We start from the raw sequence: 57,671 nt of genomic DNA, 5'->3' as shown, positions 1-57,671 counted from the left end.
TCTTCTATTGCTGAGGTTTCAACAAACACGCTCAGCCGTTGAAGGCCTAAATCAGATCATGGACTTACCGCAAGAAGAGTCCAAGCATCAAGTGATTGATAAGGGTGACTTTGACGGCGGAGTTAGGCTGGATGAAGTTACGTTTACTTATCCAGAGACTCAAAGCCCAGCGCTAAAGGAAATCTCTTTTGAAATAAAACCGGGTGAGCGAGTTGGCCTTGTTGGTGCGGCAGGCGCAGGAAAAACCACACTTTTATCGATTGTTGCACGCCAATATTTACCAACAACAGGACAAGCTTTCTATCAAGAGATTGATGGGCAGTTATGGCCAACCAGTGTCTTGCGCAGTGGTATGGGTTGGGTGGGGCAAACCACCAATCTTATCTTTGGCAGTGTTTACGACAACGTCACACTGGGTGCGACCAACGTTGATGAAGAAAAGCTAAGACTAGCGCTGCAACAGTCTGGCCTTAACGGTTACATGGGGCGCTTAAGCAATGGCTTAGAAACGCCTGTCGGTGAAGGTGGTAGATTGCTTTCAGGAGGACAACGACAAGCTGTTGCTATCGCCAGGGCGCTTTATCGCTGTCCAAAATTACTGATCATGGATGAGCCAACCAGCGCACTTGATAATCAAGCCGAGATACAGTTCTTCAATGCGTTGCAAAGTATGCCAAGAGAAACCTCGATGCTGATCAGCTCGCACAAATCTTCCTTCTTGATGATGTGTGATCGTGTGGTTGTATTAGATAAAGGTCAGATCGTGGCAGATGGTGAGCCAAAAGACATTCTCTCTCTACAGAAGAAAAGTGCACCCAAAGGGGCGAGTCGGTTTAAGACGGTTTCAGTGGTGAAGGGAGGCCGTCATGAGTAATGATATTCAATGGACCAACAACCACTTGGCATTTCGTTCTCGCAAGCTGATCTGGCTAAGTGCGTTATTGATTGTGTCTATCATCGGTTGGGCGTCATGGGCAACATTGGAAGAAGTCGTGATCGGCGAGGGCAAAGTCGTTCCTAGCCTTTCTGTACAAACCATTCAGAGCTTAGAAGGTGGTCTAGTTCAAGAGATCATGGTGCGACAAGGTCAATCAGTGTTGAAAGGACAGCCTTTAGCTAAGTTAGAAGACACTCGTTTTAAAGCGGCTTTTTTAGAGTCGGCTCAACAAGCGGATACCTTACTGGCTCAACAATTAAGATTGAAAGCAGAGCTGTCGACAGTCGTTTTAAATAACGATGCAAAAGAGTGGTTTGAACGAGTGGTCTTGGTGCCACAAAATATTGTCATCGATGTATCGAGCCATCCGGCATTAATGAACGCCAAAGCCAACTATCGAGAACGTTTAGGTCAGTTGAAATCGGAACTGGAAGAGGCGGCACTTCGCATTGAGCAGCAAGATCAAGCACGTGTCGATACGCTCAATAATATTCAGACTTTAGAGAGCAGCCTAGATATCGTGATTCGAGAGCGCAACATGTTGAAAGACGTAGTGGCGAGTGGTGCTGTAGCAGAAGTCGAGTTGCTGAAACTGAACCGTGATGTGGTTAAACTGAAAGGTGATATTGCTAGCTCGAAAGTGGCGGCTCAGAAACAGATAGCGGCTTACTCAGAATCGATAGCCGACCACCGCAGCATCGCGTTAGATTTTCGTGCCAAAGTACAAGGCCAACTGAATGAAGTGGCCAGCAAAATAGCGCAATTGAATGAAAGCCAACAAGCTATTGCCGACCAACTGAAACGAACTCAAATCTTAGCGCCCGTTGACGGCACGGTGAAAGAGATATTCGTTCGTACTATTGGCGGTGTTGTTCGTCCCGGTGAGCCGATTATTGAGATCATTCCATCAAACAGTGATTTGATTGTCGAAGCGAGGATCTCTCCGCAAGATATCGCGTTTGTTCATAATGGGTTAGGCGCAACCGTTAAATTCACGGCCTATGATTTTGTCATTTATGGCGGACTTAAAGGCGAGGTGATTTATGTCAGTGCCGACGCCTTACAAACGGAAGACGGTAATGCCTATTATCGCGCCCACATTCAATTAGATGAAGATCAACAACACAACTCTGCGTTCAGTATTATCCCGGGGATGCAGGTTGCGGTGGATATATTAACGGGTGAAAAAACAGTATTGAGTTATTGGTTGAAGCCAATTTTACGAGCTAAGGAAAACTCACTTCGCGAGAGATGAAGTGTGTTAAAGCATAAATATAAAAGGAAGTGTAATGCATTCAAAATTCTTACTCTCTTCTTGCTTATTAATGAGCGGGCTGTCTCAAGCTGCTTCATTAGAAGAGTCCGTGGCTTTTGCCATCGACTATAGCCCAGAGATATTGGCGCAGTACTCCCGATACCAATCGGTGATCAGAGACGGAGACGCGGCGAGTGGTTTGTATATGCCACAAGTGAACTTGTACGCGGCAGCAGGTTATGAAGAGACACGCTACAACAGTGGCAGCAAACTCGATACCGATGATCGTGGCCTAACGAGAACCGAGATTGGCGTTAAAGTATCCCAGTTGTTATTCGATGGTTTTAAAACGACGTCGAATGTCGACCGATTAACCTTTGAAGCGGAAGCTGAGCGTCTAACTCTGATTTCGCGAGCTGAAAACGTCTCGTTAGATGTGGTGAGAAACTATCTCGATATTCTCAAGGCAGAGACGTTACTTGAACTGTCTAAGCGTAATGTAAAAGAACACCAAGAGATCTACCAAGATATCCAAGATAAAAAAAGCAAAGGGCTGAGTAGCAATTCGGATTTGGCTCAGATTTCTGCCCGTGTTGCGACGGCGCAATCTTCACTAATCGCTGCTCAAAACAACCTGTTTGATTTACAAACTCAGTACCTACGTTTAGTCGGCAAGCCTGCTGTGAACTTGGTTTATCCACGTTTTGATTATGCTCTGTTACCAAGCTCAGCACAGGTTGCGCTTGAACAGGCTGTCGAGAATCACCCTGAAATCCAAGCCTCTTTGCTTGATATTGACGCCGCTCGTAAAGAGATGCGCCGCGAGAAGGGAGATTACTACCCAGAGCTAAAACTCGAGCTTCATGCCAACAAGAATGACAACGTGTCTAATCCTCCGGGTGGTGTTGATGAAGATGCGCGTATCATGTTAACGATGGATTACGACCTGTTTAATGGCTTCTCTACCGACTCCAGAGTTGAATCATCTGCTTGGCGAGTTGAAGAAGCAAGAGCGATACGATTACGAACGGAGCGTGAGGTTAAAGAGGGCACTCAGCTCGCTTGGAACGCCTACAAAATGCTTGAGCAGCAAAAATCGCTACTTCAACAAAACGTAGATGCGGCAAAAATTGCAGAGCTTGGTTATATCCAACAATTCAATGTTGGAAGACGAAGCCTATTAGACGTACTTGATGCGAAAGTAGAAGTCTTCTTGGCTCGAAGAAACTTTATTAGCACTGAATACGATCAAACATTGGCGGCATATCGAGTTTTGAACGCGATGGGCATGTTGACCTACGCGTTGAGAATTGAGCATCCAGAAGAGTGGCAAGGGGAGAACAAGTAATGAGACATTTTAAATTAGCGCTACTTAGTTCTATCTTGCTGATGGGATGTGCAGAAACGCCCGATACGACGATGACTCGTCATCAGATTGATGATTTGGCAGATAATGATCGTGATGGTGTTATCAATCAGCGAGATCTGTGTGCCGATACACCAGAAGGTGTGACCGTTGACATTAAGGGATGTGCAAACTGGAAAATTGTTGAAGACGTTGAAGTATTAAGCGTGGCATTTGATTTCGACAAATACGTTCTTAAACCAGAACACACCGCCGTGTTAAACGAGTTGGTGCGTTTACTTGGGGAGCAACCTGATGCCTCAGTGACCTTAGTCGGTGATACGAGTTCAGAAGGTACCAATGTTTATAACAAAGCACTGGCCAAGAAAAGGACGGGTGTCATTCGAGATGCTCTGATTGACAGAGGTATCGATGGAGAGCGAATCTTCGAACAAGAATTTACTCAAATTACTAGCTTAACTCAGCATCTTCACAAGCGTAAACGTAGAACCATTGCGGTGTTAAAAGCAGAGAGTATGGAAGTAAATCCATCTTGGAATATCTTTACCTCAGAGATGCAACTCGACAGCAATAGTGATGTTGAATCTAAGACATCGATTGATCCAGTAGGAGGCCAGTAATGAAACGTCTATCTAATAAATCGGGCTTACTGCTTGCTGCTGTACCTGCGTTTTTTTCTGTATCAACGTTAGCGAATGACGTGAGTGATATTGGTTTGGTCGCGATTGAGCCTAATATGCAAGGGCTCGTTGAAGATCTGCTTAAGAGCCAAGAGATCGATCTAGAGATTTTACTGAGTGACAGCGTCCCCGAGCAGATGATCATGCAACGCTCACGTGTTGGTATTACTTCCAAAAAGTGGACTGATAAAGAGATGGCTAGGTTCGACATGCGCTACGGCTACAGACCGACCGAGCTGATGTTTACCGCCGATGTAATTGCGATTTTGGCGAATGAGAATAACCCAGCCACATCCATCACCGTTGCTGAACTTATCGATGTGTTTGGGTGCTCTAGCGACCCTAAGCATCCTAAATGGACGCCAAGCAGCGACGTTCGTGATGGAGAAAGCCTAGACACACACATGTTGCCTTTCGCTATCGACCACAACTTGCAAGGCCATACCACCTTTTCAAATTGGGTCGAGTGTGGAACTGACGGGGAATATGCGAATACTCAATTCTTAGCAGATCTGCCGGATCTGATTAATAAGATTGAGGACGAAGATGCCGCTATTGGTTACACCGTTTACTCGGATCAAATCTCTGATGTGAAATGGTTAAGCGTGGTCGACAACCTAGGTGTGAACTACGACTTGAACAAAGAAACGATTCTCTCAGGTCGATACCCATTAGCAACGGTTTACTATATGTACCTGAATATTCCAGCGCATCGCAAAGACTTTACGGAACAGGAGAAGTTCTTTGTTGGGCTTACTCTGTCGGAAGAACATCAAGGTGTGTTGAACCAATACGGTTTCATCAGTTTGCCGCCAGAAGCTATCCAACGGAATAAAGTAAGACTATCGCTTGAAGAGCCTGCGATTGAAGGTGGTTATAAATGATTGGTGTAACATTCTGTCATTGGATTTGCGGAATGGAATTGTTAATTTCGTAATGGTTCTCAATGTGACGGATTACGTTATTCGGCGATAGAATTTATCTAACGGGCATATATGCCCGTTTTTTTCGCCTAAAGTTTGTGGCTTGAGCGGGTGTTTGTTGATTGGTCACGTATAATGAACGCTTCATACCGCGCGAAATAAACACAATTAATGAGAACTCTTCCTGTTTTAATCCTACCTTTGTTATTGGCTCTGAATACCTTTTCATTTTCTGTGCAAGCGAGTGAAAGTTGGTGGCTGCGAACGGTATTCAACAGCAGTTCAGCTCAACCTAGTTCTCAAAATTATGTTAACGATAATGATCTAATGGATTGTGGCGAGATCGAAGGTGCTCTTCTGTGCAGTGATTTGACGCGGTATTACGATCTGGATGTTTATGTTGAATTGGAGTTGGGCGACTCAAGCGTCGAGGTGGTTCGCTTAAACCTGCCATATTCGAACCTAAGTTACACAAAGCTTCAGGCATACCTTCGCCAAGATGGCTTTGCTCTCAGTTCTATTCGTATTGGGGAAGATGAGTTTGATGTGGTCGCTCAACTCGAACAAGCGAAGCGTGAGGGAGTTGGTTACGACATGGTAGATAAACAACTCGTCAAATTCATCAATACTCCACATCATTCCTCTGAGCAAATGAGTTTATGGAATGTGCCTAGTTCTTCCTCATCTTCTTCAGCTCCTTGGATTCAATTACATAGTGATGGTGACAACTTAACGGTTGAACTAAATCGTCTTTAATTGCTCAAATTTATAGATAGTTTCGTAATTCATTAGGGTAAACAAGCCTTTTGGGAGAACGGCTGACGGGCAGACAGCAAGCTATTATTGATTTAAGTGTTCGTTTTTCTGTGGCTCTCACATTTTTAGTAAGCGTTTACCTTTGCCATTTGTTATACGTTGAGCCCTCGGTAAAACGAGCTTACGATACGTTCAGTATTGATAAAGGAGACAACCCATGGTTGCAAGAGTAACGACAGCGCCACAAGGCCCAGAACTTTCTGAGTTGGTGCAAGGATACTGGCGTACAGCAGAGTGGGGCATGACCCCGCAACAACGCCTGACTTTCCTGAAGCAGCACATTGATCTTGGTATCACAACTGTTGATCACGCGGATATTTACGGTAACTACCAATGTGAAAAGTTGTTTGGTGAAGCATTGGCGCTTGAGCCAAGCCTTCGTGATGATATCCAAATCGTCACCAAGTGCGACATCAACTTGTGTGGTGACCACACTCCTGATCGCAAGATCAATCATTATGACACCAGCGCGCATCATATTTACCAATCAGTAAATAATTCTCTAGAGCGCTTGGGTGTAACCGAGCTGGATGTATTACTGATTCACCGCCCAGATGTACTGATGGATGCAGATGAAGTAGCAGAAGCGTTCGCTGAACTGCATAAAGTCGGCAAGGTTAAGCACTTCGGTGTCTCTAACTTTTCACCGCGTCAGTTCGACTTATTGCAATCTCGACTCGGTAAGCCACTGGTGACTAACCAAGTTGAAATCAATCCCTTGAACTTTGAAGTAGCCCATGACGGCACGCTCGATCAACTGCAGATGAACCGTATTCGTCCAATGGCGTGGTCTTGCCTCGGTGGCGGTAGCATCTTCAGTGGTGATTCAGCACAAGCGATTCGTGTTCGTGACGAGTTAGAAGTAATTCGCCAAGAAGTGGGTGCAGATAGCATTGACCAAGTTATTTATGCTTGGGTTCGTCGTTTACCGTCTAATCCGATCGCTATTATTGGCTCTGGTAAGATTGAACGCGTGAAGACGGCGGTTGATGCTCTGAAGATCGAGCTGACTCGTGAGCAATGGTATCGCGTGTGGGTTACATCTAAAGGTCACGGTGTGCCTTAAAGACTTTTTAGGAACTCGTATTTCTATACAGACTTAGATGTCACAACATAAAAACCAGCGACCCAGCTGGTTTTTTTGTATTCGCCTAACATGTTGCTCCAAAACTGTGATTAAGGTGGAATAATTTTCAAAAACACTCATAATGCACTCTGTTTTTCACCAGTTGGATATTTCCATTGAGCACTTCAAAATTCTCTTCAATCGCCCTTAAGCCAGAGCTTCTAAATACGTTAGATTCTCTTGGTTATACTGAAATGACGCCTATTCAAGCGTTAAGTCTTCCTACTATTCTGGATGGCAAGGATGTTATCGGTCAGGGTAAAACGGGTTCAGGTAAAACAGCTGCTTTTGGTTTAGGCGTGCTGCAAAACCTACGCGTTAAGCGTTTTCGTGTTCAATCTTTAGTGTTATGTCCGACTCGTGAGCTTGCAGACCAAGTAGCAAAAGAGATCCGTACTCTTGCTCGTGGTATTCACAATATTAAAGTGCTGACACTATGTGGCGGTATGCCAATGGGCCCACAAATTGGTTCATTAGAGCATGGCGCGCATATTCTTGTGGGTACTCCTGGTCGTATCCTTGATCACCTAGAGAAAGACCGTATTGATCTTTCTGAGCTCAACACGCTTGTGTTAGATGAAGCGGACCGTATGTTGGAAATGGGCTTCCAAGATGCGCTAGATGCGGTGATTGAAGCGGCACCAAAAGATCGCCAAACGCTATTGTTCAGTGCGACTTTCCCTAAACAGATTAAATCTGTTGCAGACCGTATTATGCGTAACCCAGAAATGGTGAAAGTTGAATCAACACATGATCACTCAAGTATTCAGCAACACTTCTACAAAGTGGAAGGAACTGAAGCTCGTGATGACGCATTAGAGTTACTCCTTCTTCATCATCAACCAGAATCTGCGGTTGTGTTCTGTAACACTAAGAAAGAAGTTCAGAACGTAAACGACGAGCTAAGCCACCGTGGTTTTAGCGTTATCGAGCTTCATGGCGACATGGAACAGCGTGAGCGTGACCAAGCTTTGGTTCAATTCTCAAACAAAACCATCTCGATTCTAGTGGCAACAGACGTTGCAGCTCGTGGTCTTGATGTTGATAACCTTGATGCAGTGTTCAACTTTGAACTGTCTCGCGATCCTGAGGTTCATGTACACCGCATTGGTCGTACTGGTCGTGCAGGAAGCAAAGGTGTTGCGATTAGCTTCTTTAGCGAAAAAGAGATGTACCGTGTTGCTCAAATCGATGAGTACATGGATATGCCAATCGAACCGTCTCAGTTGCCAGCTAAACCAATCGCTAAGCCATATTACTCAAACATGGTGACAATCCAGATTGATGGCGGTAAGAAAGCGAAACTTCGTGCTGGTGATATTCTTGGTGCATTGACCGGTCAAGGCGGCATTGATGGTAAATCAGTGGGTAAGATCAATCTGTTCGCAATGCGTGCTTACGTAGCGGTAGAAAGATCTGTGGCTAAGAAAGCACTGAACAAAATCGAATCAGGTAAGATGAAGGGTCGTCAATTCCGCGCCCGAATTCTGAAGTAATTTGAGAATTTACCCCTTTACTGTCTACTCGCGACAGTAAAGGGTGTTCTACCAGGGCTCACTATGGCAGGTTAACCCATCGACATACCTGTTAGTATCCAAGTCTATTTTTTATTCAAACGTTCATTGGTCAGGTCTGATCGAATAAACATCGTTGATATGTTTTCCTTCGCCAAGATACCAAGCCATCGCTTCCTGTCGGTTGCTAGCATATATCGTAATGGTAGTTAGCTTTCCATCGTCAAAATAACAAAGCTCGTACTGTAACTCGCTTGTATAATGAGGAGTAGCGGCCATAGCTTACCTCCCAAATATTAATCATTTTAAAATACGTCACCATTTCTTTTATAGGGTTCGCATTACCTCAAATGAACAATAAAAAATAAGTTTTATCACTGCTATTAATTATTTTTAGTTTAATCATTTGTCGAAATGGTGAGATTATCAAGGCTAAGTCTCAATTTACCTCAAAGTTTTTACTGTCACGGCTTATTCGGGCTAGTTTTATAAGAGGTAGCTTTAGCATTTTAAGGTATTAAGTAATGTTTTAAGATCTTGAGCTAACCTTAGAAGATCGTTTTGTATTTCATTGCTTGGTAAAATGTTGTGAGAGGGTGTGATGAGAAAGTGCCGTTGGCTAGTCGTATTGATCTGTTTTCTATTTGCTGGGTGTGGGACGAAATTCGCCTATAACAACATAAGTTGGTTTGTTGTGAGTTATATCGAAGACTTTGTTTCTCTAACTAACAGTCAAGAATCAGAACTTGAAGAGCGATTGGATTTGTTACAGCAATGGCACAAAGAAACTCAACTACCGCTGTACGTCTCACAATTAGAAGTGATTGAAAATGTAGATCGCTCCGAGCTCACCTCTGCTTTTATCGTTAACCAAAGTGATCAAATAAAAAATCATATTCGCTCAATTGTTAATAAATTCTCACCTGATATTTATGCGTTGAGTATGCAGCTAAGTGCGAAACAAGATAATCAGTTCCTTAAAAATTTTCGAGAGAAACAACAAGATTCCTACCAAGAAAGATTGTCCTTAAATGATGAAGATTCGAGAGAGCGATACCGAGAACGAGTAAAAGAAAGGCTAGAACGATGGTTAGGTTCGGTATCGAAAGAACAAAAACAGATTATTTTTGCTTGGTCGCAAGAGTGGATAAATACCAATGACAGCTGGCGAAAATATCAAAATAATACATATCAGGCTCTATCGACGCTTACTGAAAAGAAGACTGATTTGCATATTGCTCAGCCTATTATTATGAAGCTGTTGCTTAACCATGAAGCTTATTATCCTGATGGCCTTGAATCCACGCTTACTAAGAATACGGAGACATCCGCCAAATTCTTGGTCGATATCGCAGCCACAAGTAGTAATAAGCAATGGGTATATTTTATGAATGAATTAGAAAGCCTCAAGTCAACGTTGGTCGCACTGCAAGAGTAGGGCGGCTCTAAGTAACACTTGTATATAATAAGGCTGATTTCGCGAAACGAATCAGCCTTTATTTCGATCTATGGTTTGTAGCTGATAGCTTTAATTGCGATTGCTCATTAGCAGCTTTGGAATCGAGCCTTTAGCGGTCTTAGATATTTTCTGCATCAGTTGAAAGCTCGGCTGTTGAATACCGTGATCACTTTGCAGTTCATCAATCATCAATAACCACAATCGTGCTGTCATTTCTGAATCGGCTAACGCTCTGTGGAAAGTACCGTCGTTGTCGATATTCTTAAAACGCACAAGGTCGCCTAGCTTATGAGTCGGTGCGTCTTGGATTAGGCGGCGAGCAATCAACATTGAGCAAGCGAACTTGCCTGTGTAGTCTCGGCCAATAAAGTCTAATTCCGCATCGAGAAAGCGCTTATCAAACGACGCATTGTGAGCAACAAGTTGGCTGCCTTGGATAAAGTCTGCAAATTCATCCATCACTTCGCTGCAACTTGCCGCCGTGCTTAACATACGGTTATTGATTCCGGTATAGCTTTCAATGAACCCGCTAACACGAAACCCTGGATTCATGAGTTGCTGGAAGGTGTCGACGACTTCGCCGTTAACTAATTTAACCGCACCGATTTCAATTGCTCGGTCACCCATATTGGGTGATAAGCCTGTGGTTTCGAAATCGAGAACGATAACGGAATCTGCGGAGTTTGGAGCCATCATGTTTCCTAATACTATTTGGTTGTATCGCTTTATATGGGGCGCTAGTGCTGCTACGGGTCAATCTATTGCGTGTTGTTGCTGATAGTGAGCTCAGTGTAACCTGTCGAATCGTCATGCTCTCTGTTGAAGGTCAAGGTATCGTAGCGGTGAACAATCAATTCAGCAGTGGTCGCGATAATCGTCCCTTCAAGCAAGTGCCCACCAATCACATTTCCATTTTCATCAGCAACGGATATATGAACATGCTGGTGGTTTGGGGTTAGCGTTGCCATAAGCGACACAATTTCGAACGGAGCTTTGATTAGCTTGGTGTTGTTCGCATTAGCCAAACGAATATTGAGTTGAGAAACACACCCGACACACGACGCGACAGAGCCCGCTGAGATATTGTGCGCTGTCACAAGCTTTTGGAGTTCAAGCTTTAGGTCTTGCCCACGGGTTAACCTCGTTGCGATAGGAGTGATCATCTTATTGCCTCAGTTTTATTTGTATTTCAAAGAACAAAACGAAGCCACATAGGGCTTCGTTTGATTTTCATTTTGGCTAACGTGACTTTTGTATTTTCTGTAACTGAAATTACTTAGTCTTGTTGCTGTTCTCTTTTCTTCTTAGGAACGAAGTTCAATACTGAAATTGGTACTTCTTTGCGTGGCTCGAAACCTTCAACAACGCGACGTTCAATCAAGTGACCAAGACGTTTTTCAATAATACACAGGTTCTTGAAGTTATCTTTCGATAGGAAAGAGATCGCTTCACCAGATGCATCAGCACGGCCTGTACGACCAATACGGTGAACATAGTCGTCAGCTGGGAATGGGATGTCGTAGTTGACTACGCGGCTTAGATTATCGATATCTATACCGCGAGCAGCAACCCCTGTTGCAACTAGATATTTTAGACGACCTTTCTTGAAGTCAGCCAGAATCTTTTCACGAATCGCTTGGCTACGTCCACTGTGGAACGCTTCTGCTTGGATACCACGCTTTTCAAGTTGAGCAACCAACTTAGCGGCGCCGTGCTTAGTCTCGATAAAGATAAGCGCTTGGTCCCACTCGCCGTCAGTGATCATGTGGCTTAACAGTGCAGATTTACGGTCTTTATCGACTGTAACTAGCCATTGTTCAATGTTCGCTTTAGATGCGTCAGTCTTGGCGATAGAAATCTCTTCCGCTTCACTGATTGCGCTTTTCGCTAGCGCACGCACTGGCGTTGATAGCGTTGCTGAGAACAACAGGTTTTGAATGTTTTGTGGCAAACGTGCGATGATCTTGTTGATGTCTTCGATGAAACCCATGTCTAGCATGCGGTCGGCTTCATCAAGAACCAGTACTTCAACTTCATCAAAATGAACCGCGCGTTGTCCGTACATGTCGATTAAACGACCTGGTGTTGCCACAAGAATATCGACGCCTTCAATCAAGCGGTCTTTCTGGTGCTGGTAAGATACGCCCCCGTACATCGCTAATGATGTTAGGTTTAGGAACTTCGCGTACTTAGTAATGTTCTGTTCAACCTGAATCGCAAGCTCGCGAGTTGGTGTCAAAATAACAGCACGAATACGTTTTTTACGTTGTGTTTCACCTTTACTTAGCATTTCTAAGATAGGGAGAACAAAGCTCGCAGTTTTACCTGTACCTGTTTGTGCAGCAGCAATTAGGTTCTTACCAGAAAGCACAATCGGAATTGCTTTTTCTTGAATAGAGGTTGGCTTTTCATAGCCTTGTTTTGCAACGGCTTTAACAATAGGTGAGCTTAATCCAAGCTTGGAAAATGGCATATGTTTCTCGGTATGATTTGGCTAAATAGCGATGGAAAGGTTCAACAATCTTATATGAGGATAAGATTAATGGCTGCATTCTACCATGTTGCTTGCTCACCGCTAGTCACATGCACATAAAAAAATCCAGTGTCGACAAGACACTGGATTTTCAGTTTTGGGTGTTCGCTATTTAGCTTGGGTTTATCGAAAGCGTTTAAGCGATCTCAATCTTCTCGGCTTGGTTTTGCTCTGCCATTGATAGTGCTAGCGCTTCTGCAGCCTTAATACCATCGATACCAGCAGAAAGGATACCGCCTGCGTAGCCTGCACCTTCGCCAGCAGGGAAGAAGCCCTTAAGGTTGATGCTTTGGAAGTCTTTACCACGTTTGATGCATACAGGAGAAGACGTACGAGTCTCAACACCAGTTAGTAGGCCGTCTGGTGTAGAGAAACCTTTGATCTTCTTCTCGAACGCTGGGATTGCTTCACGAATCGCTTCGATAGCGAAATCAGGCAGTGCTTTTGAAATATCAGTCAGGTGGATACCCGGTGTGAACGACGGTTGTACTTCACCGATTGCACTTGGATCGCGACCTTTCAAGAAGTCACCGATTTTCTGAGCTGGTGCATCGTAGTTTTCACCACCAAGTACATAAGCGCCACTTTCTAGTTCACGTTGTAAACGGATACCAGCCAGTGCGTCACCTGGGTAATCACGCTCTGGGTCGATACCTACAACGATTGCACTGTTTGCGTTACGTTCTGCACGAGAGTATTGGCTCATGCCGTTAGTTACTACGCGGCCTTCTTCAGACGTCGCAGCTACTACAGTACCGCCTGGGCACATACAGAAGCTGTATACAGTGCGGCCATTCTTACAGTGGTGAACCAGTTTGTAGTCCGCAGCACCTAGGATTGGGTTGCCTGCGTTCTTACCGAAACGCGCTTCATCAATCATCGATTGTTTGTGTTCGATACGGAAACCAACAGAGAAAGGCTTCGCTTCCATGTAAACGCCGCGCTCATGTAGCATTTCAAACGTGTCACGAGCACTGTGGCCAACAGCCAGTACTACGTGGCGTGACTTAATTTCTTCACCGTTAGAAAGCGTTAGGCCAGTGATTTGGCCATCTTCCATATGAACGTCGTCTACACGAGTACTGAAACGGATTTCGCCGCCGAGTTCAATGATAGAAGCACGCATCTTTTCGATCATCGTAACCAGTTTAAAGGTACCGATGTGCGGCTTACTCACGTATAGAATTTCTTCTGGTGCGCCTGCAGCAACGAATTCTTCAATTACTTTACGGCCGTAGTGCTTTGGATCTTTTACTTGGCTATAAAGTTTACCGTCAGAGAAAGTACCTGCGCCGCCTTCACCAAACTGTACGTTTGATTCTGTGTTTAGCGTACGCTTACGCCAGAAACCAAAGGTATCTTTAGTACGTTCACGAACTTCTTTACCGCGCTCAACAATAATTGGGTTGAAACCCATTTGAGCAAGCACTAGGCCAGCGAACAGACCGCATGGGCCAAAACCGATAACCACAGGGCGCTCAGTTTGGTTCTCAACGGCCTTAGCGACAAACTTGTACTCCATATCAGGAGTCACTTTTACGTGCGGATCGCTGATGAATTGTTCTAGCAGCTCAGCTTCGTTTTCAACGAGAACATCAAGCGTGTAGATAAGTAAGATCTTTGATTTCTTACGAGCATCGTAGCCACGTTTAAAGATATTAAAAGATAGTACCTGACCAGCGTTAATGCCAAGCTTTGCTTCAATAGCGTCTTGAATGGCTGACTCTTCATGGTCTAGTGGGAGTTTAATTTCGGTTAAACGTATCATTTTGATGTCTCGTTTTTATAGGTGTCTTAGCTAGATCGTTTCTTAATACAGAGTTTGATGAAAACGCTGATGTTGAAAGAAGCGATAAGCTCACAATGGCGCGCATTTTACGAGAAATTGATTTATCTGTCATACTAATTTGGAAGCATGGAGCAAATAGACACGATATTAGAGTCGTATGATGTTGAATTTTGCCTTGGGATGAGTATTATCCCCCATTCTTCAATTTTGACTAACTTATAGAGCAGAGCATCATGGCGTTTGTCGTAGGCGATAATTGTATTCAATGTAAATACACAGACTGTGTGGCAGTGTGTCCCGCAGATGCGTTCCATGAAGGACCAAATTTCATGGTAATCAACCCGATCGAATGTATTGATTGTGGTTTATGTGTACCTGAATGTGATGCTCAAGCGATCTTTCAAGAAGATGAACTGCCAGAAGATCAAAAGATCTTTATTGAAGTGAATGCCGAGCTTGCCGAGACCTGGCCAGTGCAAACGGAAGTAAAAGCACCGATGGATGAAGCTGAAAAATGGAATGGTGTGTCTGATAAGTTGGCAATGCTAGAAAAGTAGTTGTTGAAAAGAACTCAAATAAAAAGGCGTACTGATTTAATCAATACGCCTTTTTAATATCTGAACACTGTCGACTGGCTCGTTAGCTTATGAGATCTAGCTATGTTGACGACGCATGTTGTCGAGAATAATACCTGTCGCCATTGCTACATTCAGAGACTCTGCGCCACCGAATGCTGGAATCGTAATCTTATCAGTTACGTATTTAGCGGCGTGTTCACGAATGCCGTGAGACTCACTACCCATTAGTAAAATACCGTTGGCAGTAAATTCTGTCTTATGCACACTTTCGCCTTCTAAGAACGCACCGTAAACAGGCAGGTTCGCTTGTTCTAAGTATTCAGGTAAATCTGTTTGGCTTACGTGTACTCGGCCAAAGCTGCCCATAGTTGCGCTGATCGTTTTCGGGTTATATGGGTCTGCACAATCGCTGCTCGCAACGATATGCTGAATGCCATACCAGTCTGCTACGCGAATAATAGTACCTAGGTTGCCCGGATCAGACACGCCATCCAGCGCAATCATCAATCCAGTTGCTTTTGGTAATTCAAACGTTGGGATCTCAACTACAGCAATCGCTGCGTTGTTACTTACCAAAGTGCTTGCTTTGGTTAGGTCATCTAGTGAGGCTTCAACACAATCAAACTCAATCAATGACGCGTGATTTTCAGATAGGAAATCAGCGGTAGCAAAGACGTTTTTCACGACTAAGTCACTATTGAACAGCTCAAGAACGTTCTTTTCACCTTGAACTAGAAACAGGCCGTGGGCTTTACGTTGTTTCTTTTGCCCCAAAGCACGAAGGAGTTTTAATTGGTTTTTTGAAATCATGTTTTTATCCTAGATATAAGCCCGCGCATTATAGAGCAAAGGTTGGAGAACCAAAAGCGTGATGACTCATGCGATCCACATTAAAAGCAAAAGCGACCGACTTAAAAAAGAAAAGCGCACTAAATAGCGCGCTCTTATCTGATTTACTTGCCTAAGATTAAGTTGAACTGAGAAGGCTAGGTGAACTTACAGCTTAATATGGAACAGGGTAGCGCTTAAACACTGTGTTGATATCAGTGAGTATCTGTTCTGATAGAGGCTTGCTGAAAGCTGCTACGTTTTCTTTCAGTTGTTCCATGGTCGTTGCACCAATAATTGTGGAGGTGACACCATCAACTTGATTACACCATGCCAATGCAAGCTGGCTTGGTGTAAACCCGTGAGTGTTTGCGACTTCAACATAGCCTTTAACCGCTTCATTGGCAGATTCAGTATCACGGAAGATGCCTTTACGTTGCATGTAAGTCCAACGGCTGCCTTCCGGTCTTGCGCCATCGATGTACTTTCCACTCAACATGCCTGCAGCTAAAGGTGACCATGGCAGATAAGCGACATCTTCATGCACACAGTTCTCAATTAGATATGGCCAATCTTTTGCGTGCAGCAGGCTAAATTCATTTTGAATCGAAACCATACGTGGCAAATCGTGTTTCTCGCTTAGCTTGAGGTATGTGTTAATGCCCCAAGTGGAATCATCTGAAAGCCCGACATGGCGAATTTTACCCGCCTTAATACAGCTAGCTAATGCTTGTAGGATTTCTAACATCTCTGCTTCATGTTGTTTTCTGTCGATATCGCTGAATCGAATATGATTTGGGAAATGTTTACCAAAGTGAGGCGTTGTCCGATTTGGCCAATGAAGTTGGTAAAGGTCGATATAGTCTGTTTGTAGGCGTTTTAATGACGCGTCAACGGCTGCGATCACGGCTTCACCGGTTATTGGACCACCATCTCGAACCCAAGGAAGTCCAGGTCCGGCAATTTTACTCGCGATGATTAATTCTTGGCGACGCTGCGGATTACGCGATAACCAATTACCGATAATCGCTTCTGTTTTACCGTAAGTGTCAGGTGAAGGTGGCACCGCGTACATCTCTGCGGTATCAATAAAGTTAATACCTTGGCTTAGTGCGTATTCGATTTGTTGGTCAGCTTGTTGTTGAGTATTTTGCAGCCCCCAAGTCATGCTACCTAGACAGATTCGGGAAACGGGAATTTGACTACTTCCTAGTTTTGAGTATTCCATTGAATTCGGGATTCCTGTGGTTAAGTTCTCTGGTACTCGCGTTATAGTTTTTGAAAGGGGCGAGTGAGGAATGAAAACGAATATGAATTATTAGCACAAAATGACACGACAAGGTATGGCTTTGGTGGGTTTAGTCAGGCGTTTTTTTGCGTTGCGAGTTTGCTTTACTCGGTCAGTACCAAGGTTTATGGATAATAAATCGGCAAGCATAAAAAAAGCTCTACGACATAGAGAAGTAGAGCTCATTTGTTGGGGGTACTATAAATTGGTACGTCGTATAACTTAAGTTAAGAGGCAGCGTTTGTATCAAGCCCGCCTTGGGCCTGCGCCTGTCTTAGAGCTTCCTGCCTTTGAACTTCTTTCTCAGTTAATACTGGTTGAAGCGTTTCCTCAAAGGCTTGAGGAGAGAAAATGAAATACTTATTAATCGTCATAACTGTGTCTCCGTGTAACGTATGACAGATTCTGCATCAAGGATAAATTGTGATCATCATCCACTTTGTACTTTTTTTAGGCTGAGAGCGAAGGGCGTAGAATGCGTACAAAGTCATCGTTTATCATCCCTGTGCAAGGTGTAACTGACGAAACCCTCTTTTTACAGTATAGGCGGCTTATTTAATTTCGCTCAATAATGATTTAGAGCAATTACACAGATGGTCAGGGGCGTAAGATGAAAAACCTCGCTACTGACTTTGTGTTTGTATTTATCGAAGACTACATCGTTTTTTTAGATAACAATTAGGTCAGTAAATCAATTACTTAATCCATGGTGAGATGAATTATGGAAAAGCTTGTAGAACGTTTCCTGAATTACGTTACTTTTGATACTAAATCCGATCCCTCTAATCAGCAGTGCCCAAGTTCTCCGGGGCAAAATACGTTTGCTGAAGTCTTAAAATCAGAATTGGTCGCATTGGGATTAGCGGACGTCTCTTTAGACAAAAATGGGTATTTGATGGCGAAGCTGCCGTCTAATGTTGATTACGCGGTTCCTGCTATTGGTTTTGTAGCGCATATGGATACCGCTCCTGATGCTTCAGGAGCAAATGTGAAACCACAAGTGATCAAAGATTACCAAGGTGGCACGATTGAATTGGGTACAAGTGGTGAGAGTTTGAACCCAAGCCAATACCCGGACCTTGATGGCCTACACGGTCATGACCTTATCACTACAGACGGTACAACTCTACTTGGCGCTGATAACAAGGCGGGTATCGCTGAAATCATCAGTGCGATTGCCCATCTTAAAGCGAATCCAGACATCAAACATGGCGATATTTGTATTGGTTTCACGCCAGACGAAGAAATTGGCCGTGGTGCAAACCTGTTTGATGTTGAAAAGTTTGGCGCCGAGTGGGCGTACACCATCGATGGTGGGCCAGTAGGGGAATTGGAATTTGAGAACTTCAATGCCACGAGCGCTGACGTTATATGTCATGGCGTGAACGTTCACCCGGGTACCGCAAAAGGTAAAATGGTGAACTCAATGAACATCGCTGCGCAATTCCAATTGATGATGCCAGCGCAAGATACACCAGAGTGCACTGAAGGTTATGAAGGCTTCTACCATTTGAAATCGGCTGAAATGGGTGTGGCTCGCTCTGAGCTGGGTTATATCATCCGTGATTTTGAACGTGAGGGTGTAGAAGCGCGTAAGACATTCATGCAACAGAAAGTGGATGAACTGAACGAGCGTCTTGAGAAAGGCAGTGTTGAGTTGGTGCTAACTGATAGCTACTTCAATATGAAAGAGATGGTTGAACCACATCAACATATTATCGAGCTAGCAAAGCAAGCGATGATTGAATGCGATGTTGAGCCAATGATCAAACCTATCCGAGGTGGTACAGACGGTGCTCGCTTATCTTTCATGGGTCTACCATGTCCGAACATCTTTACTGGTGGCTATAACTTTCATGGTATTCATGAATTTATTACCATTCAAGGTATGGAGCAAGCGGTAAAAGTGATTGTCGAATTGTCTCAACGCACGGCAACACATTACCAAAAATAGCCGTTTGAAACGCGATATCTCTTTGTATTTTTGAGGGTATTCAATAATACTCTCTTTAAGCATAAGGGAGTACGCGATGAAAAAGTTAGTTTTACTTTGTACCCACTTAGCCGTGGGTGCTGTTGGTTTTGGGCTTGGTGTTTATGCGCTACCTATCTTGATTGAGCCTGATTCTCCGTCTTCAAGTTCGGTTGAAGCGATCAGCCAACAGGCTATCTACACAGGTGAGTTCAGCAAAGACCGTCAAGACAGTGACTTCTTACATTGGGGAGAAGGCATCGTTTCTGTGTCTGAAAGTGCGATCGCTTTTGAAGGTGAACTGGCACCGGGGCCGGATTATAAGGTTTACCTTTCTCCTAAGTTTATTGAAACCGAGCAAGCCTTTAATGAAAGTAAAAGCGAGTTACTGAGAGTGGGAGATGTGAAAACATTCGACCGATTTATGGTTAACCTTCCGGAAAGCACTGATCTTAATCGATTTAATACGGTTGTGATTTGGTGTGAAACTTTTGGCCAATTTATTACTTCTGCCAAGATAAAATGATAGCCTTACCTAAGCTAATTTAGGCACGAAAAAGCGCTCCATTTCTGAGCGCTTTTTTATAATGTGTTGTATCGACCTAAATATGGTTGAGTTAGTCGCTGTAAAGCTCATTGTTATAGAGCTCAATGTTTTAATGCTAAAGGAATAAGTAATGGAAAAGATGTGGCAAGTAATAGATTTCCTACTCGCTCATAAATTTATTTTTAGTGCACTGATCATTTGCATTATTTTAATCATCCGTCGAATCACCTTGTCTCGAATTCGCGGTGATGTCGCTTTCCTTAGTGAAGACCAGCGTAATTGGATGTCACGAACAAAGAACGGCACTTTTGCTGTGATTGTGTTCACTATGTTTGTTTTGTGGAAACCTGAAATAAGCGAGTTTGCACTGTCTGTAACTGCCATTGCCGTTGCGATAGTCGTGGCTTCGAAAGAGATCATTTTGTGTTTCACTGGCTCTATTCAGCGAGCGAGTTCACGTTCGTTCCGAATTGGTGATTGGATTGAGGTAGGTAAAATCAGTGGTGAGGTGATTGAGCACAATTTGATGGCGACTGTGATTCAAGAAATCGATTTGTATCACGGGCAATACCACTTCACTGGCAAGACAGCCACGCTACCTAATAGCATGTTCTTCACTTATCCGGTAAAGAACCTCAACTTCATGAAGCGCTATGTCTATCACAACTTTTTTGTGACGGTAAAAGACTTTGTAAATCTATACCCAATGGTGCCGGATCTTATCGTGAAAATTGAAGAGCATTGTGAAGAGTTTATCGATGTTGCCCGTCGTTATAATAGTGTGATCGAGAAGCACGCTGGCGTTGACCTTCCAGGCTCTGAACCTCATATTCATATCACAAGCAGCTCAACGGGCGAGCAAGAAGTGCATTTTATGATTTTCTGCCCAACGGAAAAAGCCGTTCACTTAGAGCAAGATATTCGCAAAGATTTTATGGAAGCGTACGCGTTGGAATTTCCAGCTAGCGCTTAATCTAGTTTTCCTGTTTGAACTAGGTTGCGCGTATAAGCATGTCCTAGTTAGGTTAGTTTTACTGAAATAAATAAAAAGCCGAGAGCGATCATATCGACTCTCGGCTTTTTTGTACTTGGAATCTAGCTCTACGCTAGCGGCAACGTACTTATCAGGGCAGTTTGCTTGTAGAGATCGCGACTTCAGATCACCTACTGAAGTTAGTCTAAATCAGCGAGTGGTAACCAATCGACGGTTACACCAGCTTGCTCAAACATATCTTGGCTTACTTTGATCTTGTCTCCCCAACGAGAAAGGAAGTCCTCACTTTGTTCTGGGCAATGAACGGCAGAGATACCCGTTTGGATGATCTTTGCAGCACAGTTAGGACAAGGGAAGTGAGTCACCCAAATTTCGCAGCTATCTAAATCACGCTTGGCGAATAGAATTGCGTTCTCTTCGGCATGCAGAGTTTTGAGGTACTTCATTTCACGATCATCAGTATCAGCACTGTCAGATACGCCATGAGGATAGCCATTAAAGCCCACCGAGACAATGCGGTTATGTTTAGTAATTACCGCACCAACTTGTGTTGATGGGTCCTTACTCCAAGAACCAACCAACTCGGCCATTTGATAGAAACGTTTAGCCCATTTTGAAATCATGTGAATTACCTTAAGTAATTAAATATGAATGCTTATGTACGAAGATACATGATGTTAGTCAATATACCTAGTTGATAAAAGTGGGAAGGGTGATTTGGGGTAAAATTGTTACTTGTTTGTAAGTGTTTTATAAGCATCAGGTTTCGTGTTACACGTTGAAACACATTTCAAGTAATAATTGATATTCCTCGGACATTTTAGGCATTTGTGTTACGTAACTTTTATGCTGTTCAATTTCTCATAAGTGACGGTATAACCATGCGTAAAAAGTTAATCCTTACGGCTCTTGCAAGCTCTCTTTTTCTTGCTGGGTGCGGGCAAGACGCCCAAAATACCAACCAGGCGCCTTTACCTCTCGTAGCTGTACAGGATGTTAGTGTTATTTCTCACCAGCAAAGTAAGTCGTATATCGGTCGTATTGAAGCCGTTGAAGACACGGCGATCACAGCGCAGGTTTCTGGTTATTTACAAAGCCGTCATTTCAAAGAAGGCCAAATGGTCGAAAAAGGTCAATTGCTTTACTCAATCGAACCTTCTTCATTTGAAGCTGAAGTAGCAAGTGCAAAAGCGTCTGTTGCTCAAGCGAATGCCAACCTTAAAAAAGCCGAGCTTGATTTCAACCGAGGTAAAAACCTACTTCCGAAAGGCAGTATTTCTCAATCTGAATTTGATGCATTGACCGCTTCTTTATTAGGTTCTCAAGCGCAACTTGAAGCGAGCCACGCTCAGTTAAATGCAGCTAACGTTCAGCTTTCGCATACCAAAATCGTTGCGCCTTTTTCTGGAAGAATCAGTGACACTAAAGTGAGTAAAGGTGATCTGGTTTCACCGTCTTCGGGTGTACTGACTACCTTGGTTAGTTTAGACCCAATCCATGCTTCATTTAGTATTAGTGAACGTGAGCGTATTGAGCTAGGCATGGATCGTATTGAAGGTGATGGCAGCAGCGACTCTGCGCGTGTTGAAGTTGAGATTGTGTTGGAAAGTGGTGAAGTATTTGAACACCTAGGCCAGCTCGACTTCTTAGGTAACCGAATTAACCTGAATACCGGTACGATCGCAATGCGTGCCATTGCTGATAACCCAGCACAACAATTGCTTCCAGGACAGCACGTTCGTGTTGATCTTCGTGATAAACAATCTATTGATGTTGTGACTATTCCTCGTCGTGCGGTTCAAACCGACTTAGAAGGTGACTTTGTAATGGTGTTGGTCGAAGGCGAAGCAACCCCTGTGGCTGAGCGTAGAAATATCGAAATGGGTCGACAGGTTGAAGGTGGTGTAATCGTTCACTCTGGACTAGAGAAAGGCGACGCGGTCATCACTCAGGGCTTGCAGCGTGTGCGTAATGGTATGTCTGTTCGCATCCAGCCTTCTGCTGCTGAACAAGCCGAGTAAGGGGCGTAGTTATGTTAAGTCGTTTCTTTATTCAAAGGCCTAAGTTTGCCCTTGTAATATCCATTATATTGACGCTGGCAGGTGCGATTTCTCTCGCTATCTTGCCTGTGGCTGAATATCCAAAAATTAGCCCACCTTCTGTTAGCGTGTCAGCATACTACACAGGTGCAAGTGCTGAAGTTGTAGAACAGGCTATAGCCGACCCCATAGAAACGTCGGTTAACGGCGTAGAAGATATGATCTATATGTCTTCTAAAAGTGCTAATGATGGTTCGTACAACCTTAACGTGACCTTTGACGTGGGTACTGATGCCGATATGGCTCAGGTCAACGTTCAGAACCGAGTTGCCCAAATCGAATCGAAACTTCCCCAAGAAGTAAGAATGGTGGGTGTAACAGTTAAGAAACGTTCACCTGACTTGTTGATGGTATTGAACTTCTACTCGCCAAACGGTGAGTACGACGATCAGTTCCTAATTAACTACGTAAACTTAAACATTAAAGACCAATTGGCTCGTGTGTCGGGAATTAGTGAAGTGAACGTGTTGGGTGGTGGTGAATATTCGATGCGTGTTTGGTTAGACCCTGAGAAAATGGCTAACCTAAATTTAACTACATCAGATGTTTATGGCGCGTTGGCTGAACAGAACGTTCAAGTGGCTGCTGGACGAATTGGTGCTGCACCTTACAGTAACCCGCAGGAAGTTCAGTTCAACTTGGTAACAAAAGGCCGATTAGAAACGGCTGATGAATTTGAAAACGTTGTTCTACGAGCAAATCAAGATGGTTCAAGTATTTACCTAAAAGATGTTGCACGTGTTGAACTGGGTAAAAAGTTCTACGACGGCAACGGTAAATACCGAGGTCAAGATGCTTCAATCGTAACGCTTTCTCTACAATCTGATGCAAATGCGTTGGAAAGTGGTAAGGCGGTAATGGCAATGCTGGACAATTTAAGCAAAAACTTCCCTGAAGGCGTTGCTTATGAAGCGAGTTATGACACCACGGTCTTCGTTGCTGAATCGATAAAAGGGGTAGTTAAGACGCTAATCGAAGCTATTTTGTTGGTAATCGCGGTGACTTACCTATTCTTAGGTAGTGCCCGTGCGACGTTGATTCCAGTGGTTGCGATTCCGGTATCTCTGATTGGTACTTTTGCGATCATGCAGATGACAGGCTTTACTATCAACACCGTGACGTTGTTTGGTTTGATCTTAGCGATCGGTATCGTAGTAGATGATGCGATCTTGGTTATCGAAAACGTTGATACTACCATGGCCAAAGATCCGACGATCTCCCCACGTAAAGCCACACTGATTGCGATGAAGGAAGTAACCGGTCCTATCGTAACTTCAACCTTGGTTCTGTTAGCCGTTTTCATACCTGTAGCTATGCTGCCAGGTATCACTGGTATCATGTACCGTCAATTCGCTCTGACTATATGTATTGCGGTTGTTATCTCTTCTATTAACGCACTAACGCTTTCTCCTGCACTGTGTTCGCTGGTCCTTAAGCAGGGGGGGGGTAACACGGCACGTTGGTACCAAGCGTTTAACCGTGGTTTAGAAAATGTGACTAACAAATATGGTCAAATCGCTGGCTTCCTTGTGAAAAAGGGTGTTCTGCTATTTACCTTCTTTGTTGTTGCATTGGCTGCCGTTACTTACTTTGCGAAGACGACGTCTACAGCGTTCGTACCTCAAGAAGATAAAGGTATTTTGCTAGTTAACGTACAACTACCGGATGCGGCATCGTTATCTCGTACTGAAGACGTGACAGAGCAATTACTCGAGATGGTAGAGCAAGAGCCGGGTGTTGATGGTGTGACTCTGGTTAATGGTTACGCGTTCATGACGGGTGCTTCAGCGTCAAATGGTGCGTCGTTATTTATCAAGCTTCACGATTGGGATATGCGCAACGCATTAGAGGGTGAGCACTCAGCTTCTGCTATTTCTCGTCGTATTAATGGCCGAGCAGCAACTGAATTACCTCAAGCGATTGTTTTTGCTATGGGGCCTCCTGCGGTACCTGGCATGGGTGCAGCATCTGGTTTTGAGTTTGTTCTTGAAGATACACTAGGTCGAAGCCGCACTGATTTGGCAATGGTAATGAATGACGTGATTGCTGAGGCCACGAAACAGCCTGAGATTTCACACACATTCAGTACATTCCGTGCCAACGTGCCTCACTACTATGTTGATATTGACCGTGAGAAAGCACAGCAGTTGGGTATTCCGTTGTCGGAAATCTTCCAAACGCTACAAGGTAACCTTGGTTCTCTTTACGTGAATGATTTCACTATGTTTGGTAAGAATTTCCGTGTAACCATGCAAGCTGACAGCGAACACCGTAGCAGTATGGATGACCTGCAACGTTTCCATGTACGCTCGTCTAACGGTGAAATGATTCCGCTAAGCACTTTGGTGACCTACGATCAGATCTTCGAACCTGATGTAGCATGGCGTTACAACATGTACCGCAGTGCGGTGATTCAAGGGCAACCTGCACCGGGCTATTCAAGTGGTGATGCGATTGCAGCAATGGAGCGTGTGGCCGCTGATGTCTTACCTCAGGGTTATCAGTACGAATGGACCGGTATGGCTTACCAAGAAGTACTGGCAGGCAACCAAGCTATTTTTGCATTTGTGCTGGCACTGATCTTCATCTACCTGTTTATGGTGGCTCAGTACGAGAGTTGGACAATACCTATTGCGATTATCTTAGTGGTCCCTGTCGCAACCTTAGGTTCCTTTTTAGCGCTGAATTTAACCGGTACACCACTGAACCTTTATGCACAAATTGGTTTGGTACTCTTGATAGCCTTGGCCGCGAAGAACGCGATCTTGATTGTGGAGTTCGCGAAAGTTGAACGTGAAGAGAAAGATGCATCAATCGAAGATGCGGCTGTTAAGGGCGGTACATTGCGTTTCCGCGCTGTGAACATGACCTCTTGGTCATTTATCCTTGGCATATTCCCACTCATCTTCGCTGCGGGCGCAGGTCATGTAAGTCAGAACTCTCTGGGTATTTCATTGATTGGTGGTCTGTTATGTGTGCTACTCGCCGGTACGTTCCTAATCCCTGGCTTCTATGCATTCGTGCAACGTAAGCGTGAAAAGGCACACGGTGGTAATACTAAGTTAGTGCCATTGGATGATGAGTAAGGAATTTGACTACTTGTGAGTTAATCGTTGGATATTAACTCCTTGTAAGCTCATTTCTACAAAAGGCTTAGTGTTGCGCTAAGCCTTTTTTATTCCACATGTGAATAAAAACGCTATTTATATAATCAAATGTTTACTATGTGATAGAGCTAATGCTCTAATTTGGGTTTTGTAATAAAATGATGTTTTATTATTAAGTTTCTGTTTATTAAGGAAATATCAAGGTTCAGCTAACGGGTGTATGCTCGAAAACATTTGCACAATAGTGTGAAGTGTTTCAAAATTACGAAGTTATATTGAAATTTTCTGTGCATTGAGGTTCTTATGAAAGTCATTGATTTATTTAAACACCGAGGCGATAGCATGTCTTCGCAACACTCAGAGTTTATGCAATGGATGTCTCCAGCTCTTAGAGATTACTGGGGCGACTTTCTAAACCGTACGCAAAACAGCCATTTTTTCGCGTGGGTTCGTGATCACCACAAACCAGCGGTAAACGAAGATGCACCAGAGATGCCAATTGAGCAGCCAATCGTGCTAAAGCCCGAAGCACAACTTGTGTTTGATGAGCTTAAACAGCAGATTGGTGAAGTGATTCATACTGGTGACTGGATCAATGTTAGTCAAGACCGTATTAATCAATTCGGCCTTGTTACTGAAGATATGCAATGGATTCATACTGAACCTTCTAAGGCTGAAACAGACTCTCCGTTCAAAACAACCATCGCACATGGTTTTTTAACGTTATCGCTGCTTCCTCGATTGACAGACAGTGTTGACCCGGACAAATCTCAATTCCCAACAGCGAAGATGGTTGTAAACATTGGTCTTAACCAAGTACGTTTTCCATACCCTGTAAAGTCAGGTAGTAATGTTCGCGCTAAAAGTACGCTAACGAAAGTGACGCCAATTAAGAAAGGCTTAGAGATTGAACGCGAAATTCGTGTAGAAATCGAAGGTGTTCGTCGCCCTGGTGCTGTGATTGTTTCGGTAATCCAACTGCACTTTTAGTACTTTGTTGTAAGTGGTATAACTCTTAAATAAAGATTATAGATTCAAAAAAGAGAGAGCTTAGTGCTCTCTCTTTTTGTTTATACGATATCTCGCATTTACTCTATCTAAGAGTCGTTACTTAATACGTGTATAACCGTACTCTTCGATAAGATCTTGCCCTTGTTTTGACTTCACGAATTTAATGAAATCTTTACTCTCGTCAGAAACAGAGTCTGATTTGTGTAGTAATAAGAATGGGCGAGCCAATTCATAGCTGTGGTTAGCAATGTTCTTTGAGGTTGGCTCAACGCCTTCAAAGGTGATCGCTTTGATCGAACGATCGATAGAACCAACAGAGATAAAACCAATAGCATGTGGGTTATGGTTAACAATCGTTTTTACCATGCTATTACTGTTTACAACCAAGTTATTTGGATTGATATCAGACACTAGACGGTCGTTAATGATTTGAGTTAAACCAAGCAAGCTTTCGAAGCTATAACGAGATCCGGAAGATGCTTCACGAGTTACAACCGCGATAGGTTGATCTGCACCGCCGACTTCTTTCCAGTTCGTTATTTTGCCTTTGTAGATATCAAACAATTGCTCACGGGTAACGTTATTTACAGCATTTGAACGATTGGTTACAACCGCTAGACCGTCAAAGGCGATTGGGAACACCTTCAATTTTTCGTTCTGCTCACGGTTGGTTAAGTAGCGTGAGCTCATACCGATCTCAGATACACCTTTATTCACCATCGTAATCCCGGCTGTAGAGCCAATACCCTGAACTGCAATATAGTTGTCAGGGTGAGTCTTGTTGTACTCCTCTGCTAATACATCCATAACTCGCGCTACAGAAGTGGAGCCCGAAATATTGGTTTCTTGTGCAAAAGCAGCATGAGAAGACAGGGCTAAGGATAAAAGAGAGGCTAGCGCGACTCGTAACATAAACAACTCCTAGTTAATAACATTTGTCGCATATCATAGGTTGGTTATATGACACTTTTGTGAAATTCTATTCGTGTGCGGCATGACGGCTAGGCGGGCTTATAAGAGCGAGCTTGGCTTAAGATAGCCTGGTGTAAATAAGTTGTCGTTGTCGCTAACCGTTTGATGGGTTCATAGGAGGTAGCTTTGTTTATGAGAGCAAGACGGGTATTTTGTTTGAGCTTATTCGCTAAAATGTTTGTTGAGTTCTAAGCTAAGTAAATGAACTCGCTACTTAGGGGGCTCTAGGAAGTCGCAAGGGGTGTTATGTCCGTCATTCATATAGAACTGAATCGTCTTTTAATTGGGGCTGAAAGGCTCTGTACTTCTCGCAATCGCAGTTTACCTGTGGAGCTAGGCAAATCCCTCTATGAAGCATGTGAGGGCGGTGTGCTGTTTTCTCAGGCGCATTATTTGCTTGACTCTTCCCACAGTGATTATACAAACGACATTGCCTGTGTGACTTTTGATGAATCGTTATCATGCTGGTTGGTCACGGTGCCGCTTGAGGATGATTCGGAAAGTGACTCTGTAAATTGGGGGCCTTATCCTTACCTCGCGAAATCAAAGGATCTTGATGCTATTCTGGCTGAAATAGAAAAAGATCCTAAATCGTACTTTTGGTCCTAACTATCTGCTTATATGCTCGCTAATGGCGCACTAACGACTTGATACCAAAAGCTGAACTCTTCCTCATACTCCCAATAATGATGTTATTCAACCTTCTAAACTTGCGGCTTCATGTTTTGCATCTGTGCTTGTGTAATCAATGAACGGAAGTCTTTTGGAGTCTTGCCATGATAGGTTTTAAAAGCGGTACTGAAGTGTGCCGCGCTTTTAAATCCAGATTCGTAAGCGATTTGAGTAATCGATTTGTTCGATGTTCTGAGCTGAGTAGCAGCATGGGCAATGCGCTTTATTTTCAAGAGATTTGAAAAGGAAAGGTCTTCGGCCGATAAACGGCGTTTAAGTGTGGCTGGTGACATCCCCATATAACTGGCTAGAGTATCGAGAGAGATATTATTTTCTATGTTCTGTTCAATGTAATGGATGACCTTTTGTGTCACGGTCAAGCTAGAAGCACGAGCGATAATCATGAGTAAAGCCGGGTATTGCTCTACCATCAGCGACAATAGGCTTAAACCTAATTGGGTGAGAGCATAGTCGTTTTGAGTTGGTGCATTAGCAAGGGAAAGGATGAGTTCTTTTAAGTGACATATATCCGTGTCAGTTTTGTTGAACTTAATGTATTTATCTGGGATCCGGGTGGATTCTAAATCACTAAACTGATTAATGAACTTCTGAAAAATAGTTAAATCAAAATCTAAACAAGTCGCACTGAATTCACCATTTTCAGTATTTATATTGACGTCTTTAATCTGTCCTGAATTGTAAAGAGTGAAATCGCCTGCTTGCAACGAAGCCTCGTTGCCATTAGGCAGCGTAAAAGAGATGCTGCCTTTGGATACGATGAAGATACCGTTTTTAGAGGCAGGGTAACGTTCACGTTTCCTGGGAATAAAGTTTCTGAATTGAGTAACTGTAATCGATGACATAGTACGCTTCTTTGACGTTGTAAACGAGTTGCTTATTGGTTTTAGTATTGTTTAAGCATGAGATATTTACAAAAAAGGCGCTATTTATTAGCGCCTTTAGAAGTGAACCTTTGAAGCTTTTTACCTTGAAAGACTAAACTTGCAAGCCTAACCTTTAAAGCTCTTAAGCTTCGGTTTCATTTGTCGTTTCAGGCTCGCTAGGCAAGTCCGCAAAAACTTGAGTAGGCTTTGCTACTAAGTTACGGTTTTCCTGATTAACTTCTGAGAGAACTACTTCTAAAACGTCTCCCAGTTTGTATACCATTTCTTTATCGATAGATACAGTACCCAAATCACTGTTGCACTCGATTCTCTCTTTATTATCAATAATGAGAGAGCCAGGGATAAACGCGGCAGCACCATTCTCAAGTAGGCGAACACGCATGCCAGCACGGTTAATATCGAAGATCTCAGCTTGGAAGCGAGTTTCGTTTGCCGGAGCGTTTGCTAGAGTGCGAGCATACAACCAATCGCCCACATTACGTTCAGCCATACCGTGGTGACGACGGTGCAGAGCAAGTTCATCACCAATCGTTTCATCTGGCGTTTGAATTGGCGCTTTACCTAGGATGTGTGCTTTAAGCATGCGGTGGTTAATCATGTCACCGTATTTACGAATTGGAGAAGTCCAAGTTGCGTAAATGTCTAAACCCATAGCGTAGTGTGGCGCAGGTTCATTGCTGATCTCGCTGTACGCTTGGAATTTACGAATACGGTTGTCGTAGTAGCTGTTGTCTAAAGAACCTAACCAACGACGCAAAGTTGCGAAGCCTTCTAGAGAAACGATCTGCTCTTCTGTAAATGGTGTTTCGGCTTCTGGATTAACCAGTTCTAGAACATCTGCTAATTTCTCTGCTTTAAATCCAGAGTGACAGTTAAACACACCTTGGTTAAAGCTTTCTTTTAGTACTCGGCCTGCACAGATGTTCGCGCTGATCATTGATTCTTCAACTAACTTGTTTGCACTGCGACGCATGTCTGCGTGAATAGCGACAACATCGTTATCTTCGCTAAGCTCAAAGCGGTAGTCAGGGCGGTCTGGGAACACAACAGCGTTTGTAGAGCGCCATGCTGAACGTGCTTGTGCAAATTGGTGAAGGTCAGAAACAATCACAGCGATCTCTTCTGATGGCTGCCATTTCTCTGATGTGCCTGTTTCTAGCCAGTCAGATACGTGATCGTAAGCAAGACGCGCGTGAGATTTGATGTTCGCAGAGAAGAAGTTAATGTCATCACCGATAACACCGTCTTTAGACACTGTTACTGTGCAGCAAAGTGCAGGGCGAACTTCGTTCTCTATTAGCGAACATAAGTTGTCAGCCAAGTCACGAGGCAACATTGGGATGTTACGACCTGGTAGGTAAATCGTGAAGCCACGTTCACGAGCGACTTTATCCATAGAATCATCTGGAGAGATGTAAGCCGTTGGATCAGCAATCGCGATAGTCAGTTCAAAATCACCGTTCTCTTTCTTCTTGGCGTAAAGGGCATCGTCCATATCTTTCGTGCTTTCACCATCAATGGTCACAAAAGGTACGTGCGTCATGTCTACGCGTTCAAGATCTGCGTCATCGTTGATTTGCCAGTTGTCGATGCCTTCAGGTTCGCTGTTTGGTAGGTCGTTTTGTGCCAACGTTACCCACCAAGGCGCGATTTTGTCATCGGCATCGGTGATTTTCTCTGAGATCTGAGCTAAGAAACCGTTATCACCTTTTAATGGGTGTTGAACGATGTGAGCGACAACCCAGTCGCCTTCTTTTAGCGTTTCAGGGTTTAAGCCTTTCTTAGCTTTTGCTTTTAGTTGCAGCTTTTTCAGTTGCGGGTGATCAGGAACAACGTTCAATCGACCTTTGAAAAGCTTCACTCGTGCGATGAAGCGAGTAAGACCTTGTTCAACCAATTCCTCTGGTTCGGCTACTTCGCGTTCTTTCTCTGTACGAATGATTGCAATGACTTTGTCGCCGTGTACACATTTTTTCATATATGGAGGCGGAATGAAGAAGCTTGTTTTGCTATCGACTTCGAGAAAACCAAACCCTTTTTCAGTGGCTTTGATCGTACCTTCCTTTTTAGGGAGGGTTTCTTGGATTTGCTGTTTTAGCTGAGCGAGTAGAGGATTATCTTGAAACATCTTACTTTTATCTAACGAGGGCAATTGAGCACACTATAATCATTGCGAGAGCTGATTACTACTTAAAGCCGAAGTGGACTGAAATTAATTGCCCACTTATTTAACTCTATCAATTCGACGTAGCAGAAACTCGATGACGAGATATTCATCAAGTTTTGACGATATGATAACCAGTATTGATGTAAAACCGAAAAATATGTGATGTATTTCAATTTTTTCTGGCTTTTTTTATGCATTTAGGGAATAATCCGCCTCCCTTAGACGTCCCTAATGGCTTGAAGTGTTTTATTACTGCTTCGTAACTCTGAATGGAATCAGTATCTGATTGGATCAGTATTGGAATTGATAGAGCTCCCGGGACCTTTTGTTTACTTATATATAGTGGGATCCCAATGTCCGAATCTGTAATTCAATTTAATGAATTAGCCCTAAACGATAACATTCTTTCAGCTCTTGATAGCATGGGTTTCGTTTCTCCAACTCCAATCCAAGCAGCAGCTATTCCTCTTCTTCTTGAAGGCCGTGACGCACTAGGTAAAGCACAGACTGGTACTGGTAAAACAGCAGCATTCTCTCTGCCTTTGCTTAACAAAATCAACCTGAACCAACACAAACCACAAGCAATCATCATGGCTCCTACTCGTGAGCTAGCGATTCAAGTTGCTGCAGAAATCAAAAACTTAGGTCGTGACATCAACGGTCTTAAAGTTCTTGAAATCTATGGCGGTGCTTCAATTGTTGACCAAATGCGTGCTCTAAGCCGCGGTGCTCACATTGTTGTTGGTACTCCAGGTCGTGTTAAAGATTTACTAACTCGTGACCGTCTACACCTAGATGAAGCGCACACATTTGTTCTTGATGAAGCAGATGAAATGCTGAAAATGGGTTTTGTAGATGACGTTACTTGGATTCTTGAGCAAGCTCCAGAAACTGCACAACGTGTACTTTTCTCTGCAACTATGCCTCCAATGGTTAAGACTATTGTTGACCGTTACCTACGTAACCCTGCACGAGTTGACGTTGCTGGTACTAACCACACAGTTGACAAAGTAGCGCAGAATTTCTGGGTTGTTAAAGGCGTAGAAAAAGACGAAGCAATGTCTCGTCTTCTAGAAACTGAAGAAACTGACGCGTCAATCGTATTCGTACGTACTCGTCAAGACACTGAGCGTCTAGCTGATTGGCTATCTGCACGTGGCTTCAAGGCTGCTGCACTGCACGGTGATATTCCTCAGTCTTTACGTGAGCGCACTGTTGATCACATCAAACAAGGTGTTATCGATATCCTAGTTGCAACTGACGTTGTAGCTCGTGGTCTTGATGTTCCACGCATCACTCACGTATTTAACTACGACATCCCATTCGATGTTGAATCTTACATTCACCGTATTGGTCGTACAGGCCGTGCTGGACGTAAAGGTAAAGCGATCCTACTAGTTCGCACAAACCAAATCCGTATGCTTCGCACTATCGAGCGCGTGACTAAGTCATCTATGGAAGAAATCCAACTTCCTCTACGTGACCAAGTTGCTGCTGCACGTGTTGCTAAGCTTGGCGCTGAACTTGAAACAGAGAAAGAAAGCAAAGCACTAGAAAACTTTGCAGGTCTTATCTCTACTCTTCAAGAATCTCTAGAAGTTGATGCTGCTACTCTAGCTGCAATGCTTCTTAAACGTCAGCAAGGTAAGAGCCCACTATTCTACGTTGGCGAAGACCCAATGATTGCTGCTATTGAGCGTGATAAGAATCGTCGTAAAGAGCGTCGTGAAGATCGTGATAACGGCCGTGACGGTGGTGGTCGCAACTTCAATACGCAAGATTGGGATACTTACCAATTACAAGTTGGCCGTGAGCAAGGTGTTCAGGTTAAAGACATTGTTGGCGCACTAGCAAACGAACTTGGCCTAACTAAAGGTTCTATCGGTGCTATCAAGCTTGACCAAGGTTCTACTTACGTTCAACTGCCAAAAGCAATGAACTCTGAAACTGCTGGTAAGCTAAGCAAACTTCGTATTCGCCAAAAAGAAGCTGGCGCTGTAGTTGTTGATTTCAATGACTTCCGTGAGCCTCGTCGTGGCGGCGGTGGTCGTGATGGCAACCGTGGCGGTCGTGATGGCGGTCGTGGCGGTCGTGATGGCGGCGGCTACCGTGGTAATCGTGAAGGCGGTAATCGCGAAGGTGGTAACCGTGAAGGTGGCAATGGCGGTCGTGGTGGTTACCGTGGCAACCGTGACGGTGCACGTGATGGTAACTCTGCTGGTGGTCGTGATGGCGAACGTCGCTTTGACCGTAACCGTGGTGGCGATCACCGTGGTAACTTCCGTGGCGAACGTGGTCATGGTAACGCTAATGGCGGCAACCGTGGTCGTCGTCCAGAGCGCAGCGAAGGTTAATCAACCTGTAGCGTAGACTTTAAGCATAAATGCTTTAGTCCAAACACTGAATTTAAAAGCCGAGCGTAATGCTCGGCTTTTTTGTGCGTGCTCGTTCGTTATAGCGGGTGCACCTTGTACTCAAATGGGGTATGTGAATGAGATGGTTAGCTATGACGGCCGTTGGTTTAGCAACAAAAGCAGTTAACTCAGCTTGTAGCGCATTAACCTAGCTGTATTGCGTTCTAAGCCTACACTTAAATATCGTGCTACAAGGTGGTGGGTACAATGAGTAGAAGCTATCTAACCACAGCCTAGAGCGTTATGCGTACGGTTGAGTTCGTAGTCATTGAAGAAAAGCATCTGATTGTGTCGTTCATTGCTCACTATCTTAATTTTGTGTTTTTGAAGTAAGCACTGATAAGGGGAATAAATAGTAGTCAACCCTCAGCAAGTAAGGATCGGGTAAAGTGACGTGTTCCACCAATTTATTCCATGATTATTGAGTTTCGTTCGAGTTACTCAAATTCACTGAATTAGGCTAAAAATAATTTTCGCACTCGTTTGCTTCAGTTTTTTATGAACTTTTTATTCAACTATTTTTTAATTTCGATCTCGAAATAAATAGATTGATGACGAAGATCAACTTAATTGTGTTCATTTAGTGATTTTTTCAAAACAAAAGTTGAAAGATTCAAAAATTATTGAATAATGGGCTTAACTAAAATTGAAGTTAACACTTCATCCAATTCGTACTGAAACAGGATCCATATCCAATGTCTAATTCGTTTGTTCTGGTTATTAACTCGGGTAGTTCATCCCTTAAATTTGCTGTAATCAATTCTGTTTCTGGTGAAGCAGTATTAAGTGGCCTAGGGGAGTGTTTTGGTCTTGAAGATGCTCGTATGGGCTGGAAATATCAAGGCGAGAAAACTGAAATTGCCATTCAAGGTGAAGATAACCACCACAAAATTGCCATTGGCAAATTGGTTGGCCTGATGGAAGCTCTGGGCTTCACACAAGATATCGTTGCTATTGGTCATCGTATCGTACACGGTGGCGAGAAGTTCACACAGACTGTTCGTATTACTGAAGAAGTGACGAACGAAATTGAAAGCCTATCAGATCTAGCTCCACTTCATAACCCAGCAGGTGCTATCGGTATCCGCGCTGCGATTGAAGCTTTCCCTTCTTTACCTCAGTTTGCTGTTTTTGATACTGCGTTCCACCAAACGATGCCACAACGTGCATTCACGGGTGCAATTGCAAAAGAACTATACACAGACTTCGGCGTGCGTCGTTACGGCTTCCACGGTACTAGCCACTACTTCGTTAGTCGCGAAGCTGCTAAAATGCTGAACAAGCCGGTTGAAGAATCTAGCTTTATCTCTGTGCACCTAGGCAACGGCGCTTCTGTATGTGCTATCAAAGATGGCAACAGTGTTGATACTTCAATGGGCTTCACACCGCTTTCTGGCCTGATGATGGGTACACGTTGTGGTGATTTAGACCCAGGCATTATCGAGTACCTACTTAAGAAGGGTTGGTCACAAGAGCAAGTGTTTAACTCTCTAAACAAGGAGTCTGGCTTCCTGGGTGTGTCTGGTCTTACGAGCGATGCTCGTGGCATTTTAGAAGCAATGGAAGAGGGCCATGAAGGCGCTAAACTTGCTTTTGAGGTGTTTACTTACCGCGTAGCGAAATACGTTGCTTCTTACCTTGCAACGCTAGACTCTCTAGACGGCATCATCTTCACTGGCGGTATCGGTGAGAACTCTCTACCAATTCGTCGTGAGATCCTAAGCAACCTTAAGATCCTTGGTTTTGTTGAAGATGTTGCTGGCAATGAAGCAGCTCGCTTTGGCGCTGAAGGTATCATTGCTAAGTCAGAAATGCTTGGTGCAGTAGCAATGGTTATTCCAACCAACGAAGAATTCGTTATTGCTCAACAATCGGTAGAACTTCTGTAATCTAGCCATTGCTTAAGCAAGAACATGAACAATTCAAAAGCGAGCCCAGGTGGCTCGCTTTTTTGTGTCAATTATAGTCAGATGAAAGCTACTTAACTTCGCATCTCAGTAGCACTTCATTATCAAGAACACATTCGTCGACCAGATTAAGCTTGCCGATCTGCGCTTGTAACGGTTCCATCACTAAAGCTCGTGATGAACCCAAAATTACCTTCACGAATCAGTCTCTGGTTGCTGATTGAGATAGTATTTTGCTACAAAACGCGCATAATCTTGCTATACAACACTTAACGAAGAAATTACCTATGACTACCTTTCAATACTACTTCCACCAACTGCCTTGCTTCGACTGTAAAAAAACAACAGTAAGTACTGATCTTGGTTGGTTAACGCCTGCGATGAAAGACGCTGCTATCGCACAAGTGACCGCGACTCTGGCCCAGGGGGAGGTTACGCCTGACCTTTCAGCTGAAGTGGTTTGTACGAAAGATGAAGCACGTGAGTACCTATTGCTGAACTTCTTTGGTTATTCAGAAGAAGAGCTAGTAAGCGGAATTGAAGCGGATGATGAAAAAGAAGTCGCAGATGAAATCGCAGAGCTACTAGAAGAAGGTGAAGATACGATCACCTTCGAGCATGAAATTGCGCTTCAGTGCTGTGCTGACTGTGATGTTGAAGAAGAGTCAAACTAAGCACTCGTATTATACGATGCATCCATCAATAGGTGTGATGTTCAAATGATCAAAGGCGTTAGTGGGTTAAAGTTCACTAACGCCTTTTTTATCTCTAGATCGTTAAGATTTTTGAGTCGCTATAATGTCTTGCTCGCTCAATTGAGAAAGGATCTCAGCGGTTTTCTCTCGGAATAGATCTCTCAATAAGCGAACGGTCGGGGTGACGGACTGACGACTTGGACATACTAACCACAGCTCGGTTGGGGTTGGCTTGAACTCTGGCATTATTTTAACCACTTCGCCAGAAAGCAAATGACTCGACATATCTAAGCAAGATTTTATCGCCACACCTTTCCCTGCAACACACCAACGTCTAACAAGATCAGCATCGTTCGACGCGCGATTCCCTTTTAGCTTTACTTTATGATCCTGCTTGCCATCATTAAACACCCATTCGTCTTGCAACATATCATGCAGCTGATAAAGCAAACCGTTGTGCTCAGCTAAGTTACTCGGTTGGCTTGGCGTTCCCATCTTAGCTAAATATTCAGGGGCTGCGCACAATATTCTCGGCACATCGCAGATCTTGAAACCATACATGCTGGCGTCAGTCGGAGAGCCGTAACGCAGCGCCATATCAACAGAATCACGATAAAAATCGATGTTGCTGTCGCTGATGCTGGTACGAAGTGTTGCCTTTGGGTATTCAAGCAGAAATTCGTCAAGCCAAGGAGTGATCAGGTTTCGTCCTAGATCCGAAGAAAGTGCGATGCGGATTTCTCCATCCAAGATACCAAGCTCTTCGCGCATGTTGAGCTTGGCTTGCTCCAATATTTTCAAGGCTTGTTCACACTCAGGTAAATAGCGTTCGCCTGCTGAAGAGAGCCTCAGATGGCGAGTGGTTCTTACAAACAGCTCAGCGCCCAGTGCGACTTCAACACGTTTTACGGCAGCGCTCGCGGTGGCAGTACGCATATCTAGGTTGGTGGCTGCTGCGGTGATACTACGAAACTCCGCCACCTTTAAAATGACCTGCAAGTCTTCAAGAAGCATATTATCTACCTGTATTGAATTATTTTCTAAACATGGAGTTGGGACATTTCCCCATCACAATCTGCAGATGGGTTATCTCTACTTATCGCTTCTAAGTTAGCTTCAATTGCTTAATTGTCAAAAATAATTTGATAACAATTCAAACATTAGGCGGTTTATCTAAATTGAGAGTCAACTAAGATTAACTTGTCTAATTCAAGGAGAAAGCACAATGTCAGTACCATCAAAAATGAAAGCTATCGGATTTACTCAGTCACTTGCGATTGCAGAGCAAGACAGCCTAGTTGAGTTTGAAACAAACCTTCCAGAACTAAAAGAACATGATCTACTGGTAAAAGTGAGCGCGACGTCTATCAATCCAGCAGATGCGAAAATTCGAATTCGTAGTGCTCAAGATAAAACTCTCGAGCAACCAAAAGTCCTTGGTTATGACGCAGTCGGTGAAGTTGTCGGTAAAGGTACAGACGTTGAAGGCTTTGAACTAGGCGACCGTGTTTACTATGCAGGTGACGTAACTCGTATGGGCGCTAATGCTGAATACCAAGCCGTTGACTACCGTATTACGGCGAAAGCACCAACGAGCCTTTCTGATGAAGCGGCTGCAGTTATGCCGCTAGCAACACTTACAGCGTGGGAAGCGTTGTTTGATCGCCTACGTGTTCGTTCAGAAGAGAAAAAATCCATTCTGATCATTGGTGGTGCTGGTGGTGTCGGTTCAATCACGATTCAATTGGCGAGCCAGTTGACTAACCTGACGGTTATTGCGACGGCTTCAAGACCTGAAACTGAACAGTGGGTAAGGGATATGGGGGCAGACCATGTGGTGAATCACCGTAACTTGGTTGAATCTGTACGAGAGCAAGGTATTCAGCATGTCGATTACATTTTCAATGTCGCAGACACCAAAGGACATTGGGAATCGATGGTGGAGCTGATTGCACCGCAAGGCATGATCAGTTCTATTGTTGAGTTCGATGGTGGAATTGATCTTTCTGCGCTTCAAGGTAAGTCTGCAGGTTTTGTGTGGGAGCTGATGTTCACACGTTCACTGTTCAACACAGACGATATTCAGAAACAACAAGATATTTTGTTCCAAGCAGCGAACCTGATCGATGCTGGCCGCATTAAGTCTACGCTTACTACCACATTGAATGGCTTTAGTGTTGAGACTCTGAAAGATGCACACCAACGTATTGAAAGCAGCTCCTCGATAGGTAAAACAGCCATCAAATACTAAGTACTGATGATTTGAATAGTCGACGATTTAAATAGAACAAGCCCCCTGATATCTAATTGCTCGTCAAAAGGTATCAGGGGTTTTTATTTGTTTGCGGTTTAGTCCGTTTCTGGTGATGTGATAGGTTGCGATGTTTTGAATTGAAGCTGTATTAGGTCTAGCTCAAAAGGCGAGGGCTGTTTGTCTGCAATCAAAAAGCCAATTTGCTTGATGTCTTGTGCCTTAAGTTCCAGGGCATCGCTCAGTAGCCGACCTCTGAACACCGCTTGAAAATCATTGAAGTGGAAGACCTTGTTTAGCTGCTCTCCCTTTATGGTATCGAAATCGTGTTTGTATTGAACTCGACTACCTTCCTTCCAAGTGGTGAACCTCAGTTGGTAGGTGCGACCATCACCAACGAATATTAGCTCTGCACTATCTTTTTCATGGGCAGGTGATTCAATGGAGCGCTTTACAGAACTGAAACCACCATTATTTTCTAACGAGAGCTCTCCCCTAAATCGACTCATGTTATTAAGATAAATGAGCTCGCCTGTTGAGATGCCGCCCATTACATCGTCGTTAGTCACTGTCCAGTTTTGATGCTCACTAGCTTGTGTAAAGTCGATCATGTTTGTCCCTGTTGCATCCGCTTTTAGACTTAACGAGTTTAGGCTGAGTAGAAAAAATAAAGATGTGGTTAGCCTAAATGGTAACCGTGTTTTATAAGTGGCCCCGTTCATGATTTTCTCCACTGCTTCTCCTTAGACTCTGCCTTATTGACTCAATAGCTAAGGACAGCTTACGGAGAAAGTTCAGTTTCAAGCATAGCTAAACAACGGTTGATGAAGCCTTCATAGTTCGGTGCCTTGTCGTATTCGATCTTCAATGAACCATGGAACATCAGTGTTACTGTAACGTCTCTGTAGCTTAGCCAACAGGTGTAGCCGTCGTAATCGTGCCACGCAAACATCTCGCCAAATTGATATTTGTTCTCTAATTGCTCGCCAGATGAACGAATGTAATCGAACACTCTAAGAAATTCTTTGATGGTGATTCTGTTGTCCATGTGTTGCTCCCGCTGAGTAGCCGATGAAAAAACGTTAAGTGCTTGTATTTGAATTAACTACGGTTTGGCTCTGCATTGCGATCACAGTCGGGAATTGAGTATTCAATCAATGTGGTGCGGCATGGTTTATCGGAAGTGAAATAGTGAGTTGCTTATTAACTTCCACGATCGCAAGTGGGTGGTCATGACTTTGCGCTGCCAGCAATGCGAAGTGTAGGATCAAGCTTGTGACCCAAGAAAAGATTTAAGATGGTATTGAACCAATTCCCACCACTGAAGTTATCAAGCAAAAATTCCCGGCCATCACCAATACTCCGATAGTTGATCTTGACCAGTACCGGCTCTGATTCTGTGATGATGAACTTGCTATGGCAGACACCAAACTCCACACCGAATTCCTGACGCTGACGAAGTGCTTTCTTTCGAGATGACAAGAAAGGGAGCTTTCTATCTTATTGTTTTTATTTACTCTTTTATCATTAGTGGCGTTGCATATTGCAAAGCAAATATAGATCAAAAAATATATATTGCAAATATAAATGATATTTGTTTTTATTCGCATCTGTTGTGATTTTATAAACTAAAACGGAATTAGATGATGAACATTAGATTGGCCTTGTCCCCTCTCGCTTTGGCTATTGGAGGTGCATTAACCGCAGTAGTTACCGTGTCGAATGTAATGGCTGCAGAAGAAATAATGACGGATGAAACCCTACAAGTTATTGGTCATCAGTACGAAGGTTACGCGGAGCACATGCCGCAATCGGGTACCAAAACCGATGTCGAATGGTTGGATGTACCGCAAGCAGTATCGGTGGTCACAAAGACGGAAATGCAAGACCGCGGTGCTGTACGTTTGGTGGATGCTCTTGATGGTGTTGCCGGGGTTAACAATACCTTGGGTGAGGGGAGCCGAGACCAATTTGTGATTCGTGGTTTTGATGCACTCAACGACATGTACCGTGATGGTATGCGTGATGACGGGACTCTGCAATCGTACCGAAGTCTAGCGAATATAGAACGTGTCGAAGTGGTAAAAGGCCCTGCAGGCGCACTTTATGGCCGAGGCTCAGCAGGCGGTATCATCAACTTGGTCACCAAGCGTGCTAACGGTGATAATTTCACACACGTCAATGGCAGTGTCGGCAGCAATAATCTGTTTGTTGGTCAGGTCGACAGCTCGATGGCGTTTACTGACAAAGTCAGTGGTCGTATCAACGTGGAAAGTCGACAGTCGGATTCTTATGTAGACCATGTCGATTCTAGTGATTTCTTTATCGCACCCACCATTCGTGTATTACCTGCTGAGGGGCATACCATAGATCTTGATGTCGAATATGCTCACCAAGAGCTAGTGCCATATCGTGGGGTTCCATCTAAAAATGGTAAGCCTGTCGATGTCTCTGAAAGCACGTTTTATGGCGGTAGGAATGACTATCAAGAGTCAGACAGTATTCGTGTTGGTGTTAATTATGAATGGCTTTTGAACAGTGAATGGGCATGGACAAACCGCGCAGCATACAACCATATTGAGCTTGAACAAAAAGGTACGCGTCAAGGCACGGTAACAGGGGACCAAGTATCTCAAACCGTGAACAACTTCGGCTATGATCCTCGTACCACGACAACACTACAGTCTGAGTTGGTTTGGGAAACTAACTCTAACCAAATGATGATTGGTGCCGATTACAACCAGATTAATATCGATCTCACTCTAGCTAGCGATCAAACCCTACCTTCACAAGACATCTATAACCCTGTAACAGGCCCAACACCTGATCCGGGCTTCAAACCTTTCCGTGATAACACGACAACGACCACTGGCGTTTATATTCAAGACGTTTATACCTTTGGTGATCTTTCTGTGATCGGCAATGTGCGTTACGACTCGATGGAGCTTGAACAGCAAAAAGCGGGCTCAGTAAAAGAGAATCTAAACGATGACAAAGTGAGCTACCGCGGTGGTTTGGTCTACCGTCTCAACAATGATATGTCAGTGTACGCGAGCTTAGCTCGTTCATGGCAATTGCCTTACTCCGGTATTTATATCAATCCTAAATTGGCTGAATTCTTCCATACCGATCTAAAAGAAGTGGGTGCAAAAGCTTACTTGTTAGATAGCGCCTTGATGCTAAATGCCGCGGTCTTCCAAATTGATCAAGAGCAACCAGAAACGAATATAGACGGAGACGTTGTTAACAAGATCGAAGCTCGCCACCAAGGTATTGAGCTAGAAGCTCGCGGTCAATTTACTGAGCAGTGGGATATTTCGGTGGGCTACAGCTACCTCGATGCAGAAAACAAAGAGACAGGCAAAAAGCCGAACGATGTGTCTGATCACCTGTTTTCTCTTTGGAGCACTTATCAGCTAGACGATAACTGGCGTTTAGGTGGTGGCGTGAAATACGTAGGTGACCGATACGCAGGTAATGATGAAGCTGTAGCGCTGGGTGACTACACCACGGTTGACTTGATGGCTGCGTACACCACGGGTCGTCACAAAGTTCAAGCGAACGCTTACAACGTGTTTAATGAGGAATACATTCTGGGCGCAACTAACGGTACGTCAGGTACTAACCAGATTGGTTACGGAGCGCCAGCCGAATTTATGCTCAGCTACGGCTATCAGTTTTAAAAGCCAATTCAGTTCTAAGAGCGAATTCATTTCTAGGAGTTAGTTCATTTCTAAGAGCTATTTCGACTCTAAAAACGATTGATTTACTCGCTACGAATGAGTGAACAGTTGGCCTCATTTTGGGGCCGTTTAGCCCATAGGATCAAAGCGCCGATATAACCGAAAACACGGCCTTTGATCCTAACCTGCCTACTTAGGAGATTTTCATGCCTTACCAGAATTTGGATGGTAAACCCTGTACTCAATCACACCAAACGTTGCGTCTAAGTACCCTTGCAATGGCCATCGCTTCAGTGACTTCCATGAGCGCATTTGCAGCGTCTGATCCTCAAACAACGACTATGGAAACGGTTGTCGTGACAGGTAGCTTGATCGGTAACTCAGAGCTAGAGGATGTGAAAGAGTATCCGGGATCTCGTACCGTTCTTACCGATAAGCAAATTAAAAAGACTGCAGCACTATCGATCGATTCTGCTTTTCAAAGCGTTCCTGGGGTCAAAGTTCAAGACGAAACGGGTACAGGTGTTCTACCTAACGTGTCAGTACGTGGTTTGAATGCGAGTCGCAGTGGGCATGCTCAATTTCTAATGGACGGTGTACCACTGACTCTTGCACCTTATGGTCATACCGGACAATCTATTTTTCCTGCCACTCTGTCGATGCTTGACCGAATTGATATCGTACGTGGTGGCGCTGCTGTGCAGTACGGGCCAAACAACGTGGGTGGTGTGATCAACTTGGTGACTAAGCCTATTCCACACGAATGGCAAACGGAAATAAGTAATCGCTTTACTGTATTCGAGGATGGCGATACGCCGCTCAACGACTTTTATCTGCGCACGGGCGGTTGGTTAACCGATACGCTAGCACTTCAAGTTGAGGGGAACTTCTTAAAAGGTGAAAGCTTCCGTGAACACTCCGACACCGATGTCAAAAACTTCCAAGCGAAGTTGCAGTGGTTACTGAGTGATACTCAAGAGCTGCAAGCTTTCGTGCAGCGTTATGATGCAGATACGCAAATGCCCGGTGCTTTATCGCCAGATGATTATGACAAAGATCGTACTCAGTCGAAGCGCCCGTACGATGAATATCAAGGCACTTCAACGCGTTGGAGCCTGAAGTATTTACATGACTTGAATCTTGCAGATAGTGCTGAATTAGAAATACTGACGTTTGGCCACCGTTCTGAGCGTTTCTTCCAATGGGGCTTTAACAGTGCCGGTGGTCACTGGGCGGATCCGGCATTACCGTCAACCGATATTCGTACGTCACCACGTGAATTTGCTGTTTATGGTGTTGAACCTAAACTCGCGATGTACTTTGACGGAAATACGGTAACGCAAAACGTGATTGTTGGGGCACGCTACGTCAACGAAGATATCGATTACAAGCTCACTCAAACATCAATTTCTAGTGGAGTAACCACAATCCCACGCGACTGGCATCTTGATACTGACGCTTTTGCTGGTTACATCAGTAACGAAATCGGCCTGTTCAATGATGTACTGAAAGTCACTCCGGGTATTCGTTACGAATCGATTGATATGACGTTTGATGACCTGGGTACAGCACAGAGCACAGACAATAAAGTGACGGAATGGCTGCCGGGCTTAACTGTAGCATACCACCTGACAGAACAGTGGGTGGGTTACACCAATGCGCAGAAATCTTTGCGTGCACCACAGATTGCTTACATTCGAGGTCTAGGAGAAGAGGGCAGTGAACTAGCATGGAACTATGAGTTGGGTGCGCGCTACAACCAAGATTCAACCAGCTTTAACATCGCACTATACCGCATTGATTTTGAAGATCAGCTGCAATGGCAAAGTGCTACTCAAACTTTCGACAACATTGGTAAAACCCTTCACCAAGGTGTTGAACTTTCAGGTCGCTACGTGCCTCAAGCGATGCAAGCGTTGAGTTTGGGCGCTGGTTATAACTACTTAGATGCAACTATCGAGGAAGAGGGCGCAAACAAAGGTAATCAACTTCCTTATACGTCTAAACATCAATTTAGTTGGGATGCGACTTACGCCTTTAGCAAGGTAGATACTACTTTATCTGGTTACTACTTTAGCGAATCTTATTCTGATAATGCGAATACAAGTGCCGAAGATGCAACGGGCGCGACAGGTAAAGTGCCTGCCTACATGGTCTGGAACTTTAACCTAGGTTCGGACTTGTACAAGGATGAAAACAGTAAGCTGCGCATGAACCTTGCGGTGAACAACTTGTTTGATGAGGACTATTACTTCCGCGGTATTGATACCAGCCCAGTTGGTCGTTATCCAGCCCCAGGACGTTCTTACACTTTGGATCTGAATTATCAGTTCTAATACGTAATTTATTGAAAGTAATAACGAATAAAAGTCGTCAATACTCTTGGCGGCTTTCACGGTTCTAGAGTTTAAGGAAAATTAAATATGGAAAACAGCTCTCGCCTTTTGTTTTCGAATCAATTGATGCTGTCGAACGGGCTGCTGTCATTTAATAGGCCGTTTTTATGCAGCAGGATAGCGATAACCTTAGCTTTGCTGATTTTAAGCTTGTTCTCATTTTCAAGCTCGGCAAAAACGAGAACGATCCAAGATGAGCAAGGCCAGTTTGAGATAGCGACTACCCCGCAACGTATTGTGGTGTTGGAGTTTTCATTTGTAGATGCACTCGCTGCGGTGGGTGTTTCTCCTGTTGGTGTTGCCGATGACAATGATGCTTCAAGAGTGATTCCGGCGGTACGTGAATTGGTTCAACCTTGGGAATCGGTTGGCATGCGTTCTCAGCCTAGCCTAGAAGCCATTGCGGTATTAAAGCCAGATCTGATCATTGCCGATGCAGAGCGTCATCGTACGGTCTATCAAGATCTACAACGCATCGCACCAACTCTACTGCTTAAAAGCCGTGGTGAGACTTATCAAGAGAATTTGGAGTCTGCGCTCAAGATTGGCATCGCTCTCGATAAACAATCGTCAATGGAACAACGAATTCAACAGCATCAACACGCCATGGCTGAATTCAAAAGTCATTTCTCGCTCAAACAAACCGTCCAATTCGCTGTCGTGTCGGATAAAGGTATGTGGTTACATAGCCCCGCATCTTACGCAGGGGGCGTGCTGACCACATTAGGTATTGCGAGCCCTATTGTGAAACCAACAGAGAAGGCATATTTACCAACCAGCTTTGAGTTGTTGTTGAAAACCAATCCGGATTGGTTGCTCCTTGGTGCTTACTCTCATCCAAATATTGTTGATGATTGGCAGGAAAATCCGTTATTCAATGTACTAACCTCTGTAAAAAGTAAGCAAGTTGTAGAAGTGTCACCAGCACTTTGGTCACTGAATCGAGGCATGTTAGCGGCAGAAAAAATGGCGAAAAATCTTGAGCAGATCTTGGATCCATCATGAGTACGATGTTGTTCTCTAAAAGTAAGCGATTCTGGCCAATATTGTCGTGGCGAGTCACGTTATTTACCGGATTAGTGTCGTGTTTGGCACTTTCTGGTTACGCGGCCTCTATGACCGGGTGGTCTAATTTCTCTTTAACATTGAGTGACTTGATTCACTATCGGTTTGCGTTTGATGAAAGCAACATGACTCATCAAATATTGGCGACGCTAAGAGCGCCAAGAGCTTATGCGGGGCTATTGATTGGTGCGAGTTTGGCCGTCGCTGGGTTATTGATGCAAGGCTTGACGCGCAATCCACTCGCGTCTCCGTCGATTCTTGGCATTAACGCTGGCGCTGCCTGTTTTATGGCGTTAGCTGCAATAGGTATACCTGTGGTTAGCGAGCTAAGTCCAATCCTTAATGCGGTTCTTGGTGCGTTGCTAAGCGGCGGTGCTGTGATGCTTCTGGGCGGCTTTTTCTCCGAACGTTCTCATCCGTTACGTTTGGTTCTCGCGGGTATCGCCATTACTGCGTTATTGCTCGGACTGACACGAGCGGCGCTGATTCTTGCTGACGACATGGCTTATAGCGTCTTGCATTGGCTTACTGGTTCACTGTCTAGTGTGGATGATGGGCAATGGCAACAGCTTTGGCCGCCTGTAGTGACTGGTTTGGTGTTAGCAATGAGTCTTGCTCGCAACCTCAACTTATTGGCGCTTGGTGAAGAGGTTGCCGTGGGGCTTGGCAGTAACATCAGGTTTACTCGCCTGATTAGTGGATTGACGATTGTGTTGCTTGCCGGAGCAAGCGTCGCTATCGCAGGGCCAATTGGCTTTGTTGGTTTGTTAGTGCCTCATTTGGTTCGACCTATGGTTGGTCACAATTTCCATTTACTGATTCCTATTTCCGCATTGGCAGGCGCAGCATTAGTCTCTTGGTCAGATGCATTATCACGAGCGATTGCTTTCCCGACTGAAACACCCGTTGGTGTTATTACTGCTTTGCTTGGGACACCTTGTTTTATTTTGATTGCGACGAGGAGATCTTAATGCACCATCACACTAAGATAGTTTTGTTATCTGGGATTCTCATATTAGTGGCATCTGCGGGTTTGTTTGTCGGTGCAGCGTCACTTTCTATTCCTCAAGTCATCGAACATTTGGTCGCGTTTTCCAGTGACGACTTTGTTATCCATCAGTATCGGCTACCACGTATGTTGCTCGCGATAAGCGTGGGCGCAGGGTTAGGGCTTTCTGGGGTATTGGTGCAAGGCGTGATACGTAATCCGTTAGCATCGCCTGACCTTATGGGTATTAGCGCTGGGGCTGGCCTTGCTGCGACAGCGAGTTTAGTTTGGTTCCCCAATGCACCAGTCAGTGTGCTTCCGGTTGTGGCGATGTTCGGTGGGGTATTGGCTGCTGGGCTGATTGCGGTATTGGCATGGTGGTCAAGACCAACACCCGCCAAATTGGCGCTGATTGGTATTGCGGTGAGTGCGTTTCTGGCCAGTTGTATCGACTTCTTGCTGGTCACCAATCCGATCGAGATCAACACGGCCATGGTGTGGTTAACTGGCAGCCTTTGGGGACGAAACTGGCAGCAAGTTCCCTTTATTTGGAGTGTGCTGCTCTTGTTGTTACCTATGGCATTGTGGCTTGCTTGGCGATTAGATGTGATGGGGCTTGGCGAGGAAAGTGCGACCACATTGGGTACTAAGCCAAAACAGATTCAGGCTCTTGCGTTATTGGCTGCTGTATTGCTTGCCAGTGTTAGCGTTTCTGTTGCAGGAACGATCAGTTTTGTGGGTTTATTGGCACCTCACTTAGCCCGCTTGTTGTTTGGGCATCATCATAAGTTGTTAATCCCAGCATCTGCACTGGTGGGGGCAATTCTGGTTACCAGCGCTGATGGGTTGGCCAGAGGTCTACAACCACCCATTGAATTGCCAGCAGGGGTTCTCACGTCTGTGATTGGCGCGCCATATTTCATCTTTCTTCTCTATCGTTATCGAGGTTGGTAACCATGCTTAAAACGCAGAATCTTTCCGTCGCGTACGGCAAACAAACGATCATACCGAACCTGTCTGTTTCTATCCCTAAGGGAAAAATCACCGCATTGATAGGACCTAACGGGTGCGGTAAATCTACCTTGTTAAAGACGTTAGTCAGAATTAACAAGCCAGTGGCTGGAGAGGTGTTGTTTGAAGACAAACCACTGTCGAGTTATGGCGATAAAGCGCTTGCTCGTTCGTTGTCACTTCTTCCGCAAATCTTGGTTAGTCCTGAGGGGATCACGGTAAGAAAGTTGGTTGAATATGGTCGTTCGCCTTATGTATCTCATTGGGGGAGGCTAGGGCAGGACGATCAAAGGATTGTCGAACAAGCTATGCGTGATACAGGTGTACTTGAGTTTGCTGATAAGCCTGTTGAGTCACTGTCTGGAGGCCAGCGCCAAAGAGCTTGGATTGCGATGGTAATTGCACAAGATACGGACGTAGTGATGTTGGATGAACCGACTACATACCTTGATATGTCTCATCAAGTGGAGTTAATGAACCTGATGCAACAGATGAATGCCAAAGGAAAAACGGTGGTTGTTGTGTTGCATGACCTGAACCAAGCCAGTCGTTACTGCGATCATTTAGTGGTTTTGGAAAAAGGGTGCTTAATCGCAGAAGGGTCGCCTGATGAGGTGATGACTGAAACTATGCTCAGTAACGTCTTTGATCTCAAAGCGAGCGTGTTTCGTGACCCTATTTCAAATACGCCAATGTGTGTTGCTATTTAGGAGACTATCAGTCAACTGGAAAGGATGGATACTTATTGTTTAATACCTTTGGTTTTTGGTAGTAAGTATCCGAAAACTTTGTTCTTACTTATTTTCCATTCTCATGTATTATGTGCGCCCATAATTGTATGACAAATGTGTAATTCTGTTTCCGTATGAATAAAGTCACCAACCACGCCATCTTGCTTTTGGTATTTGCAAACTTATTGGCGTCTTTTTCCGATGTCTCACTAAAAATACTTAATGGTGAAGTTCCCACATTTCAGTATGTGTTTATCCGCCAGCTATTGAGCGTGATTTTACTGCTTCCTTTTTGGCTAAAGCTCCCTAAAGAAACTCGCATGCAAGGCGGTTGCCGCATCAATTTTTTACGGGCTCAATTTATATTAGTGGGTAGTGGTTGTGCGATGATTGCCATTACACACCTTACCTTGGCGACAGCGAACGCGATGTTCTATGTTGGGCCAATCTTGATGCTTCCTCTGTCTATTGTGTTGTTGAAAGAAAGGCCGACATCATCAAAAGTGACCGCGACACTAATAGGCTTCGTGGGTGTGCTAATTGTGTTGCGTCCAGAGCAATTTCACTGGGCGGCGATTGCAGGGCTAGGCAGTGCGCTTGCAATGGGGGTTGGTAATATTTTGATCAAGCGTTTGAACGCCGAACAACACATTATCTCTACCTTATTTTGGACTAGTGTTATGACTCTGCCACTTGCACTGGCGTTTGCATTGCCGGCATGGGCCGCGATTGAATGGCGTCATGTAGGGTGGATCATGGCAATCAATCTATTTGTTCTTGGTTATCATGCATTGGTGGTGGTGGCGTATAAAAAGGCTCCAGCAAACCAAATTGCGCTCGCAGAATACTCGGGGTTAGTGTTTGTAACCTTGTTTGGCGTGATGTGGTTTGACGAGATCCCCGACATTCTGACACTGGTTGGTATCAGCCTCATCGTTATTCCAATGATGCCGATTAGATGGAAGAAGTTCTTTAGTTTAGGGAACAGAGCATCTCTCGATGTAGAGGTGAATCAGCCAAAGTCATAATATCTGTGGCTTAACCGCCGCGTATTGCAAAGACGAAACGTGCTAGATGAAAGAAAAGCGAACCTAAGTGGTTCGCTTTTTGTTTTTTATCCGATCTTTCCGCTTAAAACTGATAGTTTTTCCATAACTTCCGTACGGAGTCTTCGGGGTCATTGACCTGTTTCGATGTAACATCAAATTGCATTGTTGGTCGTTCTGATAAGTTATAATGAGACCAATCAGCTTTACTTGTCTTGATGAACGTTAGCCATTGATTGTGCATGGCATTAACAAGTTCAACTGGAGGCTGTGAGCCGACAAATGTTTTTACTTGTTCGTTGTTAGTGGTATTAAACACAAACGGTACGTCAACAAAGTGCGCGGCTCCTAAGTGACCATCAAACGCAGGTGACATCCAAGAAAAATTATAATGCCAAACATTGTTGTCGTTTTTAGTTAACTGTTGAGCAATGTGCAGTGCTGGCATTCTAAACGTAAAATCAGATTGAATGTCGGCAAACGTGTCTCCAATAGACGTGCTATTGCCTTCTGTTGAATACACATCCGCAGGCCAACCCTCCAATGACAAGTCAGATAATAATAGTGACTTCGTTTCTTCGGTCGTGTTGTTAACGGCACCACTTGGTACCAAGTAGAGTCGTGATTCTTGATCTGTGCTACCAACGATGACGGGAATAGAAGGTGAAGCTTTGGCGAGATCTTTCATTGGAGACTCAACAATGATATCCCCATCAACGACGGGCAAGAATGCGGTGCCTCCCCACGACAGCATTCCCCATTTGTCACGATCTTGTATGGTATGGCCCATATCAATAACGTTCTTAACTAATTCAGGAAATGGGACTGTAGATAAACCTTCAATGGTGGCTGGGATATTCAGTTTTTCAGTATAGCTTTGTGTGATTTTATCAGCTTCTTTTTGGGTTAAAAATGCCATTGGAGGGCTTTGCATAATGGCTTTTTGGAATAGGCCTTCGGCTTTTTCGGTACCTAATAAAATGGCAACACTTTCTGCCCCGGCTGATTGACCTGCGACCGTCACTTGGCTAGGGTCGCCACCAAAATCTTCGATGTTATTTTGCACCCATTTAAGAGCCATGATTTGATCAAGAATGCCGCGATTATCCGGTGTGCCTTCAAGGTGCATGAAGCCATCAACGCCTACGCGATAATTGATCGTTACAACGATCACGTTGTTCTTCGCAAAGCTTGTACCATCATAAGCCAACTCTGCTGCGTCTTCTCGGATAAAAGCACCGCCTGGGATCCACACCATGACAGGCAGCTTTTTATTTGATGCCTTGTTGTTGGCAGCAATGGCGTTAGTCGGTGTCCATATGTTCAGAGTAAGATGTCCGGGAGCCCCCACCAAGGTGATGTTTTTACCTCGACTTGGTTGTGGAACGGGTTGACCTGCTTTTGTTGCATCTAATATTCCACTCCAAGTTTCGTAGGCTTGCGGAGCTTGAAAACGGCGCTCTGCCGTAAAAGGGTTTTGCGCATATGGAACGTCATAAAATGTAGTCACACCATCATGGTTGCTTCCCATAAGTTTACCAGACTCAATGATTGCTACCGTTGAGTTTTCAGCATTTTGAGTGTGGGCAAATAGTGTATTACTTTGAATTAAACCTGCACTGAGGCATGCGACTAGTACCATTGTTTTTTTCATTTCATTGGGCTCGGTATTGGAATAGAAGGTCAGTATAAAACCTAGTTTGAAGTTGATATATATGCTATACGTCAATAGATTGTTGCATAAATCGAACTATTGAGGGTGTATGGATAGAATTATTTCAATGGAAGTTTTCGTTTCTACTGTCGATCTAGGAAGCCTGACGGCAGCATCTGAGGCTTTAGGAATGTCACGATCCATGGCGACTAGGCATATAACCGCGTTGGAAAAGTCTTTAGGTGTATGTTTACTATATCGCTCAACAAGAAGCTTAGGTATCACTAACGCCGGTCGTGATTTATTGCCTTTCTGCCAGAATATTTTAGAGCAGAATGCCCAACTATATAGCTTAGCCCAAGAACAGCACTCTCAACCTAAAGGAAGAATTTCACTGGTTACTAGCATTTCGTTTGGTCAGGGTTATCTTGCCCAAGCTATCGAACAATTCATGCTTAAGTACCCTGACATAGAAGTTGATCTCACGCTGTCGAATCAGTCACTGGATTTGATAAAACATGGGGTTGATATGGCAATCGAGTTGAGTAATGACCTGCCCGAATCTTTAATTGGAAAGAAATTGGCTGATTGTCCATCGGTGGTTTGCGCTTCCCCTCAATACCTAGCGGAACATGGGGCTCCTTTATCTCCCGAAGATTTACTCGATCACAATTGCTTGATCCACAAACGAATAGGCAATGATTGGCTGTTTGTTTCTAAAGCCGGTTCTAAATCTGCTCAGCCTATTAATGTAACGGTCACAAGTAACTACTCTGTAAATGATAGTTCCATACTTCTTAATGCAGCGATTAATGGCAAAGGTATAGCGTGTTTACCTCTGCCTTTTATTGACAATGAAGCACAAACTGGAGCTCTTACTATTCTGCTAACAGACTGTCAAGTGAACCCTGTTGGCATATGGGCGCTGTATCCCTCAAGACAATACCAGCCTAAGTTACATCGATACTTGTTGGATTTTCTACAACAAGACTTATCGTTGAAGCACGAACAAGTCGACTCTATTTATTCATGAGGTTGTTTGTCGCTTAGCTTAAAGCATGTGAATTAGTAAGCTCGGTGCCAAAGAAGTCACCTTAGAGAAGGTCGTCTAAACTTAGGGTCTGTATGTTATCGAAGTACGGCAATTTGGGCTCTAAAAACGTTCTCGAAATAAATGCAAACTAGTGCTTTACCTCAACTTAACTTGAGGTATTAGGATATACAACGTTGCTTACGAGAATACTTTAAGGAGAGAAGAATGATCCAACTTGAACATGTGAACTTAGTGGTAAAAGACATCCCAGAAATGCTGGTTTTCTATAAAGCGGCATTCCCTCATTGGTATGTCCGTGATGAGGGAAAAGGGGAGTGGTCAGGTAAGCCACGTAACTGGTTGCACTTTGGCGATGAGTATCAATATATTGCATTGAGTGACCATGGTGAGGGTGAAAATAGAGACTTAGCCGGACACTCCGTTGGTCTCGCTCACTTCGCTTATGTGACCCATAATATTGAGAGTGTGATTGAACGCCTTATCGATGCGGGCTTCCCAATAGCCAAACCCGGAGCGGAAGAACCTTATCGCAAAAACGTCTACTTTGTGGATCCAGCTGGTTTTGAAATCGAGTTCGTAGAATACTTGAGCGATGATCCCAAACTGCGCAATGCCACGTAATAAAACTCGTTAATTGTCTTGGTTTGTTAGAGCGAGTTTGTTCAAAATAAAACGTCTAATAAAGGGTGCTAGGAAAGACTTACAGAAAAGGGCATTGTGGAATACTCCGCAATGCCCTTTTTCAATCTTTACTTGTTTGTCTGTTTGCCTAACGGCGTATAAGTCTAACGCTAAACAGCTAGCTATTTAGCTTTAAATGGCACCAATAACTGTTTACCAAATACATTGATTAGTGCGCCTGTCACGATCAGCCCACCACCTAGGTAAGTCCAAACTGATGGAATTTCATTAAATATCCACACGCCTAACAGTGCCGAGAATACGATCTGAACGTAAGAGTAAGCCGAAGCCTTGCCTGCTGCTTGGGTTTGCATCGCCTTGGTTAAGCCGTATTGGCCTATCTGTGTGAAAATCCCTACTAAAATCAACATCAATGTTAAGAACACGCTCGGCCACACAAAATCGTTCCAGATAAGAACGGTTGAGATTGGTAGAGCAACCAGTGGGAAGTAGAAGATGATCACCGAGCTGTCTTCAGTTTGGCTAAGCTTTCTCACAATTACATAGGCGATTGAGCTGCCAAACGCACCACATAATGCCAGCATAATACTGAATAATGGAAACTCGCTGCTCGCTCCGCTGTTCATGCTCGGTTGTACCATTACCAATAATCCCACTAGGCAGAATGCAATGCAGATCATGGTCGATTTTTGGATGCGTTCTTTGAGGAATAACACGCCCAGTAGTGCGGTAAATACGGGGTGCACGTATTGTAAAATGGTCGCCTCTGCTAATGGTAATGTGGTTACGGCATAGTAAACGCACATTAGCGCCGCAGTACCGACAGTACCACGCACGAACAAGAGTGGTTTGTTGTTGCCCCAAATCGAAATACGTTTGCGCTTCACATCGACATAACTGATGATCAACGACACCAGCGCCCTAGCTGCAACGATTTCGAATACGGGTATGCCATAGTTGCTAATGTATTTCACACAAGCTGACATCAGTGCGAATCCAAAAGCGGAGAGAATCATGAATCGAACCCCAACAGGGATTTGAGAAAAAGAGAAAGAAGGCATAAAAATATCAATCGGTTGAGGGAGAAGGAATCATAACTTAGTTTAGAAGCGCCGACCAAAGTCTTTGTCTTGTAATAGTCAACTTGACTCAATTAATTCTCATTTCAGTTATACGTGCCTTTATCTCACATAATATCGTCCATCGCTCAATTTTATAAAATCCACACCAACAGAAAGTGACGTTAATTCAACTCTGATTTATCGAACGTTTTAATTATTACACCCACTCATATCATTCTTGTGAATTTATAATGAGAGATATGTTCTATGAAACCAATAAATACCTTACTCATATCCACACTTGCCGCTTGTTCTTTCAGTTCAGCTACTTACGCTGATACCATTTTGCACGCTTTCAACTGGAAGTACTCAGACGTAACGGCCAACGCCAACCAAATAGCCGAAGCTGGCTATAAGAAAGTGTTGGTTGCACCGGCAATGAAATCCAGTGGCAGCCAATGGTGGGCACGTTATCAACCACAAGATCTGCGCACCATTGATTCTCCGTTGGGGAACAAGCAAGATTTAGCCGCAATGATCACTGCACTCAAAGGTGTGGGTGTTGATGTTTACGCTGATGTTGTACTCAACCACATGGCGAATGAAAGCTGGAAGCGAAGTGACTTGGATTACCCAGGCACAGAAGTGCTAAACGACTATGCCGGCCGCTCAAGCTACTATGCTGACCAGACTTTGTTTGGCAACTTAGCGCAAGGTTTTGTCTCGGCTAACGATTTCCACCCAGCAGGCTGTATTTCGGATTGGAACGACCCTGGTCACGTTCAGTATTGGCGTTTGTGTGGCGCAGATGGTGATGTTGGTCTTCCTGATTTGGATCCAAACAATTGGGTGGTTTCACAGCAACGTCTATACCTAAAAGCTCTAAAAGATATGGGAGTCAAAGGGTTCCGTATTGATGCCGTAAAGCACATGAGTCAGTACCAGATCGATCAAGTGTTCACGTCTGATATTACCTCGAACATTCATGTGTTTGGTGAGGTGATTACCAGCGGTGGGGCAGGCAACAGTGGCTATGAGTCCTTCTTAGCACCTTATTTAAACAATACTAATCACTCCGCGTACGATTTCCCGCTGTTTGCTTCGATTCGCTCGGCCTTCTCTATGAACGGAAGTTTAAACCAACTGCATGATCCAAAAGCTTATGGGCAAGCGCTCGATGACAATCGTTCGATTACTTTTGCGATCACGCACGATATTCCAACTAATGATGGCTTCCGTTACCAAATTATGGATCCACAAGATGAGCAGCTTGCTTACGCTTACATTCTTGGCAAAGATGGCGGTACGCCGTTGATCTACAGTGATGATCTTCCTGATTCTGAAGATAAGGATAACGGTCGCTGGGGCAATGTTTGGAATAGCTCAACGATGAAGAGCATGTTGAGCTTCCATAATGCGATGCAGGGCAAAACCATGACTATGCTTTCGAGCGATCAGTGCACCTTGTTATTCAAGCGTGGTAAAGAAGGGGTTGTGGGTATCAACAAGTGCGGTGAAACTCGTGGAGTTACTGTAGATACCTACCAGCATGAATTTAACTGGAATATTCAATACCAAGATGTGTTGAGCACTGCAACAGAAACGGTTACTTCTCGTTATCACACTTTCAATTTGCCACCACGCAGCGCACGTATGTTTAAGTTGTAGTGTTCAGTTATCTGGAAAGCCAGAATAAAAGCTAAACATGACTGTTCAGAAAGCATGAGCCGCAGTAAGAGTTGCGGCTTATTTGTGTCTGGTTTTGAGGTTTTTGCTTACTATTTTTGAGTTAATCTTGCGCTTTAATTACGCCAGACCAATGGTATTGCAGTGCCAATTGCTTGAGTAACTCAATCTCTTTTGCTGTTTCTTCTCTGAGCCAGTCAATAATATCGTCTATCACAGGAGTATGAGTGCGCTGGTGAATGTAATACGTCCAAGCACTGTGTTGTAGTTTGGCGTGCTCCGGACAATATAAAAAGCCACGTTGCAGTTCCTTTAAGACCAAAAGGAGATCCGTTACCGTGACACCTTCACCCGATAAACAGGCACTGAGTGCCATATCTAACGATAAGAAACTGGTATTTCTGACAGGCTTCTTTGGAGGGGATTCGACATCAGCCAACCACACTTTCCAGTCGTGGTGATCGAGTGTTGGGTGAATACGAGGCATCGTTAAAATGGAAGTTAAATCGGTGTCCTCAGTAATAACGTTCGTGGAACAAACCGGAGCCATAAACTCTTCACGTAAGAAGGTAATATCTGGTGCGTTGTCGTAACGTTTTTTGAAGCGAGTGTGAAAGATCAATAAATCATACTCACTACTATTGATTGCCTCATCTTCTTCTATTACTGGAACAATCACTATCTCATAGTCGGGGTAGCGTTCATTCAACTCGCGCACTTTGGATATCAGCACACGGGTTGCAAAGCTCAAGGTGGCTTTAATCACGATTCGTTTTTGCTTGGGATCTTTCCAAGACGCCATTACCGCTTCGATATTTCCATAGCTCTCACGCAATACTCTATACAAATCATGCCCTTGAGGTGTGAGTTCAATTGCTCTGTGTTTGCGAACAACCAGTGATGCGCTGAGCTCATCTTCAAGCTGTTTGATCTGACGGCTGATCGCACTCTGTGTTACGTGAAGCTCATCGGCAGCTAACGTAAAGCTCATCAGCCTTGCTGCAGCTTCAAAGGCTTTCAAACCATTATGTGATGATGGCAAGCTCGGATATGGGGTCATAATTCGTTCGCATGAGTTTATGGAATGTTAGAGTCGCAAATTTATCAATTGAACGCTAGCCCCATCGATCGTATTTTGGGCGAAATTAACTGAGGCGCTCATGAAAAAAATACTCACTCTTGCATTCCCTTTGATCATTTCACAGCTGATATCCATGGCTCTAGTCCTTACTGATGTTTGGATGATGTCACGCATCAGTGTGTCGGCGCTTGCGGCTGGTGGATTAGGGGCCTCTATCTACTTCTTCATCTTCATTATTGCGAGCAGTACGGTAGGCTGTGTCGCGAACTTGATTGCTATTGCTTATGGTCAGCGAGTCGCTCGCCCAGAGTTTGGTAATACTCAAATCAGATTAGCGGTGAAAGGCGCAACCATGTTGGCATTCGTGCTCAGTGTGACCTTAATGGCCAGCTTCTGGTTTGCGCCACTGGTATTAGAAGCGGCCAAGCAACCACCAGAAGTGATCACTTTAGCCATGGAATATGTACACGCTCTGAAATGGGTGATGCTGCCTTCCCTTATATTGTTGGTTCTTCGTGGCTTAACCAGTGCGTTTGGTAACGTGCGCTCTATTCTTGTGATGTCTATTATCACCGTAATTTTAAATGTGCCGGTGAGTTATTTACTGACGTTCCAGTTAGATATGGGCTTAACGGGTTTAGGCTTAGGAACCGCTATCGCGGCATTTATCGTGATGGTTGGATACACGGTTTGGGTATTTAAGCGTGATGAATTCAAGCAGTTCGCCCCTTGGTTAAACACAGAAGAGTACTCAATCAAGTTGATGAG

At 44.2% G+C, this 57,671-nt stretch carries 51 protein-coding genes (1 of these 51 cut by a window edge); 32 read left to right on the top strand and 19 right to left on the bottom strand.

The features are described 5' to 3' along the window. The 8 genes from IQO02_RS16780 to dbpA form a co-directional block, all read left to right on the top strand. Window positions 1–874: the 3' portion of a type I secretion system permease/ATPase gene (locus tag IQO02_RS16780; RefSeq protein ID WP_102282444.1), read on the top strand. Its footprint begins 1,286 nt before the window's first position; the window shows 874 of its 2,160 coding nt (coding positions 1,287–2,160); its start codon lies beyond the left edge, outside the window; the stop codon is at window positions 872–874. After that, window positions 867–2,192: an HlyD family type I secretion periplasmic adaptor subunit gene (locus IQO02_RS16775; protein WP_016788819.1), complete on the top strand. Its 1,326-nt coding sequence runs from the start codon at window positions 867–869 to the stop codon at window positions 2,190–2,192. Before IQO02_RS16780 ends, IQO02_RS16775 begins: the two co-directional genes overlap by 8 nt. 34 nt (window positions 2,193–2,226) lie before the next feature. Next, a complete protein-coding gene (locus IQO02_RS16770) occupies window positions 2,227–3,540 on the top strand; it encodes a TolC family outer membrane protein (RefSeq protein ID WP_016793083.1) in 1,314 nt (437 codons plus the stop codon). Then, a complete protein-coding gene (locus tag IQO02_RS16765) occupies window positions 3,540–4,178 on the top strand; it encodes an OmpA family protein (RefSeq protein ID WP_016793082.1) in 639 nt (212 codons plus the stop codon). The genes IQO02_RS16770 and IQO02_RS16765 overlap by 1 nt, the downstream gene beginning before the upstream one ends. Next, on the top strand, window positions 4,178–5,122 hold the full coding sequence (locus IQO02_RS16760) for a PstS family phosphate ABC transporter substrate-binding protein (RefSeq protein ID WP_102282443.1): 945 nt from the start codon (window positions 4,178–4,180) through the stop codon (window positions 5,120–5,122). Before IQO02_RS16765 ends, IQO02_RS16760 begins: the two co-directional genes overlap by 1 nt. A gap of 210 nt (window positions 5,123–5,332) precedes the next feature. Next, the gene (locus tag IQO02_RS16755; protein ID WP_010431085.1) at window positions 5,333–5,917 is read left to right on the top strand and encodes a hypothetical protein; all 585 of its coding nucleotides are present in this window, start codon (window positions 5,333–5,335) and stop codon (window positions 5,915–5,917) included. A gap of 217 nt (window positions 5,918–6,134) precedes the next feature. Then, window positions 6,135–7,043 (top strand): aldo/keto reductase, encoded by a 909-nt coding sequence (locus IQO02_RS16750; protein WP_102282442.1) that lies wholly within the window; start codon window positions 6,135–6,137, stop codon window positions 7,041–7,043. A gap of 176 nt (window positions 7,044–7,219) precedes the next feature. Then, window positions 7,220–8,599, top strand: coding sequence for an ATP-dependent RNA helicase DbpA (dbpA, locus tag IQO02_RS16745; RefSeq protein ID WP_016786419.1), 1,380 nt, complete (start codon window positions 7,220–7,222; stop codon window positions 8,597–8,599). A 123-nt stretch (window positions 8,600–8,722) separates the two neighbouring features. Here dbpA and IQO02_RS16740 read toward each other — a convergent pair whose 3' ends face one another. Then, complete coding sequence (locus tag IQO02_RS16740; protein WP_010431076.1) at window positions 8,723–8,896, bottom strand: hypothetical protein; 174 nt, start codon at window positions 8,894–8,896, stop codon at window positions 8,723–8,725. 322 nt (window positions 8,897–9,218) lie between these two features. Here IQO02_RS16740 and IQO02_RS16735 point away from each other — a divergent pair, with 322 nt between their 5' ends. Continuing rightward, window positions 9,219–10,055 carry a DUF6279 family lipoprotein gene (locus IQO02_RS16735; protein ID WP_102282441.1) on the top strand — a complete coding sequence of 279 codons (837 nt, stop codon included), beginning with the start codon at window positions 9,219–9,221 and terminating at the stop codon, window positions 10,053–10,055. Window positions 10,056–10,145: 90 nt separating this feature from the next. Here IQO02_RS16735 and IQO02_RS16730 read toward each other — a convergent pair whose 3' ends face one another. From IQO02_RS16730 to IQO02_RS16715, 4 genes are all read right to left on the bottom strand, one after another. Beyond that, entirely contained in the window at window positions 10,146–10,769 is a 624-nt protein-coding gene (locus IQO02_RS16730; RefSeq protein ID WP_010431070.1) for a PolC-type DNA polymerase III, read from the bottom strand. 65 nt (window positions 10,770–10,834) lie between these two features. After that, window positions 10,835–11,239 (bottom strand): PPC domain-containing DNA-binding protein, encoded by a 405-nt coding sequence (locus IQO02_RS16725; RefSeq protein ID WP_010431067.1) that lies wholly within the window; start codon window positions 11,237–11,239, stop codon window positions 10,835–10,837. A 113-nt stretch (window positions 11,240–11,352) separates the two neighbouring features. Next, window positions 11,353–12,549: a DEAD/DEAH box helicase gene (locus IQO02_RS16720; RefSeq protein ID WP_010431064.1), complete on the bottom strand. Its 1,197-nt coding sequence runs from the start codon at window positions 12,547–12,549 to the stop codon at window positions 11,353–11,355. A 196-nt stretch (window positions 12,550–12,745) separates the two neighbouring features. Beyond that, window positions 12,746–14,377 carry an NAD(P)/FAD-dependent oxidoreductase gene (locus IQO02_RS16715; protein WP_010431061.1) on the bottom strand — a complete coding sequence of 544 codons (1,632 nt, stop codon included), beginning with the start codon at window positions 14,375–14,377 and terminating at the stop codon, window positions 12,746–12,748. 254 nt (window positions 14,378–14,631) lie between these two features. Between IQO02_RS16715 and fdxA the strand changes: the two genes are divergently transcribed. Then, complete coding sequence (gene fdxA, locus IQO02_RS16710) at window positions 14,632–14,955, top strand: ferredoxin FdxA (protein WP_102282440.1); 324 nt, start codon at window positions 14,632–14,634, stop codon at window positions 14,953–14,955. Between the two features lie 96 nt (window positions 14,956–15,051). Here the strand turns inward: fdxA and IQO02_RS16705 are convergent, their stop codons facing one another. The 3 genes from IQO02_RS16705 to IQO02_RS16695 form a co-directional block, all read right to left on the bottom strand. Further along, window positions 15,052–15,786, bottom strand: coding sequence for an RNA methyltransferase (locus IQO02_RS16705; protein WP_016784246.1), 735 nt, complete (start codon window positions 15,784–15,786; stop codon window positions 15,052–15,054). A 193-nt stretch (window positions 15,787–15,979) separates the two neighbouring features. Then, complete coding sequence (locus IQO02_RS16700; RefSeq protein ID WP_102282439.1) at window positions 15,980–17,032, bottom strand: aldo/keto reductase; 1,053 nt, start codon at window positions 17,030–17,032, stop codon at window positions 15,980–15,982. A 287-nt stretch (window positions 17,033–17,319) separates the two neighbouring features. After that, window positions 17,320–17,466 (bottom strand): hypothetical protein, encoded by a 147-nt coding sequence (locus IQO02_RS16695; RefSeq protein WP_193838620.1) that lies wholly within the window; start codon window positions 17,464–17,466, stop codon window positions 17,320–17,322. Between the two features lie 347 nt (window positions 17,467–17,813). Here IQO02_RS16695 and pepT point away from each other — a divergent pair, with 347 nt between their 5' ends. From pepT to IQO02_RS16680, 3 genes are all read left to right on the top strand, one after another. Continuing rightward, window positions 17,814–19,046, top strand: coding sequence for a peptidase T (gene pepT, locus IQO02_RS16690; protein ID WP_102282438.1), 1,233 nt, complete (start codon window positions 17,814–17,816; stop codon window positions 19,044–19,046). Between the two features lie 76 nt (window positions 19,047–19,122). Continuing rightward, on the top strand, window positions 19,123–19,590 hold the full coding sequence (locus IQO02_RS16685) for a DM13 domain-containing protein (RefSeq protein ID WP_010431045.1): 468 nt from the start codon (window positions 19,123–19,125) through the stop codon (window positions 19,588–19,590). A 151-nt stretch (window positions 19,591–19,741) separates the two neighbouring features. Further along, window positions 19,742–20,584: a mechanosensitive ion channel family protein gene (locus IQO02_RS16680; protein ID WP_016799306.1), complete on the top strand. Its 843-nt coding sequence runs from the start codon at window positions 19,742–19,744 to the stop codon at window positions 20,582–20,584. A gap of 200 nt (window positions 20,585–20,784) precedes the next feature. Here the strand turns inward: IQO02_RS16680 and IQO02_RS16675 are convergent, their stop codons facing one another. Beyond that, complete coding sequence (locus IQO02_RS16675) at window positions 20,785–21,228, bottom strand: dCMP deaminase family protein (protein ID WP_010431039.1); 444 nt, start codon at window positions 21,226–21,228, stop codon at window positions 20,785–20,787. A gap of 258 nt (window positions 21,229–21,486) precedes the next feature. Here IQO02_RS16675 and IQO02_RS16670 point away from each other — a divergent pair, with 258 nt between their 5' ends. The 3 genes from IQO02_RS16670 (at window position 21,487) to IQO02_RS16660 (ending at window position 26,801) form a co-directional block, all read left to right on the top strand. Then, window positions 21,487–22,626 carry an efflux RND transporter periplasmic adaptor subunit gene (locus tag IQO02_RS16670; protein ID WP_010431037.1) on the top strand — a complete coding sequence of 380 codons (1,140 nt, stop codon included), beginning with the start codon at window positions 21,487–21,489 and terminating at the stop codon, window positions 22,624–22,626. Window positions 22,627–22,637: 11 nt separating this feature from the next. Next, window positions 22,638–25,790: an efflux RND transporter permease subunit gene (locus IQO02_RS16665; RefSeq protein WP_016799305.1), complete on the top strand. Its 3,153-nt coding sequence runs from the start codon at window positions 22,638–22,640 to the stop codon at window positions 25,788–25,790. A 324-nt stretch (window positions 25,791–26,114) separates the two neighbouring features. Then, entirely contained in the window at window positions 26,115–26,801 is a 687-nt protein-coding gene (locus tag IQO02_RS16660; RefSeq protein WP_010431031.1) for a MaoC family dehydratase, read from the top strand. A gap of 117 nt (window positions 26,802–26,918) precedes the next feature. Here the strand turns inward: IQO02_RS16660 and IQO02_RS16655 are convergent, their stop codons facing one another. Continuing rightward, window positions 26,919–27,734, bottom strand: a complete 816-nt coding sequence (locus IQO02_RS16655; protein ID WP_010431028.1) for a phosphate ABC transporter substrate-binding protein — start codon at window positions 27,732–27,734, stop codon at window positions 26,919–26,921. 306 nt (window positions 27,735–28,040) lie between these two features. On the opposite strand from IQO02_RS16655, the gene IQO02_RS16650 reads away from it, so the two are divergent. Further along, the gene (locus IQO02_RS16650; RefSeq protein WP_010431025.1) at window positions 28,041–28,403 is read left to right on the top strand and encodes a DUF3024 domain-containing protein; all 363 of its coding nucleotides are present in this window, start codon (window positions 28,041–28,043) and stop codon (window positions 28,401–28,403) included. Window positions 28,404–28,498: 95 nt separating this feature from the next. Here IQO02_RS16650 and IQO02_RS16645 read toward each other — a convergent pair whose 3' ends face one another. Both IQO02_RS16645 and rnb read right to left on the bottom strand, forming a co-directional pair. Next, window positions 28,499–29,329 (bottom strand): helix-turn-helix domain-containing protein, encoded by an 831-nt coding sequence (locus tag IQO02_RS16645; protein WP_010431023.1) that lies wholly within the window; start codon window positions 29,327–29,329, stop codon window positions 28,499–28,501. 163 nt (window positions 29,330–29,492) lie between these two features. Then, a complete protein-coding gene (rnb, locus tag IQO02_RS16640; RefSeq protein ID WP_102282437.1) occupies window positions 29,493–31,499 on the bottom strand; it encodes an exoribonuclease II in 2,007 nt (668 codons plus the stop codon). Window positions 31,500–31,807: 308 nt separating this feature from the next. On the opposite strand from rnb, the gene IQO02_RS16635 reads away from it, so the two are divergent. From IQO02_RS16635 to IQO02_RS16625, 3 genes are all read left to right on the top strand, one after another. Next, a complete protein-coding gene (locus tag IQO02_RS16635; protein WP_081275272.1) occupies window positions 31,808–33,892 on the top strand; it encodes a DEAD/DEAH box helicase in 2,085 nt (694 codons plus the stop codon). A gap of 755 nt (window positions 33,893–34,647) precedes the next feature. Beyond that, complete coding sequence (locus tag IQO02_RS16630) at window positions 34,648–35,841, top strand: acetate/propionate family kinase (protein WP_016789633.1); 1,194 nt, start codon at window positions 34,648–34,650, stop codon at window positions 35,839–35,841. A 305-nt stretch (window positions 35,842–36,146) separates the two neighbouring features. Then, complete coding sequence (locus IQO02_RS16625; protein WP_010430663.1) at window positions 36,147–36,533, top strand: hypothetical protein; 387 nt, start codon at window positions 36,147–36,149, stop codon at window positions 36,531–36,533. Window positions 36,534–36,635: 102 nt separating this feature from the next. Here the strand turns inward: IQO02_RS16625 and IQO02_RS16620 are convergent, their stop codons facing one another. Beyond that, window positions 36,636–37,568 (bottom strand): LysR family transcriptional regulator, encoded by a 933-nt coding sequence (locus IQO02_RS16620; RefSeq protein WP_016795662.1) that lies wholly within the window; start codon window positions 37,566–37,568, stop codon window positions 36,636–36,638. Between the two features lie 211 nt (window positions 37,569–37,779). Between IQO02_RS16620 and IQO02_RS16615 the strand changes: the two genes are divergently transcribed. Then, window positions 37,780–38,805 (top strand): zinc-binding alcohol dehydrogenase family protein, encoded by a 1,026-nt coding sequence (locus IQO02_RS16615; RefSeq protein WP_016784224.1) that lies wholly within the window; start codon window positions 37,780–37,782, stop codon window positions 38,803–38,805. Between the two features lie 98 nt (window positions 38,806–38,903). Here the strand turns inward: IQO02_RS16615 and IQO02_RS16610 are convergent, their stop codons facing one another. The 3 genes from IQO02_RS16610 to IQO02_RS22480 form a co-directional block, all read right to left on the bottom strand. Then, on the bottom strand, window positions 38,904–39,539 hold the full coding sequence (locus IQO02_RS16610) for a CIA30 family protein (RefSeq protein ID WP_016784223.1): 636 nt from the start codon (window positions 39,537–39,539) through the stop codon (window positions 38,904–38,906). Between the two features lie 47 nt (window positions 39,540–39,586). Beyond that, the gene (locus IQO02_RS16605; protein WP_010430650.1) at window positions 39,587–39,853 is read right to left on the bottom strand and encodes a DUF3081 domain-containing protein; all 267 of its coding nucleotides are present in this window, start codon (window positions 39,851–39,853) and stop codon (window positions 39,587–39,589) included. Window positions 39,854–40,035: 182 nt separating this feature from the next. Further along, entirely contained in the window at window positions 40,036–40,242 is a 207-nt protein-coding gene (locus tag IQO02_RS22480) for a hypothetical protein (protein WP_010430647.1), read from the bottom strand. A gap of 209 nt (window positions 40,243–40,451) precedes the next feature. Between IQO02_RS22480 and IQO02_RS16595 the strand changes: the two genes are divergently transcribed. The 7 genes from IQO02_RS16595 to IQO02_RS16565 all read left to right on the top strand — a co-directional run bounded on the left by IQO02_RS16595 (window position 40,452) and on the right by IQO02_RS16565 (window position 49,707). Then, window positions 40,452–42,488, top strand: coding sequence for a TonB-dependent receptor (locus IQO02_RS16595; protein WP_016798839.1), 2,037 nt, complete (start codon window positions 40,452–40,454; stop codon window positions 42,486–42,488). Window positions 42,489–42,694: 206 nt separating this feature from the next. Beyond that, complete coding sequence (locus tag IQO02_RS16590) at window positions 42,695–44,824, top strand: TonB-dependent receptor family protein (protein WP_010430641.1); 2,130 nt, start codon at window positions 42,695–42,697, stop codon at window positions 44,822–44,824. 87 nt (window positions 44,825–44,911) lie between these two features. After that, window positions 44,912–45,889 (top strand): Fe(3+) dicitrate ABC transporter substrate-binding protein, encoded by a 978-nt coding sequence (locus IQO02_RS16585; protein ID WP_010430638.1) that lies wholly within the window; start codon window positions 44,912–44,914, stop codon window positions 45,887–45,889. Next, the gene (locus IQO02_RS16580; protein WP_010430635.1) at window positions 45,886–46,920 is read left to right on the top strand and encodes a FecCD family ABC transporter permease; all 1,035 of its coding nucleotides are present in this window, start codon (window positions 45,886–45,888) and stop codon (window positions 46,918–46,920) included. Before IQO02_RS16585 ends, IQO02_RS16580 begins: the two co-directional genes overlap by 4 nt. Next, window positions 46,920–47,891, top strand: coding sequence for a FecCD family ABC transporter permease (locus IQO02_RS16575; protein ID WP_010430632.1), 972 nt, complete (start codon window positions 46,920–46,922; stop codon window positions 47,889–47,891). The genes IQO02_RS16580 and IQO02_RS16575 overlap by 1 nt, the downstream gene beginning before the upstream one ends. Window positions 47,892–47,893: 2 nt before the next feature. Then, window positions 47,894–48,658, top strand: a complete 765-nt coding sequence (gene fecE, locus IQO02_RS16570; RefSeq protein WP_016784219.1) for a Fe(3+) dicitrate ABC transporter ATP-binding protein FecE — start codon at window positions 47,894–47,896, stop codon at window positions 48,656–48,658. Window positions 48,659–48,813: 155 nt separating this feature from the next. Then, on the top strand, window positions 48,814–49,707 hold the full coding sequence (locus IQO02_RS16565; protein ID WP_010430612.1) for a DMT family transporter: 894 nt from the start codon (window positions 48,814–48,816) through the stop codon (window positions 49,705–49,707). A gap of 103 nt (window positions 49,708–49,810) precedes the next feature. Here IQO02_RS16565 and IQO02_RS16560 read toward each other — a convergent pair whose 3' ends face one another. Next, window positions 49,811–51,367 carry a carboxylesterase/lipase family protein gene (locus IQO02_RS16560; RefSeq protein ID WP_016793068.1) on the bottom strand — a complete coding sequence of 519 codons (1,557 nt, stop codon included), beginning with the start codon at window positions 51,365–51,367 and terminating at the stop codon, window positions 49,811–49,813. A 121-nt stretch (window positions 51,368–51,488) separates the two neighbouring features. On the opposite strand from IQO02_RS16560, the gene IQO02_RS16555 reads away from it, so the two are divergent. Together IQO02_RS16555 and IQO02_RS16550 are read left to right on the top strand one after the other, a co-directional pair. Beyond that, complete coding sequence (locus IQO02_RS16555) at window positions 51,489–52,412, top strand: LysR family transcriptional regulator (RefSeq protein WP_016789641.1); 924 nt, start codon at window positions 51,489–51,491, stop codon at window positions 52,410–52,412. A gap of 225 nt (window positions 52,413–52,637) precedes the next feature. Further along, a complete protein-coding gene (locus tag IQO02_RS16550) occupies window positions 52,638–53,054 on the top strand; it encodes a VOC family protein (RefSeq protein ID WP_010430604.1) in 417 nt (138 codons plus the stop codon). Window positions 53,055–53,236: 182 nt separating this feature from the next. Here IQO02_RS16550 and IQO02_RS16545 read toward each other — a convergent pair whose 3' ends face one another. Further along, window positions 53,237–54,136, bottom strand: a complete 900-nt coding sequence (locus tag IQO02_RS16545) for a DMT family transporter (RefSeq protein WP_016793067.1) — start codon at window positions 54,134–54,136, stop codon at window positions 53,237–53,239. 267 nt (window positions 54,137–54,403) lie between these two features. On the opposite strand from IQO02_RS16545, the gene IQO02_RS16540 reads away from it, so the two are divergent. Beyond that, a complete protein-coding gene (locus IQO02_RS16540; RefSeq protein ID WP_016784216.1) occupies window positions 54,404–55,804 on the top strand; it encodes an alpha-amylase family protein in 1,401 nt (466 codons plus the stop codon). 121 nt (window positions 55,805–55,925) lie between these two features. On the opposite strand, the gene IQO02_RS16535 is transcribed toward IQO02_RS16540, so the two are convergent. After that, window positions 55,926–56,882, bottom strand: coding sequence for a LysR family transcriptional regulator (locus IQO02_RS16535; protein ID WP_016784215.1), 957 nt, complete (start codon window positions 56,880–56,882; stop codon window positions 55,926–55,928). A gap of 100 nt (window positions 56,883–56,982) precedes the next feature. On the opposite strand from IQO02_RS16535, the gene IQO02_RS22260 reads away from it, so the two are divergent. Beyond that, a partial coding sequence (locus IQO02_RS22260) for an MATE family efflux transporter (RefSeq protein WP_265575862.1) occupies window positions 56,983–57,671 on the top strand: 689 nt, incomplete at its 3' end.

The sequence above is a fragment of the Vibrio sp. OPT24 genome (genome assembly GCF_015163545.1).
Lineage (GTDB): Bacteria > Pseudomonadota > Gammaproteobacteria > Enterobacterales > Vibrionaceae > Vibrio > Vibrio cyclitrophicus.
This window is presented reverse-complemented; position numbering and strand designations above follow the sequence as displayed.

What these genes read in the sequence shown, in the direction of transcription:
- IQO02_RS16775 (WP_016788819.1), top strand. Translation starts at nt 867, where the DNA reads ATGAGTAATGATATTCAATGGACCAACAACCACTTGGCATTTCGTTCT.
- IQO02_RS16770 (WP_016793083.1), top strand. Translation starts at nt 2,227, where the DNA reads ATGCATTCAAAATTCTTACTCTCTTCTTGCTTATTAATGAGCGGGCTG.
- IQO02_RS16765 (WP_016793082.1), top strand. Translation starts at nt 3,540, where the DNA reads ATGAGACATTTTAAATTAGCGCTACTTAGTTCTATCTTGCTGATGGGA.
- IQO02_RS16760 (WP_102282443.1), top strand. Translation starts at nt 4,178, where the DNA reads ATGAAACGTCTATCTAATAAATCGGGCTTACTGCTTGCTGCTGTACCT.
- IQO02_RS16755 (WP_010431085.1), top strand. Translation starts at nt 5,333, where the DNA reads ATGAGAACTCTTCCTGTTTTAATCCTACCTTTGTTATTGGCTCTGAAT.
- IQO02_RS16750 (WP_102282442.1), top strand. Translation starts at nt 6,135, where the DNA reads ATGGTTGCAAGAGTAACGACAGCGCCACAAGGCCCAGAACTTTCTGAG.
- IQO02_RS16740 (WP_010431076.1), bottom strand. Translation starts at nt 8,896, where the DNA reads ATGGCCGCTACTCCTCATTATACAAGCGAGTTACAGTACGAGCTTTGT.
- IQO02_RS16735 (WP_102282441.1), top strand. Translation starts at nt 9,219, where the DNA reads ATGAGAAAGTGCCGTTGGCTAGTCGTATTGATCTGTTTTCTATTTGCT.
- IQO02_RS16730 (WP_010431070.1), bottom strand. Translation starts at nt 10,769, where the DNA reads ATGGCTCCAAACTCCGCAGATTCCGTTATCGTTCTCGATTTCGAAACC.
- IQO02_RS16725 (WP_010431067.1), bottom strand. Translation starts at nt 11,239, where the DNA reads ATGATCACTCCTATCGCAACGAGGTTAACCCGTGGGCAAGACCTAAAG.
- IQO02_RS16720 (WP_010431064.1), bottom strand. Translation starts at nt 12,549, where the DNA reads ATGCCATTTTCCAAGCTTGGATTAAGCTCACCTATTGTTAAAGCCGTT.
- IQO02_RS16715 (WP_010431061.1), bottom strand. Translation starts at nt 14,377, where the DNA reads ATGATACGTTTAACCGAAATTAAACTCCCACTAGACCATGAAGAGTCA.
- fdxA (WP_102282440.1), top strand. Translation starts at nt 14,632, where the DNA reads ATGGCGTTTGTCGTAGGCGATAATTGTATTCAATGTAAATACACAGAC.
- IQO02_RS16705 (WP_016784246.1), bottom strand. Translation starts at nt 15,786, where the DNA reads ATGATTTCAAAAAACCAATTAAAACTCCTTCGTGCTTTGGGGCAAAAG.
- IQO02_RS16700 (WP_102282439.1), bottom strand. Translation starts at nt 17,032, where the DNA reads ATGGAATACTCAAAACTAGGAAGTAGTCAAATTCCCGTTTCCCGAATC.
- IQO02_RS16695 (WP_193838620.1), bottom strand. Translation starts at nt 17,466, where the DNA reads ATGACGATTAATAAGTATTTCATTTTCTCTCCTCAAGCCTTTGAGGAA.
- pepT (WP_102282438.1), top strand. Translation starts at nt 17,814, where the DNA reads ATGGAAAAGCTTGTAGAACGTTTCCTGAATTACGTTACTTTTGATACT.
- IQO02_RS16685 (WP_010431045.1), top strand. Translation starts at nt 19,123, where the DNA reads ATGAAAAAGTTAGTTTTACTTTGTACCCACTTAGCCGTGGGTGCTGTT.
- IQO02_RS16680 (WP_016799306.1), top strand. Translation starts at nt 19,742, where the DNA reads ATGGAAAAGATGTGGCAAGTAATAGATTTCCTACTCGCTCATAAATTT.
- IQO02_RS16675 (WP_010431039.1), bottom strand. Translation starts at nt 21,228, where the DNA reads ATGATTTCAAAATGGGCTAAACGTTTCTATCAAATGGCCGAGTTGGTT.
- IQO02_RS16670 (WP_010431037.1), top strand. Translation starts at nt 21,487, where the DNA reads ATGCGTAAAAAGTTAATCCTTACGGCTCTTGCAAGCTCTCTTTTTCTT.
- IQO02_RS16665 (WP_016799305.1), top strand. Translation starts at nt 22,638, where the DNA reads ATGTTAAGTCGTTTCTTTATTCAAAGGCCTAAGTTTGCCCTTGTAATA.
- IQO02_RS16660 (WP_010431031.1), top strand. Translation starts at nt 26,115, where the DNA reads ATGAAAGTCATTGATTTATTTAAACACCGAGGCGATAGCATGTCTTCG.
- IQO02_RS16655 (WP_010431028.1), bottom strand. Translation starts at nt 27,734, where the DNA reads ATGTTACGAGTCGCGCTAGCCTCTCTTTTATCCTTAGCCCTGTCTTCT.
- IQO02_RS16650 (WP_010431025.1), top strand. Translation starts at nt 28,041, where the DNA reads ATGTCCGTCATTCATATAGAACTGAATCGTCTTTTAATTGGGGCTGAA.
- IQO02_RS16645 (WP_010431023.1), bottom strand. Translation starts at nt 29,329, where the DNA reads ATGTCATCGATTACAGTTACTCAATTCAGAAACTTTATTCCCAGGAAA.
- rnb (WP_102282437.1), bottom strand. Translation starts at nt 31,499, where the DNA reads ATGTTTCAAGATAATCCTCTACTCGCTCAGCTAAAACAGCAAATCCAA.
- IQO02_RS16635 (WP_081275272.1), top strand. Translation starts at nt 31,808, where the DNA reads ATGGAATCAGTATCTGATTGGATCAGTATTGGAATTGATAGAGCTCCC.
- IQO02_RS16630 (WP_016789633.1), top strand. Translation starts at nt 34,648, where the DNA reads ATGTCTAATTCGTTTGTTCTGGTTATTAACTCGGGTAGTTCATCCCTT.
- IQO02_RS16625 (WP_010430663.1), top strand. Translation starts at nt 36,147, where the DNA reads ATGACTACCTTTCAATACTACTTCCACCAACTGCCTTGCTTCGACTGT.
- IQO02_RS16620 (WP_016795662.1), bottom strand. Translation starts at nt 37,568, where the DNA reads ATGCTTCTTGAAGACTTGCAGGTCATTTTAAAGGTGGCGGAGTTTCGT.
- IQO02_RS16615 (WP_016784224.1), top strand. Translation starts at nt 37,780, where the DNA reads ATGTCAGTACCATCAAAAATGAAAGCTATCGGATTTACTCAGTCACTT.
- IQO02_RS16605 (WP_010430650.1), bottom strand. Translation starts at nt 39,853, where the DNA reads ATGGACAACAGAATCACCATCAAAGAATTTCTTAGAGTGTTCGATTAC.
- IQO02_RS16595 (WP_016798839.1), top strand. Translation starts at nt 40,452, where the DNA reads ATGAACATTAGATTGGCCTTGTCCCCTCTCGCTTTGGCTATTGGAGGT.
- IQO02_RS16590 (WP_010430641.1), top strand. Translation starts at nt 42,695, where the DNA reads ATGCCTTACCAGAATTTGGATGGTAAACCCTGTACTCAATCACACCAA.
- IQO02_RS16585 (WP_010430638.1), top strand. Translation starts at nt 44,912, where the DNA reads ATGGAAAACAGCTCTCGCCTTTTGTTTTCGAATCAATTGATGCTGTCG.
- IQO02_RS16580 (WP_010430635.1), top strand. Translation starts at nt 45,886, where the DNA reads ATGAGTACGATGTTGTTCTCTAAAAGTAAGCGATTCTGGCCAATATTG.
- IQO02_RS16575 (WP_010430632.1), top strand. Translation starts at nt 46,920, where the DNA reads ATGCACCATCACACTAAGATAGTTTTGTTATCTGGGATTCTCATATTA.
- fecE (WP_016784219.1), top strand. Translation starts at nt 47,894, where the DNA reads ATGCTTAAAACGCAGAATCTTTCCGTCGCGTACGGCAAACAAACGATC.
- IQO02_RS16565 (WP_010430612.1), top strand. Translation starts at nt 48,814, where the DNA reads ATGAATAAAGTCACCAACCACGCCATCTTGCTTTTGGTATTTGCAAAC.
- IQO02_RS16560 (WP_016793068.1), bottom strand. Translation starts at nt 51,367, where the DNA reads ATGGTACTAGTCGCATGCCTCAGTGCAGGTTTAATTCAAAGTAATACA.
- IQO02_RS16555 (WP_016789641.1), top strand. Translation starts at nt 51,489, where the DNA reads ATGGATAGAATTATTTCAATGGAAGTTTTCGTTTCTACTGTCGATCTA.
- IQO02_RS16550 (WP_010430604.1), top strand. Translation starts at nt 52,638, where the DNA reads ATGATCCAACTTGAACATGTGAACTTAGTGGTAAAAGACATCCCAGAA.
- IQO02_RS16545 (WP_016793067.1), bottom strand. Translation starts at nt 54,136, where the DNA reads ATGCCTTCTTTCTCTTTTTCTCAAATCCCTGTTGGGGTTCGATTCATG.
- IQO02_RS16540 (WP_016784216.1), top strand. Translation starts at nt 54,404, where the DNA reads ATGAAACCAATAAATACCTTACTCATATCCACACTTGCCGCTTGTTCT.
- IQO02_RS16535 (WP_016784215.1), bottom strand. Translation starts at nt 56,882, where the DNA reads ATGACCCCATATCCGAGCTTGCCATCATCACATAATGGTTTGAAAGCC.